The 54,091-nt window shown below is 64.3% G+C and carries 65 protein-coding genes and 1 tRNA gene (2 of these 66 running past the window's edge); 27 read left to right on the top strand and 39 right to left on the bottom strand.

What is annotated here, in order from left to right:
• The 18 genes from AC1ROB_RS11400 to AC1ROB_RS11315 all read right to left on the bottom strand — a co-directional run.
• Positions 1-135: the start of a phage portal protein gene (locus tag AC1ROB_RS11400; protein WP_492971052.1), read on the bottom strand. The gene continues 1,140 nt to the left of window position 1, outside the view; 135 of the gene's 1,275 nt are visible here — the first part of the coding sequence; the start codon lies at positions 133-135; the stop codon falls past the left edge of the window.
• A gap of 10 nt (positions 136-145) precedes the next feature.
• A complete protein-coding gene (locus AC1ROB_RS11395; protein ID WP_493031425.1) occupies positions 146-1,786 on the bottom strand; it encodes a terminase large subunit in 1,641 nt (546 codons plus the stop codon).
• A 28-nt stretch (positions 1,787-1,814) separates the two neighbouring features.
• Positions 1,815-2,432: a phage terminase small subunit P27 family gene (locus AC1ROB_RS11390; RefSeq protein WP_492971054.1), complete on the bottom strand. Its 618-nt coding sequence runs from the start codon at positions 2,430-2,432 to the stop codon at positions 1,815-1,817.
• A 113-nt stretch (positions 2,433-2,545) separates the two neighbouring features.
• Entirely contained in the window at positions 2,546-2,947 is a 402-nt protein-coding gene (locus AC1ROB_RS11385; RefSeq protein WP_492971055.1) for a DUF8602 domain-containing protein, read from the bottom strand.
• 32 nt (positions 2,948-2,979) lie between these two features.
• Entirely contained in the window at positions 2,980-3,594 is a 615-nt protein-coding gene (locus AC1ROB_RS11380; RefSeq protein WP_492971056.1) for a hypothetical protein, read from the bottom strand.
• Between the two features lie 254 nt (positions 3,595-3,848).
• Positions 3,849-5,369, bottom strand: coding sequence for a primase-helicase family protein (locus AC1ROB_RS11375; protein ID WP_492971057.1), 1,521 nt, complete (start codon positions 5,367-5,369; stop codon positions 3,849-3,851).
• Between the two features lie 45 nt (positions 5,370-5,414).
• Positions 5,415-6,557 (bottom strand): DNA translocase FtsK, encoded by a 1,143-nt coding sequence (locus AC1ROB_RS11370; protein ID WP_492971058.1) that lies wholly within the window; start codon positions 6,555-6,557, stop codon positions 5,415-5,417.
• Complete coding sequence (locus AC1ROB_RS11365) at positions 6,554-6,757, bottom strand: hypothetical protein (protein WP_492971059.1); 204 nt, start codon at positions 6,755-6,757, stop codon at positions 6,554-6,556. Before AC1ROB_RS11365 ends, AC1ROB_RS11370 begins: the two co-directional genes overlap by 4 nt.
• A gap of 42 nt (positions 6,758-6,799) precedes the next feature.
• A complete protein-coding gene (locus AC1ROB_RS11360; RefSeq protein ID WP_492971060.1) occupies positions 6,800-7,138 on the bottom strand; it encodes a hypothetical protein in 339 nt (112 codons plus the stop codon).
• A complete protein-coding gene (locus AC1ROB_RS11355; RefSeq protein ID WP_492971061.1) occupies positions 7,125-8,027 on the bottom strand; it encodes a DNA adenine methylase in 903 nt (300 codons plus the stop codon). The genes AC1ROB_RS11360 and AC1ROB_RS11355 overlap by 14 nt, the downstream gene beginning before the upstream one ends.
• A complete protein-coding gene (locus AC1ROB_RS11350; protein ID WP_492971062.1) occupies positions 8,024-8,764 on the bottom strand; it encodes a deazapurine DNA modification protein DpdA family protein in 741 nt (246 codons plus the stop codon). Before AC1ROB_RS11350 ends, AC1ROB_RS11355 begins: the two co-directional genes overlap by 4 nt.
• On the bottom strand, positions 8,761-9,111 hold the full coding sequence (locus AC1ROB_RS11345; protein WP_492971063.1) for a hypothetical protein: 351 nt from the start codon (positions 9,109-9,111) through the stop codon (positions 8,761-8,763). Before AC1ROB_RS11345 ends, AC1ROB_RS11350 begins: the two co-directional genes overlap by 4 nt.
• The gene (locus AC1ROB_RS11340) at positions 9,111-9,446 is read right to left on the bottom strand and encodes a winged helix-turn-helix domain-containing protein (RefSeq protein WP_492971064.1); all 336 of its coding nucleotides are present in this window, start codon (positions 9,444-9,446) and stop codon (positions 9,111-9,113) included. Before AC1ROB_RS11340 ends, AC1ROB_RS11345 begins: the two co-directional genes overlap by 1 nt.
• Positions 9,443-9,610: a hypothetical protein gene (locus AC1ROB_RS11335; protein ID WP_492971065.1), complete on the bottom strand. Its 168-nt coding sequence runs from the start codon at positions 9,608-9,610 to the stop codon at positions 9,443-9,445. Before AC1ROB_RS11335 ends, AC1ROB_RS11340 begins: the two co-directional genes overlap by 4 nt.
• Positions 9,607-9,993 carry a hypothetical protein gene (locus AC1ROB_RS11330; protein ID WP_492971066.1) on the bottom strand — a complete coding sequence of 129 codons (387 nt, stop codon included), beginning with the start codon at positions 9,991-9,993 and terminating at the stop codon, positions 9,607-9,609. The genes AC1ROB_RS11335 and AC1ROB_RS11330 overlap by 4 nt, the downstream gene beginning before the upstream one ends.
• Positions 9,990-10,445, bottom strand: coding sequence for a phage regulatory CII family protein (locus AC1ROB_RS11325; RefSeq protein WP_492971067.1), 456 nt, complete (start codon positions 10,443-10,445; stop codon positions 9,990-9,992). The genes AC1ROB_RS11330 and AC1ROB_RS11325 overlap by 4 nt, the downstream gene beginning before the upstream one ends.
• Positions 10,442-10,792: a hypothetical protein gene (locus AC1ROB_RS11320; RefSeq protein ID WP_492971068.1), complete on the bottom strand. Its 351-nt coding sequence runs from the start codon at positions 10,790-10,792 to the stop codon at positions 10,442-10,444. Before AC1ROB_RS11320 ends, AC1ROB_RS11325 begins: the two co-directional genes overlap by 4 nt.
• Positions 10,789-11,028, bottom strand: coding sequence for a helix-turn-helix transcriptional regulator (locus AC1ROB_RS11315; RefSeq protein WP_492971069.1), 240 nt, complete (start codon positions 11,026-11,028; stop codon positions 10,789-10,791). The genes AC1ROB_RS11320 and AC1ROB_RS11315 overlap by 4 nt, the downstream gene beginning before the upstream one ends.
• A 147-nt stretch (positions 11,029-11,175) precedes the next feature.
• Between AC1ROB_RS11315 and AC1ROB_RS11310 the strand changes: the two genes are divergently transcribed.
• Complete coding sequence (locus AC1ROB_RS11310) at positions 11,176-11,817, top strand: helix-turn-helix domain-containing protein (protein ID WP_492971070.1); 642 nt, start codon at positions 11,176-11,178, stop codon at positions 11,815-11,817.
• A 52-nt stretch (positions 11,818-11,869) separates the two neighbouring features.
• Here AC1ROB_RS11310 and AC1ROB_RS11305 read toward each other — a convergent pair whose 3' ends face one another.
• Entirely contained in the window at positions 11,870-12,685 is an 816-nt protein-coding gene (locus AC1ROB_RS11305; protein WP_492971071.1) for a hypothetical protein, read from the bottom strand.
• Complete coding sequence (locus AC1ROB_RS11300) at positions 12,685-13,176, bottom strand: hypothetical protein (RefSeq protein ID WP_493031423.1); 492 nt, start codon at positions 13,174-13,176, stop codon at positions 12,685-12,687. Before AC1ROB_RS11300 ends, AC1ROB_RS11305 begins: the two co-directional genes overlap by 1 nt.
• Before the next feature lie 401 nt (positions 13,177-13,577).
• Between AC1ROB_RS11300 and AC1ROB_RS11295 the strand changes: the two genes are divergently transcribed.
• The 7 genes from AC1ROB_RS11295 to AC1ROB_RS11265 are packed head-to-tail and all read left to right on the top strand — an operon-like array spanning position 13,578 to position 16,274.
• On the top strand, positions 13,578-13,838 hold the full coding sequence (locus AC1ROB_RS11295; protein WP_492971073.1) for a hypothetical protein: 261 nt from the start codon (positions 13,578-13,580) through the stop codon (positions 13,836-13,838).
• Positions 13,835-14,560, top strand: coding sequence for a phosphoadenosine phosphosulfate reductase domain-containing protein (locus AC1ROB_RS11290; RefSeq protein ID WP_492971074.1), 726 nt, complete (start codon positions 13,835-13,837; stop codon positions 14,558-14,560). The genes AC1ROB_RS11295 and AC1ROB_RS11290 overlap by 4 nt, the downstream gene beginning before the upstream one ends.
• A complete protein-coding gene (locus tag AC1ROB_RS11285; protein ID WP_492971075.1) occupies positions 14,557-14,733 on the top strand; it encodes a hypothetical protein in 177 nt (58 codons plus the stop codon). Before AC1ROB_RS11290 ends, AC1ROB_RS11285 begins: the two co-directional genes overlap by 4 nt.
• Complete coding sequence (locus AC1ROB_RS11280; RefSeq protein ID WP_492971076.1) at positions 14,733-15,014, top strand: hypothetical protein; 282 nt, start codon at positions 14,733-14,735, stop codon at positions 15,012-15,014. Before AC1ROB_RS11285 ends, AC1ROB_RS11280 begins: the two co-directional genes overlap by 1 nt.
• Positions 15,011-15,346 carry a hypothetical protein gene (locus AC1ROB_RS11275; RefSeq protein WP_492971077.1) on the top strand — a complete coding sequence of 112 codons (336 nt, stop codon included), beginning with the start codon at positions 15,011-15,013 and terminating at the stop codon, positions 15,344-15,346. The genes AC1ROB_RS11280 and AC1ROB_RS11275 overlap by 4 nt, the downstream gene beginning before the upstream one ends.
• Positions 15,343-15,612 carry a hypothetical protein gene (locus AC1ROB_RS11270; protein ID WP_492971078.1) on the top strand — a complete coding sequence of 90 codons (270 nt, stop codon included), beginning with the start codon at positions 15,343-15,345 and terminating at the stop codon, positions 15,610-15,612. Before AC1ROB_RS11275 ends, AC1ROB_RS11270 begins: the two co-directional genes overlap by 4 nt.
• Positions 15,609-16,274, top strand: a complete 666-nt coding sequence (locus AC1ROB_RS11265; protein WP_492971079.1) for a hypothetical protein — start codon at positions 15,609-15,611, stop codon at positions 16,272-16,274. The genes AC1ROB_RS11270 and AC1ROB_RS11265 overlap by 4 nt, the downstream gene beginning before the upstream one ends.
• A gap of 35 nt (positions 16,275-16,309) precedes the next feature.
• Here AC1ROB_RS11265 and AC1ROB_RS11260 read toward each other — a convergent pair whose 3' ends face one another.
• On the bottom strand, positions 16,310-16,618 hold the full coding sequence (locus tag AC1ROB_RS11260) for a hypothetical protein (RefSeq protein WP_492971080.1): 309 nt from the start codon (positions 16,616-16,618) through the stop codon (positions 16,310-16,312).
• A 95-nt stretch (positions 16,619-16,713) separates the two neighbouring features.
• Here AC1ROB_RS11260 and AC1ROB_RS11255 point away from each other — a divergent pair, with 95 nt between their 5' ends.
• From AC1ROB_RS11255 to AC1ROB_RS11220, 8 genes are all read left to right on the top strand, one after another.
• Complete coding sequence (locus AC1ROB_RS11255) at positions 16,714-16,911, top strand: hypothetical protein (protein ID WP_492971081.1); 198 nt, start codon at positions 16,714-16,716, stop codon at positions 16,909-16,911.
• On the top strand, positions 16,908-17,390 hold the full coding sequence (locus AC1ROB_RS11250; protein WP_492971082.1) for a hypothetical protein: 483 nt from the start codon (positions 16,908-16,910) through the stop codon (positions 17,388-17,390). The genes AC1ROB_RS11255 and AC1ROB_RS11250 overlap by 4 nt, the downstream gene beginning before the upstream one ends.
• Before the next feature lie 60 nt (positions 17,391-17,450).
• On the top strand, positions 17,451-18,128 hold the full coding sequence (locus AC1ROB_RS11245) for an Lcl C-terminal domain-containing protein (protein WP_492971083.1): 678 nt from the start codon (positions 17,451-17,453) through the stop codon (positions 18,126-18,128).
• A 63-nt stretch (positions 18,129-18,191) separates the two neighbouring features.
• Positions 18,192-18,749, top strand: a complete 558-nt coding sequence (locus AC1ROB_RS11240) for an Lcl domain-containing protein (protein ID WP_492971084.1) — start codon at positions 18,192-18,194, stop codon at positions 18,747-18,749.
• Positions 18,750-18,809: 60 nt separating this feature from the next.
• On the top strand, positions 18,810-19,160 hold the full coding sequence (locus AC1ROB_RS11235) for a four helix bundle protein (RefSeq protein WP_492971085.1): 351 nt from the start codon (positions 18,810-18,812) through the stop codon (positions 19,158-19,160).
• A gap of 308 nt (positions 19,161-19,468) precedes the next feature.
• Positions 19,469-20,557, top strand: coding sequence for a reverse transcriptase domain-containing protein (locus AC1ROB_RS11230; protein WP_492971086.1), 1,089 nt, complete (start codon positions 19,469-19,471; stop codon positions 20,555-20,557).
• Entirely contained in the window at positions 20,554-20,814 is a 261-nt protein-coding gene (locus tag AC1ROB_RS11225) for a hypothetical protein (RefSeq protein ID WP_492971087.1), read from the top strand. Before AC1ROB_RS11230 ends, AC1ROB_RS11225 begins: the two co-directional genes overlap by 4 nt.
• Complete coding sequence (locus AC1ROB_RS11220) at positions 20,807-21,943, top strand: tyrosine-type recombinase/integrase (protein ID WP_492971088.1); 1,137 nt, start codon at positions 20,807-20,809, stop codon at positions 21,941-21,943. Before AC1ROB_RS11225 ends, AC1ROB_RS11220 begins: the two co-directional genes overlap by 8 nt.
• A gap of 109 nt (positions 21,944-22,052) precedes the next feature.
• Here the strand turns inward: AC1ROB_RS11220 and AC1ROB_RS11215 are convergent.
• A tRNA-His gene (locus AC1ROB_RS11215) sits at positions 22,053-22,129 on the bottom strand.
• Positions 22,130-22,266: 137 nt separating this feature from the next.
• Here AC1ROB_RS11215 and AC1ROB_RS11210 point away from each other — a divergent pair.
• The gene (locus tag AC1ROB_RS11210) at positions 22,267-22,761 is read left to right on the top strand and encodes a hypothetical protein (protein WP_492971089.1); all 495 of its coding nucleotides are present in this window, start codon (positions 22,267-22,269) and stop codon (positions 22,759-22,761) included.
• Here the strand turns inward: AC1ROB_RS11210 and AC1ROB_RS11205 are convergent.
• From AC1ROB_RS11205 to AC1ROB_RS11130, 16 genes are all read right to left on the bottom strand, one after another.
• The gene (locus AC1ROB_RS11205) at positions 22,751-23,554 is read right to left on the bottom strand and encodes a hypothetical protein (protein ID WP_492971090.1); all 804 of its coding nucleotides are present in this window, start codon (positions 23,552-23,554) and stop codon (positions 22,751-22,753) included. The genes AC1ROB_RS11210 and AC1ROB_RS11205 overlap by 11 nt on opposite strands.
• Before the next feature lie 3 nt (positions 23,555-23,557).
• Positions 23,558-25,285 carry a hydantoinase B/oxoprolinase family protein gene (locus tag AC1ROB_RS11200; protein WP_492971091.1) on the bottom strand — a complete coding sequence of 576 codons (1,728 nt, stop codon included), beginning with the start codon at positions 25,283-25,285 and terminating at the stop codon, positions 23,558-23,560.
• Between the two features lie 5 nt (positions 25,286-25,290).
• Entirely contained in the window at positions 25,291-27,333 is a 2,043-nt protein-coding gene (locus AC1ROB_RS11195) for a hydantoinase/oxoprolinase family protein (protein ID WP_492971092.1), read from the bottom strand.
• Between the two features lie 10 nt (positions 27,334-27,343).
• On the bottom strand, positions 27,344-28,045 hold the full coding sequence (locus tag AC1ROB_RS11190; RefSeq protein WP_492971093.1) for an ABC transporter ATP-binding protein: 702 nt from the start codon (positions 28,043-28,045) through the stop codon (positions 27,344-27,346).
• A gap of 1 nt (position 28,046) precedes the next feature.
• The gene (locus tag AC1ROB_RS11185; protein ID WP_492971094.1) at positions 28,047-28,808 is read right to left on the bottom strand and encodes an ABC transporter ATP-binding protein; all 762 of its coding nucleotides are present in this window, start codon (positions 28,806-28,808) and stop codon (positions 28,047-28,049) included.
• Positions 28,805-30,712, bottom strand: coding sequence for an ABC transporter permease (locus tag AC1ROB_RS11180; protein ID WP_492971095.1), 1,908 nt, complete (start codon positions 30,710-30,712; stop codon positions 28,805-28,807). The genes AC1ROB_RS11185 and AC1ROB_RS11180 overlap by 4 nt, the downstream gene beginning before the upstream one ends.
• Positions 30,713-30,796: 84 nt before the next feature.
• Complete coding sequence (locus tag AC1ROB_RS11175; protein WP_492971096.1) at positions 30,797-32,008, bottom strand: ABC transporter substrate-binding protein; 1,212 nt, start codon at positions 32,006-32,008, stop codon at positions 30,797-30,799.
• Positions 32,009-32,062: 54 nt separating this feature from the next.
• On the bottom strand, positions 32,063-32,647 hold the full coding sequence (locus AC1ROB_RS11170; protein WP_492971097.1) for an amino acid synthesis family protein: 585 nt from the start codon (positions 32,645-32,647) through the stop codon (positions 32,063-32,065).
• Complete coding sequence (locus tag AC1ROB_RS11165; protein WP_492971098.1) at positions 32,644-33,528, bottom strand: UPF0280 family protein; 885 nt, start codon at positions 33,526-33,528, stop codon at positions 32,644-32,646. Before AC1ROB_RS11165 ends, AC1ROB_RS11170 begins: the two co-directional genes overlap by 4 nt.
• Entirely contained in the window at positions 33,525-35,012 is a 1,488-nt protein-coding gene (locus AC1ROB_RS11160; RefSeq protein ID WP_492971099.1) for a 6-hydroxynicotinate reductase, read from the bottom strand. The genes AC1ROB_RS11165 and AC1ROB_RS11160 overlap by 4 nt, the downstream gene beginning before the upstream one ends.
• A 9-nt stretch (positions 35,013-35,021) precedes the next feature.
• Positions 35,022-37,748: a molybdopterin-dependent oxidoreductase gene (locus AC1ROB_RS11155; protein WP_492971100.1), complete on the bottom strand. Its 2,727-nt coding sequence runs from the start codon at positions 37,746-37,748 to the stop codon at positions 35,022-35,024.
• Positions 37,749-37,752: 4 nt separating this feature from the next.
• Positions 37,753-38,610 carry an FAD binding domain-containing protein gene (locus AC1ROB_RS11150; RefSeq protein WP_492971101.1) on the bottom strand — a complete coding sequence of 286 codons (858 nt, stop codon included), beginning with the start codon at positions 38,608-38,610 and terminating at the stop codon, positions 37,753-37,755.
• Between the two features lie 171 nt (positions 38,611-38,781).
• Positions 38,782-39,240 carry a MarR family winged helix-turn-helix transcriptional regulator gene (locus AC1ROB_RS11145; protein WP_492971102.1) on the bottom strand — a complete coding sequence of 153 codons (459 nt, stop codon included), beginning with the start codon at positions 39,238-39,240 and terminating at the stop codon, positions 38,782-38,784.
• A gap of 139 nt (positions 39,241-39,379) precedes the next feature.
• Positions 39,380-39,940, bottom strand: a complete 561-nt coding sequence (locus AC1ROB_RS11140) for a histidine phosphatase family protein (protein ID WP_492971103.1) — start codon at positions 39,938-39,940, stop codon at positions 39,380-39,382.
• 8 nt (positions 39,941-39,948) lie between these two features.
• Complete coding sequence (locus AC1ROB_RS11135; RefSeq protein ID WP_492971104.1) at positions 39,949-40,773, bottom strand: MBL fold metallo-hydrolase; 825 nt, start codon at positions 40,771-40,773, stop codon at positions 39,949-39,951.
• Between the two features lie 20 nt (positions 40,774-40,793).
• Positions 40,794-41,963 (bottom strand): M20 aminoacylase family protein, encoded by a 1,170-nt coding sequence (locus tag AC1ROB_RS11130; protein ID WP_492971105.1) that lies wholly within the window; start codon positions 41,961-41,963, stop codon positions 40,794-40,796.
• Positions 41,964-42,161: 198 nt separating this feature from the next.
• Here AC1ROB_RS11130 and AC1ROB_RS11125 point away from each other — a divergent pair, with 198 nt between their 5' ends.
• Positions 42,162-43,754, top strand: coding sequence for a DEAD/DEAH box helicase (locus tag AC1ROB_RS11125; RefSeq protein ID WP_492971106.1), 1,593 nt, complete (start codon positions 42,162-42,164; stop codon positions 43,752-43,754).
• Between the two features lie 85 nt (positions 43,755-43,839).
• Positions 43,840-44,082: an Lrp/AsnC ligand binding domain-containing protein gene (locus tag AC1ROB_RS11120; protein WP_492971107.1), complete on the top strand. Its 243-nt coding sequence runs from the start codon at positions 43,840-43,842 to the stop codon at positions 44,080-44,082.
• 6 nt (positions 44,083-44,088) lie between these two features.
• Here the strand turns inward: AC1ROB_RS11120 and AC1ROB_RS11115 are convergent, their stop codons facing one another.
• Positions 44,089-44,586 (bottom strand): hypothetical protein, encoded by a 498-nt coding sequence (locus AC1ROB_RS11115; RefSeq protein ID WP_492971108.1) that lies wholly within the window; start codon positions 44,584-44,586, stop codon positions 44,089-44,091.
• Between the two features lie 190 nt (positions 44,587-44,776).
• Here AC1ROB_RS11115 and AC1ROB_RS11110 point away from each other — a divergent pair, with 190 nt between their 5' ends.
• From AC1ROB_RS11110 to AC1ROB_RS11075, 8 genes are all read left to right on the top strand, one after another.
• Positions 44,777-45,571 carry an SDR family NAD(P)-dependent oxidoreductase gene (locus AC1ROB_RS11110; RefSeq protein WP_492972202.1) on the top strand — a complete coding sequence of 265 codons (795 nt, stop codon included), beginning with the start codon at positions 44,777-44,779 and terminating at the stop codon, positions 45,569-45,571.
• Positions 45,568-46,095, top strand: coding sequence for a MarR family winged helix-turn-helix transcriptional regulator (locus tag AC1ROB_RS11105; protein WP_492971109.1), 528 nt, complete (start codon positions 45,568-45,570; stop codon positions 46,093-46,095). The genes AC1ROB_RS11110 and AC1ROB_RS11105 overlap by 4 nt, the downstream gene beginning before the upstream one ends.
• Positions 46,092-46,919 (top strand): enoyl-CoA hydratase family protein, encoded by an 828-nt coding sequence (locus AC1ROB_RS11100; protein ID WP_492971110.1) that lies wholly within the window; start codon positions 46,092-46,094, stop codon positions 46,917-46,919. Before AC1ROB_RS11105 ends, AC1ROB_RS11100 begins: the two co-directional genes overlap by 4 nt.
• A gap of 1 nt (position 46,920) precedes the next feature.
• Entirely contained in the window at positions 46,921-48,105 is a 1,185-nt protein-coding gene (locus tag AC1ROB_RS11095) for an acyl-CoA dehydrogenase family protein (RefSeq protein ID WP_492971111.1), read from the top strand.
• Positions 48,102-49,574 carry an oxidoreductase gene (locus AC1ROB_RS11090; RefSeq protein WP_492971112.1) on the top strand — a complete coding sequence of 491 codons (1,473 nt, stop codon included), beginning with the start codon at positions 48,102-48,104 and terminating at the stop codon, positions 49,572-49,574. The genes AC1ROB_RS11095 and AC1ROB_RS11090 overlap by 4 nt, the downstream gene beginning before the upstream one ends.
• A complete protein-coding gene (locus tag AC1ROB_RS11085) occupies positions 49,567-51,198 on the top strand; it encodes an AMP-binding protein (protein WP_492971113.1) in 1,632 nt (543 codons plus the stop codon). The genes AC1ROB_RS11090 and AC1ROB_RS11085 overlap by 8 nt, the downstream gene beginning before the upstream one ends.
• Before the next feature lie 421 nt (positions 51,199-51,619).
• A complete protein-coding gene (locus AC1ROB_RS11080; RefSeq protein WP_492971114.1) occupies positions 51,620-52,804 on the top strand; it encodes an ABC transporter substrate-binding protein in 1,185 nt (394 codons plus the stop codon).
• 218 nt (positions 52,805-53,022) lie between these two features.
• Positions 53,023-54,091 carry the 5' portion of an ABC transporter substrate-binding protein gene (locus AC1ROB_RS11075; RefSeq protein ID WP_492971115.1) on the top strand. Its footprint extends 122 nt past the window's final position, so the window shows 1,069 of its 1,191 coding nt (coding positions 1-1,069); its start codon is at positions 53,023-53,025; its stop codon lies beyond the right edge, outside the window.

Raw genomic sequence — 54,091 nt, 5'->3', positions numbered from 1 at the left:
GCCCATCTGCCGCGCCAGATCCTCCACCGACATGCCGGTGGTGATCTGATTCCGGACATCCAGCTTCGGCTCGATGCGCGACAGCACATGCGGCGCAGGCTGGTTGCCGGCGATCAGGCGGTCGAACAGGGTCATGGAAAGCCTTTCAGCCGAACATGTCGCCGCGCTTGTAATCCAGCACGTCGTTCGCCGGCTCGCGCACTGCGATGGCACGGCCCAGCGCCATGCCGCTGGCGACAAAGCCGTCAATCTTTTCCGTCGAACGGTTCTTTGCAGGCTTCATGTTGCCGGCCGGGTCGACATCGGCGACGACGTTGTGACCGTTCCAGCGCAGCACCGGATTCTCGCCCCAGGTGATCGCCGTGCCGGTGACCAGGCCCACGATCTCGCGCATCGGTGCCGCCATCGACGCATAGCCCTGGCCGAACGGCACCATGGTAAAGCCATCGCCCATCAGCTCGGTGACCAACTGGGTGGCGTTCCAGCGGTCGTAGGCGATTTCCTCGATTTCGAACAACTCTTTCAGCGCGTTTGCCTTGCGGCGGATAGCGCTGTAATCGACGATGTTGCCTTCGGTCAGTTCAATCCAGCCGTCTGCTGACCAGGAATCATAGGGCACTCGATCCTTGTCGATGCGCTTCTGCATGTTGGCTTTGGGCAGCCAGTAGTAGACTAGGATTTTCCAGGGTTCGCCTTCGGCCACCGGCGGAAAGACCAGCGCCAGCGCCGTGAGGTCGATGGTGCTGGACAGGTCGAGCGCGGCGAAGCATTTCCGGCCCAGCAGACTGTCCGGCGTGAACGGCAGGCCGCAGGCATCCCAGGCATCCGGGTCGAGCAGCGGATCGTCGGCGCCCTCCACCCAGATGTTCAGGTGCAGGCGCTTGAAGGTGTTGAGCGCGGCGGGCGAGACCTTCGCCTTGGCCAGTTTACGCTGCAGCTGGTTGATAAAACACGAAACGCCGAGGTTGGGATTGGCCTTGGCCCAGGTGGCCGGATCGTCCCATTTGTCGTCGGCATCGATCGAATAGATGATGCCGAAGAAGGCATCGTCGCTGATCACGCCGCGCAGCACCTGCTGGGTATGATCGTGCTGTTCGCCGCAGATCGTCTTCTTGCGCTTGCCGGCCGTGGTGATTGCAAGCATCAGCGGCTGGTGGCGCGCGCCGGTGGCGGTATCGAGAATATCCCACAGGTCGCGCGATTTATGCGCATGCAGTTCGTCCACCACCGCGCAGTGGACGTTCAGGCCATCCTGGTTGTCGGAGTCCGCGCCCAAGGGCTCGAACTTCGCCTCCATGGTCGGCACGTTCATGTTCGCGGCGAAGACCCTCACGCGCTGGGCCAGCTCGGGCGAGGTCGAGACCATACGCTTGGCCTCGTTGAAGACGATCTTTGCCTGGTCTTTCTTGGTGGCCGCCGCGTAGACCTCGGCGCCCTGCTCGCCATCGGCGGTCAGCATGTAGAGCGCGACCCCGGACGCCAGTGTCGACTTGCCGTTTTTGCGCGGCACCTCCACATAGCCGGTGCTGAAGCGGCGCGCGCCGTCGGCATTTTTCCAGCCGAACAGACTGCCGATGATGAAGGCCTGCCAGTCTGACAGCGAGAAAGTCTGCTTGGCCCACTTTCCTTTCGAGTGCCGCAGGTAGGTTTCGAAGAAGCCGATGGCCCGACGCTCGGCCGCCAGATCATAGGTCAGGCCGCGAGCATGGCCCTCTGCCAGATCGGTCAGGTGCCGCTTGCAGGCAAGCCGCACCCATAGACAGGCCGGCACCGCACCGCCGGTCACCGCCAGGGCATAGCGCTCGGCGCGCGACTCAGTTGACGTAGCCGAAATACTCGCTGGCGGGGTCGAGCTGCGGCGTCGCCGGCTTCGCTTCGCCGGCGACTGCGACTCCGGTGGATTCAGGCTGGCTGCCATGGGTTGCCGGCTTTGGTTGCGGCGCGCCCTGGGACAGCGGCAAGGTCAGTTGGTTGCCGGTCTGCGCTGCGGCGGCGGAAAGGCGGAAGCGCGCCAGCGGCGACAGGCCGAGCTGCGCCCCCAGGCGCGTCATGGATTTTTCGGCATCCTGCGCCAGTCGCACATTGGGATCGATGCGACGCAGATTGCCATGCTTGGATTGGGTCTCGTAGGTCGCGCCATTGGCGGCGATCTTGGACTGGGCTTCGACATAGTGCTGGCAGGCTTGGCAATACTGGGCCAACGCCAGCGCATCCATTTCCGACAGCACCCGCATGCGCGAAAGCTCTGGTGCCAGCCGCTTCCATTCGATCAAAGCCGCTTCGCCCAGCCAGGCCGGAGGCGATAAGCCCAGCGGCGCCAGCACCGGAGCCGGCTTTGCAGATTCGGTGCTGGCTGCGGCCTGTTTCTTTGCGCGCTTGCCGGCATCGCCGTTCAGCGCCCGCTCTTCCGCGGTCAGCTGGCGACGCCCCATGGCCGAAATCCTCTCGCTGCCGAAAAAATAATTTCCGAAAATTTCGCGGCCGCGCGACCTTTGCTGGGGACGCGGTCTACAGAAGCAAGGCGGCAGAGATTTGACCCCGCCCCCTATGTGTTTGATCGGACTTGCGTTTTCGGATTTCCAAATCCACCGTCCTGCCGTGCCGTCTTGCGATCGTGATGCGGTTTGAAGTAGCTGCGCCACTTCGACTGATCCCAGAAGATCACCGGATCGCCATGGTGCGGCACATCATGGTCGACCACATCGGCAGCATGCAGCTCGCCTGTCCTGCGACAGTCATCGCAGTCACACAGCGGATGATCCACCAGGAACTGCCGCCGCACCTTCTGCCACGCCCGGCCATAGAGCCGCTTCGATGCCGAGCCGCGCAGCCGATCCTGTTCCTGCCGTCGCGCATCGCGCTGGGCCTGATGCGCAGCGCAGTAGCGGGCATCTACCAGCGCCCCGCATCCGGGATGCGCGCATGGCTTCTTTGGTGCCCAGGGCATGATGGAACCTGAAACGAAAAAGCCCGCCGGGATTATCCAGCGGGCGCGGCTTTGCCGTAGTGTTCGGACACCATGTCAAGTTTTCTGCGCAGTGTCAAGCTGCTCTTCCCGCCATCGGCATGCCATGGCACGGCAGGCGCGCGCACCGACACGATGCGATGCTCGGCCAGCAGCTTCGGATTGTCGATCAGCGCCTCGGCCACCTTGAGCAGCGCCAGCACCCAGGCGAGATAGGTCTGCTTCGCCAGCACGATGCTTTCCATCGACAGATACTCGCGCACCAGGCAATAGCCGTAACGCCGCGCCGGCATGAACATTTCGGTTTCCGGCCGGCCCTTGCCATCCAGCACCGCGCCGAGCCGCGGCACTGCGCCCGGCATCCAGTCCGGTCGCCCCGCCACCCGTGCATGCACGATCAGCAGGCCGCGCTGCAGCGGTGGCTGCGCCATCACCAGGTTATGTACGGCCAGCGCATCGGGGTGCACATCCACCATGCCGCCACCGCCGCCGGCACCATCCCAGTTCGCCGCCCGTGCCGAGCCCGGCCGCGCCGCCGCCGCCGTATCCGACACGATCTGGTCGACCAGCTGGTCCCGGTAAGACCAGATCAGCACATCCTCGATATCACAATCCCGTTGTACAGCCATGCCCTGCCTCTCTCCGTCCGCCCTGTCCGACCTCGCCTGAAAGGTCGGACGCTCGAAATCCCTTGCACTGCCTGCTTTCGTCCAACCTCCCAACCCTTATGAGGTAAGAGAGGGTCGTGTATGTGCGCCTGCCCTACGGATATCCGGCCGCAAAAGGTCGGACGGTTGGACGCAGGCCCGCCATTGGCGCACTTGCACCCAGCAAAGGTCGGACGGAAGGTCGGACGGGTCCGGCCTAAAGGTCGGACGCCGCCCTATTCCAGCGCATCCCCCCAGTCCACATCCTGGCCGATCGCATCGCGGAACAGCTGCCGGCAGGTCTCCAGATCGGGCACCGACACCACGCGCACGCGTTCCTTGTCGCGCCGCGGCGCGGCCGTGCCCTCGCGCTCGTCCAGCGGATCGGGGGCCGATGTCACCTCGCGCGCGGGCCGCATTTCACGCAGCGATGGCACCAGCTTGCGCAGGCGCATCCACAGCCCGGTCGGTGTCGGCTTGTGCCGGTGGCCCAGCTTCTCGGCAAAGGCGACATAGGACGCATAGGCCGCATCCTTTTCGAATTCCTCGTCCCAGCCATGGCTGCCGGGCGTGGCCCCGCGCTTCAGGCATTCCAGCCAGAAGGCATCTTCGGGCCGCATGCTCATGATCTTCTGTTCCAGCAGCGCGCGCGTCTTCGGAATCTCTCGCAGGTTCACGCTGGTCAGATCGAAATCGAGCAGGTAGCGCAGCAGCGAGGCGCGCCCGCCATTGTCCATCTGCTCGTCCATTTCGGCGAAATAGTCGCTGTCCTGCTTGCAGCGGTCGCCCACGTCCTGCACCGAGAACCGCCGCTCGTCCATGCCGGCCGGCACCACCCAGCCTTCATTCGATGTCACCAGCAGGTTGATGTAGTTGCGCAGGTAGACAACATCCACGCCCTTGCTCTCGATCGGGTGTTCACGGCTGGTCACCATGCTTTTCAGCCGGCCTTCCGCCTGCTTGTCGCCGGCCCAGAAGCCCTCTTCCGCCTGAATCAGGATCAGCGATCGCATATGCGCGTTGAACCGCCCGACCAGATGCGCCGGATTGTCCACCGCCATGTAATGATGCGGAAACAGCGATCCGACGATTTCGCCTGGTTTGGTCTTGCCCACGCCCATGGCGCCGCGCAGCACCAGTGAGGTGCCGATGCGGTCGGTCGGCCGCTGCACCAGGCGCGCGAACCAGGCCATGTTCCAGCGGAACAGGTTGTCCTTTCTGTCCGAAACATTCTGGTGCATGTGATCGAGGAACACGGTGATCGCACCGCGACCGGTCTTCGGCACGGTCTTCGCCGGCTTCACCGAGAACCCTTGCCACAGGTTGTACCAGTCATCGGGCGCGCCGCCGCTGCCGTCCTTGTTCACCGGCACGAAGGTGATGCCCTCGTATTCACGCCGGCGCCGGTCGGCCAGCCACAGCTCGGCCACCGGAGTCATTTCGCCATCCACCGCATACTGCTCTGGCAGATGCTTCAGCCGGAAATCATAGGCCGACATCAGCGCGATCTGCGGGCGCCCCTGGTCATCGGTGTATTCGCGCAGGCACAGCACCTTGCCGCCCACCATCACCACCGCATGGCGCCCGTTAAGCCGCTCGATCGCGCTGGCAATCTCGACATGCTGCGTGCCCTTGCCGCCGGCCGGCATGCCGGGCAGCGACTGCTGCACCATGCCGCCCTGCTGGCCCACCGGGCCATAGCCGGGCGGCGCGGCGCTGTTGCCCGCTGTCGTGCCATTCTTCCGCTTCCCGCCCAAACGCAATACTCCCAGAACCGATGTCACTGACCAGGCGCGCGCCGCTCATGCAGCGGCGCTGTCGCCGTCGCTGTCGTCTTTCTTGTCGCCGCAGCCGATCACCGCGCGGCGGCCGAACTGGTCCGGCTCGCTCACGATGCCCTGCTCCTGCATCGCATCGATCAGCCGTTGCGCCGTGCTGAACAGGATGTCCAGTTCGCGCTGCAGCAGCCGGGCGCTGGCCGCGCCAGCCTCCAGCACCACGGTGATGGCCTGTGCGTAGAGATCGCTCTGCAGCAGGTCCAGGCCGCTGTTCTGCGGCGCACGCGGCGGCGGCGAGTCCGTGATCTGCGCCGCCGCCGGCGGCGCAAAGCCATGCAGCAGCCGGCCGTGGCGGGCGAAGATCGCCGGCAGCGCCGGTTCCCGGTTGCGCCGCGCCGTGCGCCAGGCCTTCAAGTCTTTCTGCAGCAGGTGGCCGAACGCCGCATTGTCCACCAGCACGGTTTCCACCCCCACCAGCGCCGCCTCCAGGTCGACATCGGCGCCCAGCACGCAAAGGCCGAAGGTTTCCCATCGTGGCGCCTCGATCGCCGCGATGGTCTCGTCCAGCATCTGGCGCTGCAGGGCGATGGCGTCTTCCAGGCTGATCTCGGAATCATCCTCGGTCAGGTCACGGGTCGCCTGCGGCTGGAGTCCGCTTTCCAGCAGGCCCTGCACCGCGCCCTCGGCAGCAGCCTTGGCAACCGCGCGGCGGCGCTGGTAATCCACCCGTGCGGCGCAGAAACTTTTCAGCATGGCCAGCGGACTGTCATAGACGGCCAGCGGCCGGCGTTCGCGCTTCGCCTGCTCCAGCGCCGCTTCACCCAGCAGACCGCCAAGGCCGGTGCGGCGCCAGAAATAGCGGCTGTCGCCCGGATGCAGCGCCAGCAGATCCACCAGCTGCTGCTGCGCATCCAGCACCGGCAGCACCAGGGCGGGGCCGCCCAGCCGGTCTTCCTTCGGCGCATCGCAGGGTCGCCACAGGGTCACGCCGGTTTCGGTCACCACTTCAATGCGGCTGATCCCGATCTGTGCCAGCAGCACCGGCAGCGGCAGCGTGGCATCCAGATGCCGCATCACCCAGCGCATGCGCTCGACAGCGCCGTCACCATCGACCAGCATCTTGCCGAACAGCGCCGTTTCCGTCCAAAGGTCCGCCACATCGATCACAGCAGCCTCCCCTGTGCCGGCAGCAGCACCGGCGGCCCGGCCTGTGTCGCCACCGTCTTAACCTCGGCCGGGCGGTGCGGGCCGCAGAACCACTGCCCGCGCCGGCCACGCCGCACGCAGACGCCATAGCCGAACGAGCCCCAGGCCGTGCAGCCCGGGTGTTCGCAGGGGTGGTCGAAATGCCCGAGGGCTTCAGACACGCGCCGCCTCGCTCACGCCGTCCATGCTCATGCCGCCCACGCTCATGCCGCCCGGGCCGTCTCAGGCGGCACGGCGATGGGGCGCAGCTGCGCCAGATGCGGCTCGTTGTACCGGATCGGCGGCTCGTGCTGGTGCCGGAGGAACCCCTGCACATCCAGCCAGGTTTCGTGTTCCAGCCGGTCGTGGCTGCCGCAGACCAGGAAGGCGCGGCCCAGGTAAGCAGCCACCCCCCCCCGCAGCGCGGTCAGCAGCTGCGCCTCCGTCTCCCACGGCCCGGACCAGCGCAGCGTCTGGCCCTTGGCATTGGTCGCGTAAAGAAAGAACGGCGCAGTCAGCCCTTCTGTCAGTCCGTCAGTCGTCAGTCCTTCAGTCTGCGTCATGGCAGGCTCCCTGTTGCTGTGAACGATGGGTGGTAAAAAACGATTGCTGCTGCGGCCGGTCCAGGCGCGCGCTGGCTTGCGGATTGATCCACAGCACTTCGGTGCGCGGGGACGCGCCATCGGCCAGCGCCGCAATCTCGACCCGCTGCCAGTCGGGCAGCGCATCGTCGTAGAGAGCAGTGGCATAGCCGCACAGCACCACCATGCCGGTCAGCGCTCGCGCGGCCTCCAGCAGGGCGACATGCCCCCCCCGGTCCAGTTCGAACCGGTAGGATTTGAATTTGGTCGTTCCGGATTTCGCACTAGGGGCTCGCGTTTCCGGCATATACGGCGGATCAAGGAAATGCAGCGTGTCTGGCCCGTCATGCTGCCGCGCCACATCCAGGGCGTCGCGGTTCTCGATGATCACACCCTGCAGTCGATCCACCACAGCAACCAAGGCCCGGGGAACATTCGCCCAGTCATGCGCAGGTGTAGTGCCGGATCGGTTGCTGTTGGCCCGGAAGCCTGTCTTCCGTTCTATGTTGGATGCATCGCCACCATGGCCCATGAAACTGCGCACCACCTGGCGGCGCGCGTCTTCCACGGCATCGCCGCTGCGCTCATAGGCCGCTTCGAATTCGTCGCGCGCAAACGGCGTCAGCCGCAGCCGTTCGATCAAGTCGGCAGCCGTGGCCGGGTCGCGCAGCACGCGGAACAGGTTGACCACATCGCCATCGAGATCGTTGTAGACCTCAGCATAGGCGGGCGGCTTGCGCATCAGCATGCTGGCCGCGCCGCCATAGATTTCGGTATAAACCCGGTGCGGCGGGAAATACGGCAGCAGTTTCGGCGCCAGCATCCACTTGCCGCCATGCCAGCGCAGCACCGGGCGCGTCGGAGCGTTCATGCCGCCCGCCAAAATGGGAGCGAGCGCTGTGATGGGGCCGCGCCGATTTTAAGACTAAAGGCCTCTGCTTCACGCCAGTCGTTCGCGTTACGCCCAGCGCGGCGAGCTGCGTAGGACCATGCCATGGAATCGGCGCTGAACAGGCAGGACCTCACCATATCAGAGGCCAGTGCCGTAGATTTCAAACCAAAACCATGCAATCGGAGATCGGGGCGATGCTCCCGGATGGCGAATAAGATTTCCTCAATCACCCCAACACTCGAATTGCGTTTACATACCGAGCCGACACCGACGTGCATTCCATCCGTTAGCCGGCCGCCGTATGCATCAAGATGTCGAAGATAATCTGAAACCAAATAACCCTGCAGCACCGGCATGACATGGACAGATTCGACCAGTGGAAGCAGTCCATCATATCGCTCGATTGTCAGCCGCTGATGCTCTCGAACCGACAAGCCGGTTTTTGCCACAATCCAAGGCTCACACATCCAATCCTGCGCAACGACTGCAACTAGACCAGGATCAAGCGCGACCCAACGGTTGATTTCTGCCGCATAATTTTCGACGCCATTTCGATAGGTTCCAAAGGTCGCAACCTCGGTGAATGCACCACTATCCATAATCCAGTCTGCCGCACCCACCGCCGTGCGGCGCGGCCTCAACCGATTAACTGAAATGAAAGCTCGGTCGATGCGTTTGGCATCCGACGGCTGATGAAGACCTACATAAAACTTCATTCCGCCACCGCCTCGGCCACCGTTGTCAGCGCCGAGCGCCGCAGCAGCGCCTGCTTGTGCCGCAGATACCGCAGCATGCCGGCGCGGAATCTCTTCTCCGCCGCCGCACCGATTCTCAGCCGCCCGTCCTGCGCATCCGATGGCACTGGTTCGTCGGCCCCGTCATGCAGGCGGCTGCCGCGCGGCCGGCCACCCTTGCCGGAAACGATCATGATGCCCTGCTCACTGCACTTGCAGTAAACCGCCTGCGCGGTGCGGCCGAGCGCCCCGGCGATTTCGCTGGCTGTCCGGTGGTCGGCTGCCAGGTCGCGCAGGCGGCGCAGGTCGTCATCGGTCCACAGCGCCATCACGCCGCCTCGTAAGTCTGCGGCGGAATGTCCGGCCCGTTCAGCATGTAGCCCATGCCCACGGCGCGGGCGATGGTATGGCCGGTCGGCCGCACCACCTTGCGCATCTGGCTGGCATAGACCTTCAGCGAACTTTCGGCATCGCCAGGTTCGTCGCCATTCCACAGCAGGGTGATCAGCGCGCTGTCGCGCACCATCTGGCCGCGCTTGGTCACCAGGCTGCCAAGGAACAGGCCCTGCCGGGGTGACAGCGGATAGCCGTTATACGACACCAGGCGCGCGGGCAGATCGGCCACCGTGCCAACGCCGCCGCAGGTCGGGCACAGATGCGTCATGGCCGGTCCTGCCGGCTGGAGTCTTCCACATCGCTCAGGCCCAGCTCGCGCCGCCAGCGCGCCTGCCCTTCCCGGTGCCAGTGCAGCAGCCGCGGCACCCAGCCGCGCAGCAACCAGCCGACCACCAGGCCGGCCAACAAGACAAAGGCCATGCCCCAATTCATGCCGCATCCCTCCCCTGTTGGCGCGCATCAATCATGGCGGCCAGCGTGCGCGCCCGTTCCGGATTGCCAAAAGCCGCGACGATCGCGCGCCGCTCTTCCGCCGCCGCAGTTGCGGTCGCCAGAATGGAAACAACCGTTTCCCGTGAAACATCACCCAAGGCGTAATGCCCGCGCCGCGGCGTCTCGATCCGGATGCCGCCATGGCGCAGCCGGCGGATCAGCACACCCAGGCTGCCGCGACTGGTCGGTCGCGCCTTCGGGCCATAGACCGCTGACACCAGCGCCATCATCCCCACCGGTTCGGTCGCCTCAATCAGCACGCGCAGCAGCGTCAGCGTGACCGGTAGTTTCAGTGTGACCGTGACTTCAAATGGCCCCGTCATGGCATCACCCCGATTTCCGCCGCCAGCCGGTTCAGCTCGGCCACCGTCTGCTGGATTTCACGCAGAACCTGCTTGCGCTCGGCCGGCGTCACCCGGCCATCGGCCATCGCGTCCTGCACGGCGCGGCCCACATCGCCCATTTCCGCCATGGCGCGCAGCAGCCGGTTGCGCGGGTCCATCGGCTGCAGGCTGATCGACAGCCCGGCCTGTTCCAGCCGCGCGGCATAGACTTCGAAGATCGGCGCCATGGTCACGCCTTCGGTGCCCAGGCAGGCCAGATCAAGCGCCAGCGCCTGCTCCAGCGACGGGCTTTCCGGCAGGTCCTCGTTGCTCCAGCGCCGCAGCAGGTCGGCCGAGCGCTTCACCACGGCGGCAGCACCGGCCGGCGTCAGCAGCCCCATGATGCGGGTGATGGCATCTTCGAAACTGTTGGGCGTGCGCAGCTTGGTCATGCCGGCATACCTCCATCGTCGCGATCGGCGGCGCGCCTGCGCCCGTCCGACTCACGAATGCGCCAGCGATTGGAGGCGACAGACACGCCGCGATGCAGCAGCATGGCGCCATGACGATCGAACGGAATGCAAAGCACCTGGGGCGGCACCAGCCGGAAATTGTCGCTGTGATTGAGCAGCACGGCCATCGCGTGGATGCTGCCATCAGCGAGGCAATAGCGCAGGCCGCGCAGCACGCCGCCCGGCTGGAGACGGATGACCCCGGCAGCCCCGCTGCGGCAATCCTGCGGGGCCAGATCGCGTTCCTGAATCTCTGTGCCGAAACCGGCGATCGCCCGGCCGATCATGCCGCCGCCTCGTCGGCCGGCAGCAGGTCTTCCAGACGCAGCGGCACGCCATGAGCGGCGCACAGCCGCACCAGCCGACCGGCAGCCGACAGGCTGGGCACCGCCTTGCCGCTTTCGATCAGCGACACCTGCGACTGGCTGAGATCCAGTTTGTCGGCCAGCTCGACCTGATTAAGGTTCAGGGCCAGCCGGGCCGACTTGAAGGGTGATGGGGCGACATGAGCGGTCTGCGTCATGACCCGAATATATGATTATCCCAATATTAGCGCAATCATATTCGCAAGATTATCAGGCCAGCCCGCCGGGCTGCCGGATTTCCGCCCTGTGTTCAGCCGCTAACACCGCGTAACCTATAGACTATCTGACAAATTCGGATTCCCGCCATGCTCACGCCCGACCAGATCAAGGCCCTCCGCAAGCACCTGAAGCTGAAGCAGACCGCCTTTGCCAAACGGATCGGCGCCAGCCAGTCGCAGGTCTCGCTGATGGAAAACGGCGGCATCGGCGACATCGGCTCGAAAATCATGTCGCGCCTGGAAAAGCTCTATGCCGATACCTTCGGCGCCGCCGGACCGCCGCAGGCTGATTTCACCATCACCACATCCGACCGCACCATCACCATGGAAGTGAAGCCGGGCAAGCGTGGCGGCTATGCCATCGACCTGCCCGACGATCCGATATCCGATGATGCCCTGGCCATCCTGCGCCTCTATCTCGCCGCATCAGCCGAAGACCGGCAGGCGGTGAAACTGCGGCTGCAGCATCCCGAACTCTCAGCCGGTGCCGGCGCCGTCAGGTCCGCGCTTGACGACGAGGATACCTTCATCGCCCTGTTCCGGCTGGGCCTGCGCAACGGCGGCGTCACGCTCACCCGCAAGCAGGAGTATCAGACCATGCTGTGGGTCCTCGATGCCCGCGAACGCCTCGGCGCCGGCGCGTCGGTCGCCGACCTGCTGGCGGAGCTCGACAAGGTCAACGACATTGCCGCCCGTCCGCCGCGCGCCACGGGCAAGACGGCGCGCTAGCTCGCGGCCGAGAATATAGGCCGCCGATTCACGGAAGCGGCGATCTTCTGCTTCAGCCATAGGTCGCCCCTTCCCTGTCCTCGGCCGCACGTTCAAAGCCGGTGAACAGCGGCGCCGCATCCAGCAGCGGTCGCGCCCCCTCGCCATAGGCCGGTCGCGCCGCCAGGCCGCGCAGATATCGCCGCTCGACCGCGAAACCGTAGATGCCCGGGTCCTGCTTGCCGTCTGGCTCATCGATCCAGATGCCGCGCTCTGCGCCGGCGAAACCATAAGCCTGCTCCAGCATGTAGCGCTGCACCCGCGGCGTGATACGCGCCGTCATCCAGGTCCATTTCCATTGCGCCAGCGCCAGTCCGTGCGCCAGCCGCGCCAGTCGCCAGGACGTATGCTGGCCATGCGGCAACCGCACCTGCAGCGCGCAGGAATAGACCAGGCTGCAATCCGCCACCTGCCGCATCAGCGGCGCGGTCACGCTGCAGCGTTCGTTCTGCGGCGCCAGTGCCAGCCGGCCGCCATAAAAGAACCGGCGCGATTCCATCGCATCGGCCCAGGTGCCGTCCAGCCAGTGCAGCCGCTGCGCGGCGCTGCCGGTGATCGCGCCGTCGCGGCGCAGCAATACGATCAGGCTGCGATCCGGCGTGCTGTCATCGGGCCAGTACCGCGGGTCGGCATTGCGTGACAGCCGCTCGCCCCAGCCGCGGAACAGCGTCGCCAGCCATTCGAGATCGCAGCTCACCACGATCTCGTAGCCTTCGCTTTCCAGTTCGGCCGCCAGCCGCTGCAGGTTGGCCAGGATGGCGCTGCGTTCGTCGGCATCGGAATCCAGCGCCGGCGCATCGGCGATCACGCGGCGGAACAGCGCGCTCATCAGCGGATCCTCAGGCCCGGCGGCACCCGCCGGTTATAGGGCAGCGTCACGATCACCCCGCCCTTGCTCGGCAGCGCCAGACGGTCGTAATCGATCGGCCCGCCGTTCAGGTGATACAGCGTCGGCCCCGACTCCGCTTCCGCCAGGTGATGGGTGGTCATCGTCGCATAATGCGGATCGCTGCGCGCCGCCACCGGCTTGCCTTTCACCGCATCGCCATCGATCGGCAGCGCCGATCCGACATAGACCGAAAAGAACGTGCCCTCGCGGCGGCACAGGATCGTCGCTTCCGTCATCAGGCCCAGCTTCGCCACCGCCTCGATCGGATCGATGCCGTTGCGCCAGGCCGCCAGCGCCTGGCCGCGCAGGGGATCGGTCAGGGCGTCCAGCGCCAGCCGTTCGGGCCGCCAGGGTCCGGCCGGCGGCGCAGGCTCGCCAGCCACTTCATCGTAAAGACCCGGATGGCCCGCCTCCGCCAGAATCGCGCTCATGCGCGCGATATCGGTGAAGGTGAACGGGGATTTTCCACCACTCCAGGCCGCAATCGTCTGCCTGGCCGTGTGCATCCGCCGCGCAAGTTCGCTCAACGAAAGCGGGCCCAGGGGTCGCAGGCGTCGCGTCAGGCCGGCGTGCAGCCGCGCAGCAAAAACCGCTGAAAACTGGTCAATTTCCCCACCCATACCCCACCCTGCCGGTTGTGTTTTTCTACCGATGGTTAGAAATACTACACAGATTTTACGCCGGATCGTCAATCCCAAAGTTGCACACAGCCGCCAGCATCCCTCCTGTTGCGTGCAATTCGCGGATGAATATTGATGAACTAATATTATTATTGACCTGATATTATTTTGCTCATATATCTGGCGCATCAGCCCTGCAGGGAGATCGCCGCATGACCATGCCCAGTGCCGCCGCCACGCCCCCGGAATCGAAACACGGCCTCGCCGATCCCGGCCGCGCGCCCTCCTGCACCGAACGCATGGCCGCCGCCATCGCCAAAGCCGCGCAGCAGGTCGGCCGCTGCGACAACTACCACCTGCTGGATGCCGGCTTCACCCCGGACGAGATCGCCCTGCATGGCGACCGCGCCCGCGCCCTGTTCGCGCGCCAGCACCCAGACCTGGCGCAGAAGCTGGCGGAGGGCGGCGCATGATCCAGAACCTGATCGACCGCGGCGCGCTGTTCGTCGTCAATCATTCTGGCGGCAAGGACAGCCAGGCGATGCTGATTAAGCTGCGCCAGATTGTGCCAGCCAATCAGATCATCCTTGTTCATGCGGTCCTGCCGGAAGTCGAGTGGGATGGTGTCACTGAACACATCCAGAAATATGCAGCCGATATCCCGCTGCATTTCGCCCAGGCAGGCCGCACTTTGCTTCAGATGGTCGAGGACCGCGGCATGTTCCCGTCACCGCGCTATCGCCAATGCACGTCTGACCTGAAGCGCGGCCCCATCGACAAACTGATTCGCCAGACCGGGCGGAAGCTGATCGTCAACTGTATGGGTATGCGCGCAGCGGAAAGCAGCAAACGCGCCAAATTGGTGCCCTTCAAGTTTAATAAGCGTAATTCGAAGGCCGGGCGCGAATGGTACGACTGGCTACCGATCCACGACATGCCCACCGCCGAGGTCTTCCGTACCATCACCGAGGGCGGACAGGAACCTCACTGGGCTTACGCCGCCGGCATGTCCCGCCTGTCGTGTTGCTTCTGCATCATGTCGAGCAAGGCCGATCTGAAGACAGCGGCACGGCTTAACCCGGCTCTCTATCGCCGTTACGTCGAGCTGGAGCGCAGCATCGGCTACACGATGCTGATGCCGCGTAAAGGCAAAGCACCCCAGTCGCTGGAGCAGATCACTGGGGTGGCCGCATGATCGACACCCTGCGCCCCTATCTGCCGCGCACGGCGCTCGGCTGGCTCGGCTATGCCGCCGGCGTCTTCGGCTGCGGCTTCGCGCTCGGCCTGATTATCGCCGGGGTCCATGTCTTCGGCATGATCAAGCACCCGCATCTGATCGCCGAAACCTTCATCTTCGGGGCGCTGTGATGGCTGGCAAATACCGCCGCATGCTCACCGGTGGCCGCCTCCCGCGCGGCATGGGCCGCGAGCCGCGCACCCGGCAGGACAAGCCCCCTTTCGAAAGACCAGGCGCTCCCGACTACGCCACGCTGCAGATGTCCTTCGCCGAACGCCAGCGCCGCCAGGCCGAGGCCGACGCCCAGGCGCTGCGCCTCCAGGCCGCCACCGCCGCCCGCTGCGGCGACCGCGCCGAAGCCGAAGACCTGCTGCAGCGGGCCGCAACCATCGAAGGGACCGCGACGCCATGAGAAAGAAACCCAGAAGCCGGATTGCCACTTGGTGGCTGCATCTGCGCCGCCGCATCGCCAGCGCCGTGGTGTCTGGCCTTGGCGTGACCAGCACCTGGTGGGATGCCGACAATCCGGAATCCGGCTGGGACAGCGTGGAGGAATGGGCGTTCCACTGTTTCGATGGTCACAACGATGTCTTCACCCGCGACCTGAACGCCGCGCCGATCACCATCGAGGTCGATTTCATGCGGGGTTTCACCCTGTGGAGCGACCAGCGCTACCGCATCACCCGGCATCCCGAGTACAAAGGCCAGGAAGCGCGATTTGAGATCGAGCGGGTGCGCGCATGACCCTGCTCAGTGAAAGCGCGGCGCAGCAGGCGACCTGCATCGGGCCGGCCGGTTGCGGCAGGCAAACAGTCGATGAAGGCAATCCGGATTTTAACACCGCCGTTGGCCCATGGCCGACCATCCGCCACTGCATTGGCAGCGCCTGCCGCATGGCCTGGCGCTGGGACAGCATCGGCGAATCCGGCCAGCCGCGCATCACCGTTCGCGGCAGCGGGGCCGGCGAAGCTCTGGGCTATTGCGGCCTGGCGGGAAGGCCCACGGAATGACCGCCATGCTCACCCTGCGCGGCAACCGCGTGGACCTGGCCGCGCCCGCGCCAGGCGCCATCGCCTTTGTCGAGATTGCCGACAGCCTGGCCAAGCTCTGCCGGCTCGGCGGCCATGCCGCCAGCTTCTATTCCGAGGCCCAGCATGCCCGCCTGGTGGCCGATATCCTGGCGCGCCGGCATGACCTGCCGCAGCCCCAGGCCGAGGCCTACGGCCTGCTGCACAATGCCCATCTGGCCTATCTGCGCGGCATCGCGCCGGCGGTGCGGCAGAGCCTGTCCATGGCCATCCCGGATTTTCCCATTGTCTGGCGCGGCCTGGTCGGGCCCTTCGATCGCGCCATCTTCGCCCGCGCCGGCCTGCCGCCCGACATGCCGCCGGCGATCGAGCGCGCGCAGGCCGAGGCCGTGCGCATCATGGAAGCGGCCGAACTGACCGACCTGCTGCCCGATACAGTTGCCCGCCGCGCCGTGCTGCGCGGCCTGCCGCCGGTGCCGCAGCGCATCGGCACCATCCGCCCCGAAAGCTGGGTGCAGGCCGCCGAGCGCTGGCGCCGCCGCCTGGAGCAGCTGCAGGACCGCCTCGGCCCCGCCGCCTTCATGCCCGGGCGCTACGCTGCGGATCTGTCGGCATCCGATATCGCGGCGGAGGTGGCGCAGTGACCGCCGCAATCATGTCCGAATCAGTCCGGCGCGGATCAGTCCACCCGCACCCAGCCCTGCCGCAGGTATTTCTGCCGCAGCGCATCGGGCACGCCCAGCGCCACGATGAAATTCGGCAGGAACAACAGGGCGAGCAGCACCAGCATGTTGCCCGACAGCATCACGGCGGCGGCCACATACCAGACGATCAGGCACAGGATCGGCACCAGCAGCAGCCACCACAGCAGGTAAGACCACAGGCCACAGCCCAGCAGGTAGAACGGCCCCAGCAGCGTCGCCCAGACCACCGGCAGCAGGCCGACCGTCTCGCGGTGCCCGTTCATCGGATGCTCGAATACGGCCATGGCGCATACCCCCGTAACTGCCGTGTTGCCCGCCAGCCTGCCGCGCCCGCCGTGTCCGGTCAACTCCGATTCCGTCAGCCGATGGGAGCCGCGTGATGGACTGGGCCGACCGCCTCGCCCGCGATGTCGTCAGCGCCGTGGAAGCCGCGCTGCCGCTGCCCAAGGCCATCCGCGAAAAGCTGGTCGAGCTGCTGGCCGTCAAGCTGCGCGGCGCCTGGCGCCAGCGTTACGCGAAACTTGCCCCGCCTCTCGCCCCGCCCATCGCACTGCCACCCGAGGAAACCGCATCATGAAACTGCACAGCGCCATCGTGGCCTTTATCGCCGAGTCCGGCCGGATCGAGGCCGCGCGCCGCGCCCCCGATATCGTCATCGGCGGCGCTGACCGGCCGTATCTGCGCCGCTGGTATCTGATCCCGCGCAATCGCTGGTTCAACATCTACCTACACCACTTCCTGCGCAGCGACGATGACCGCGCGCTGCACGATCATCCCTGGGTGAACTGCAGCCTGCTGCTCGACGGCGAATATACCGAGATCCTGCCCACGCGCGGCGGCACCACCACCCGGCGGGTCCTGCGCGCCGGTGCCCTCGCCTTCCGCCGCCCCAGCCAGGCGCATCGCGTGCTGCTGCATACCGGCCCGTGCTGGACCCTCTTCATCACCGGGCCGCGCGTGCGCGAATGGGGCTTCTGGTGCCCGCAGGGCTGGCGGCACTGGAAAATATTCACGGCTGGCCATCGCGGCGAGATCGTCGGCAAAGGCTGCGAGTAACACCAAGACCTTTTCATCAGAACCGCGCCGGCGGTTTCCGGCATTCAGAGGAGCTTTCGCGTGACCAAACCTGCGAAGAAAAAGAAGGCCGCGAAGCCCGCGGCAAAGACGAAGAAAATCACCCGGCAGGCAGCCCGCAAGGCGGCAGCGCCGAAATCTCGGCGCTTGCTGGCCCGGCCGGCGGTCAAGGCCGCTCCCACAGCCGCTGTCAAACGCCCGCCCAGACTCCCAAAGATCGGCGCACCGATCCAGGGCGGCTTCTTCGCCGGAAAATTCTTTGGCGCCGATGGCAAGCCCTACGGTCTGATCGTCGCGCCGAAGGATGGTGGCGAAACCGAAGGCGTGTTCAAGACCGCGCGCACCGATGACTTGGCCGCGCGCGGCCTGCGTGATGGCCTAGCCAACTCGGACGCCATGAATGATGACGCCCATCCCGCCGCCAAGTTCTGCCGCAGCCTGCGCATTGGCGGTTACGACGACTGGTATCTGCCCAGCCGTCACGAGGCCGCATTGCTGGCCGAGACCCTGATGCCCGGCAAGGACTATGTGCCGGAGCAGACGGTTGCAGACGCCTTCAAAGAAGGCGGCGCGCAGGCATTCAGCCGCACATGGTACTGGACCAGCACAGAGCATTCGGCCGGCTACGCGTGGGTTCAGGACTTCTACGACGGCAGCCAGCTCAGCTACGGCAAGGACTGGAGCTGCCGGGTCCGCGCTGTCCGCAAATACCCCCTTTAACCCTTAATCACTTCCCGGGCCGCTGAGCGGCCCGGGCGCGCTGTTTCAACCAGGAGAAAATCCATGAACGACATGACCACATCGATTCCCAAAGAGGCCGCCTTTGCGATCCCCGCAATCGGCGCGGCCTTCGGCGGCGGCTTCTTCGCCGGCCTCTATTACGAACACGGCATCCGCCATGCACTGATCGTCGCGCCGAAGACCGAGGGTCAGGCCGCCGCCAAACTTGAATGGGGCGGCAGCGGCAAACAGACCGAGGCGCGCTCGCTGGTCGATGGCCTCGCCAACACCAAGGCACTGGATGACAATCACCCGGCTGCCAGGTTCTGCCGCGATCTGCGCATCGGCGGATTCGATGACTGGCATCTTCCGGCGCTGGAGCAGATGTCGGTGCTGCGCGCCAACCTGACGCCGGAAGACGATCACGTCCCGGTGCAGACCACCGCCGAGGACTTCATGGAAGGCGGCCCAGAAGCCTTCGATCTCGACGCCTGGTACTGGACCAGCACCGAATGGTCGGCCGGCTACGCGTGGATTCAGTTCTTCTACGGCGGCACCCAGGGCAACCTCGTCAAGGACTGGAGCTGCCGGGTCCGCGCTGTCCGCAAATGTCCAATTTAACCCTTCATCCATTCCCGGGCCGCTGAGCGGCCCGGGTGTTGCGGCCTGAGGAGATTTTGCATGGCGCGCGCCGAGACTCTGCCGATTTACCAGCCGTGTTACGAACTGCTGCAACTCATCATGAAGCTGACGCAGCAGTATGCGCGCGGGTATCGGCAGGGTCTGGCGCGCGATGTATCCACCGAAGCCCAGACGCTGGTTACCGGAATCTTCCGCGCTAACAGCGCTTCCGACAAGTTGCCGCATCTGGAGAAGCTGCGAGAGAAACTCGAAACACTCAAGCTGCAGCTTCGGCTTTCCAAGGATCTTCACCTGATCTCAGCGGGCCAATTCGGGGCCACGGTCGAACTCACCGACGTGATCGGCAAACAGCTGACGGGATGGCTGAATTACTACAAGGACCGCGCCTGATGCCCGAGGGTCATGGCCTTCGGGTCCGTGCGCATCATTTGGTCGGGGTAGCGGCGAGACGGATGCCATATGTCGCCGCTCCATGCGCCACCAGGGATACGGCGGGACTGCTCCCCCGCGCGTCCCGGCGCAGCCTGGCTGGCGTCGATGCCCAATCTTCATTCGAAGCTGCAGCAATCGCCGGCCCGGCCTGTAAACCCCCGTCTGTACGGCTACGCGTGGATTCAGAACTTCAACAACGGCAACCAGAACAACAACGACAAGGACTGGAGCTGCCGGGTCCGCGCTGTCCGCAAATGGAATCCTATATGCCATCAGAGATCACCGTGGCCCAGCTTTTCGAAGCCTATTACGACTGCCGCCGGGCGAAGCGCAACACGCGTGCCGCTCTAGAATTCGAGGTCAATCTGGAAGATAACCTGCTCGCCCTGCTGCGCGAACTGCAGGCGGGCACCTGGTCGCCGGCACCGGCCACCGTGTTTGCCATCACCAGGCCAAAGCCACGCGAGGTCTGGGCCGCCAACTTCCGCGATCGCATTGTGCATCATCTGGTCTATCGTGCCATCGCACCGCTGTATGAACCGTCATTCATTGCCGGGTCCTGCGCCTGCATCCCCGGGCGCGGCACCCTCTATGGCGCCGACAGGCTGCGGCGTCATCTGCTGAGCGTATCCAAGTCTTGGACCAGACACGCCTTCGTGCTGAAGGCCGACATCGCCAATTTCTTCGGCTCGATCCGGCAGGCCGATCTGTTCGGCATGCTGTCACATCGCGTGCAAGACCAGACCATGCTGGACCTGTGCCGCAAGCTGGTGTTTCAGGACGTTCGCCAGGGTGCGATCCAGCGCGGCGATGCACGCCACATGGCCATGGTGCCGCGCCACAAGAGCCTGTTCCATGCGCCGCTCGGAACCGGCCTGCCGATCGGCAATCTCTCAAGCCAGTTCTTCGCCAATGTCTATCTCGACGGCCTCGACCAGATGATCAAGCGGCGCCTCGGCATGCGCTGCTATGTCCGCTACGTCGATGACATGGTGCTGGTCCATGCAGATCCGAAGGTGCTGCTGCGCGCGGCGGATGCCATCCGCGATCACCTGGGCACGATCGGGCTGAAACTGGCTGGGAGCAAGACCAGCATCCAACCCGCCGAACGCGGCGTCGATTTCGTCGGCCAGGTCATCCGCCCGTATCGCACGATCGGCCGCGCCAGGACGTACAGGGCGGCCATACACCGGCTTTCCACTATGCCGAGGGAAGACCTGGCCGAAAGCGTAAATTCCTACCTCGGGCTGTTCCGCCACACCGGCAGCCGCAATCAATGCACAGCCATCGCCCGCCTCGCCCACCGGCGCGGGCTTAAGGTTGCCCGTGACCTGACCAAGGTGAAGCCGGCATGAGCGCCCGCATCCGCCGCCTCCGTTCCGGCATCCTGTCGGCTGCGCAGGTGGCGGCGATGCACGAGCGTTCCGCCAGCTGGTTCTGGACCCATTGGGAAGACCTGAAGGCCGCCGGCCACCCGCTGCGCGATCCGCTGCTGGGCGGCTGGCACCGCACGGCCGTGCAGAAGTGGATTGACAACCGCGCCGATCAGACGCTTGGATCAGGCACGCCCGCCGCCAAGACCCCCTACCAGGCCGCCCTGGAGCATGCCTAAGAAGTCTGCCATCCCTTATGTCAACACCACCCGCAAGCCGGACGGGCGGGTCTATTATTACCATCGCCCCACCGGCACGCGGCTGCCCGGCCTGCCCGGCTCACCCGAATTCATCGCCCGCCTGGCCGAACTCAATGCCCAGATGGAACGGCCAGACCAGGCCGCCAGCGCGGCCGATGCCGAGGGCGACCGTGCCATCATCCCCGGCAGCTGGCGCGCCCTGTTCGCCGAATGGCAGCAGCATCCCGACTGGCTGAATCTCGCTGCCAGCACCCGCGATCTCTACCAGACCCATATCGATTTCGTCTCGGCCAGATGGGGCGACCTGCCGGTCGGCGGCACCGAGCGCGAAGACTGTGTGGCGCTGCAGGATGCGATCTCGAAACCGCGCAAGGTGCAGCGCCAGGTGGATGGCGCCGCCGTCACCGTCACGGTCAGCACCACCCGCAAGGCCGATACCTGCATCGATGTGATCTCGACCGCCTTCAACTTCGCGCTCGATCGCCCCAGCCGCTACGGCAGCCTGAAATACAATCCCGCCTTCCGCATGAAGCGCCAGCACAAGGCCGGCATCGGCATTCCGCGCTGGCCCGAAGCGGTGATCGCCACGGCGCTCGATCGCGCGCCGAAAGAGCTGCGCCGCGCCCTGGTCGCCTTCCTTTACACCGGCCAGCGCATCAGCGATGTGGCCGCCCTGCACTGGCCGCAATACGATGGCGACGGCATCGAGGTGGTGACCCGCAAGACCGGCCGCAAGGTCTGGATCCCCGCCCATCCGGCGCTGAAACAGATGCTGGACGAAGCCTGGGCCGAGAATGCCGCCCGCGACCGGCCGTCCACCTTCATCCTGCTGGCGCCCCATAACGGCCAGCCCTGGCAGGTCGACTGGCTGAAACACAGCATCACCCGGTTCATGCGGTCGATCGGCCATCCGGGCTATTCGGCCCATGGCCTGCGCAAGTCGGCCTGCGCCCGCCTGGTGGAAGCCGGCTGCGACGAGCGCGAGGGCGCCGATGCGGTCGGCATGACGGTGCAGATGTTCCAGCACTATACCCGCGAGGTCCGCCAGAAACTGGTGGCCCGCCGCGCCGGCGGCAAGCTGGCCCGCTTCGATCCGCGCCAGCGCTGACATGGCCGTTTGCAAACCGGCACCGGCCCCGCAGGCGGTTTTATTGCAAACCGCCCAAAAGACGAACGGCGGACCAGAGGCTAAGCCTTTGATCCGCCGTTATAATATTTGGGGCGAGGAACGGGACTTGAACCCGCGACCCCCAGAGCCACAATCTGGTGCTCTAACCAACTGAGCTACCCCCGCCACAGGTACGCGCTTCATAAACCGGGCCGATTACCCGGGTCAAGCGTCCTCGGGAGGCCCTGCGCCCAGGCTCTTAAACTTTTTGCCGGTAATTCAGCATCTTGTGGGGATTTTCCGGCTCCGGTAAGACATTTGGCATGTCCGGTTTCTTCCTCGTCTTGGTCGCACTGCTGATCGGTGTGCCTGGAGCCGTCTTCATTGTGCTGCACCTTGTCGCCCAGCATAAGAAGCAGGTCATGGCCTATGAGTGGAGCTCGGCCGAGGTGATCCGGCGCGGTCAGCGTCTGGATGAACTGGAAAAATTCACCAAGACCGCCCAGACGAAAATCACCGAGCTGAACAAGCAGAAGTTCGAGCTTGAGGCCCAGGTGGCAAAACTGGAAAAGATGGCCAGCGCGGCCGTCGCCAAGGAAGCCAACACCAAGACCTTCAGCATCGGCATCTTCAATCAGGAAGTCCGCCGCGCCCATATGATGGGTGAAAAACACCGCCAGCTCGACGACAAGTGGAGCGAAATCAATTACCTGGAACTGCAGGCCAGCAGCGAGGACGAAGTGCGTCGCACCATGATGCGCAAATTCCCGCCCGAGCGCGGCTTCGTCATCGAGACTGTGCAGCTGATCAAGAAGTAGTCTTCGCGACACCCAGTCTCGCGGCCTGCACCGTCATTTCCAAACCAGCCTCAGGATCGATTTCGCCACGGGGTGCCACCGGCCAGATCCAGCTTTTCTGCGGCGGAGGCAGGGTCACGTCGATCACGGCACTCTCGCTCATGACCGCTTCCCCCGCCCGGCTGCGCCAGACCCGCTTCGCATCGGCAACCAGCCCCACCGGGCAGTTGAACCGCGTCAGGGCAGCCAGATGGGCACGCAGGATGTCCCGGCCGAAACCGTCGGCCGCTGTCATCGTGATACCCTGACGCCGTATATAATCCATCGGCAGCAACGGCAGCTGCGACAGAATGTTCAGCGACAAGACGCAGTCTGGCGGCACGGGATCGAGAGTGCCGAGGATGTCGTCGGACGGGATCGGCAGAGGCATGCCGCGTCGCCATTCTGCCAAGGGCTGAACAACGCCGGTCACATCGGCCAGTCGCAGTTCCAGATTGGGGAACCGCCGGGCAGTCCGGCGCGCACCCGGCAGCAGCGCAATGTCAAAAACGATGACATGCGCGAACATCTTGCTCAGTTCGGTCAGCGGCAGGTCGGCAAGAGTACCGGCCCCGAGCAGCCAGGCCGTCTCCCGGCGCCGGCAATCCTGCGCCACCTGCAGCGCGAAGGCTTTGGTATTGGCTTCATGCTCTGCCCAGACGCTGGCGCAGCGCCGGTGCCGCGACCACAGGCTGACGGCCGCTTTCGCATAACCAAGCTGCCGCGCCGGCGGATCGGCCGAGACGCCAGCCCAGACCGCCAGTTCGGCCAGCATCGGTTACTCGGCGGCCGATTTGGCTTGCGGCATTACGCCGAAGCGGTCGGCGATCTGCTTCGGCGTGTAATAGCCACGCTCGATATCACGGGCGACTTCGGCCGGATCGCGTTTGGCCGGATCGCCATAACCACCGCCGCCCGGGGTGGAGACATGCAGGCGATCGCCCACCTTGATCTCGATATCCTGGTCCTTGGACAGATGCGGCGGCACATAGGATTTCACGCCATCCTTCTGCTGCAGATCGATCCGCACGGTGTTGAGGCCGCCATCCTCGCCGCCCAGCACGCCGCGCGGGCCGCTGCGGCCATGATCCATCACCATCGAGGCGCGGGCTTCGCCACGGCGCAGACGGATGGTGTAATTGACCCCGAAACCGCCGCGATGCTGGCCGGCGCCACCGGAGCCTTCATGGAGGGAGTACTCCTCGAACAGTACCGGATAATACTGCTCCATCACCTCGATCGGCGTGGTCTTGGAAATACCGATGGTGGAGCAGCCGTTGCTGATGCCGTCACCCCCATGCCAGCCGCCGTAGCCGCCGCCGGAAATCACATACATCACATAACTGCGATCACGCTTGGGGTCGTAGCCGCCGAGCGCCAGATTGCCCGAGGTGCCCGCCGGCGCGGCGAACAGCCGGTCCGGCATCGCCTGCACCAGGGCATTGAACACGGCTTCGGCGATACGCTGACTGACTTCAGCCGCACAACCCGAGACGGGCCGGGGATATTTCGCATAGAGGAATGTGCCATGCGGATCGAGCACCTTCAGCGGTTCGAAGGTGCCGGCATTGATCGGCACATCGGGGAAGATGTGCTTCACCGCCAGATAAATGGATGAATAGGTGGTGGCAATCACGCTGTTCATCGGGCCACGGCAAGGCGGGCTGGAGCCCGTCATGTCAAAATGTAGTTCCTCGCCGGCCTTGGTCACCTTCATCTTGATCAGCAGCGGCTCATCCACCACGCCATCGGAATCGACCACAGCCTCGCCGTGATAGATGCCATCGGGAATGGTACGGATGCGCGCCCGCATCTGCTGGCTGGCACGCTGCTTCAGCTCCTCGATGGCCTGCGCCACCACATCGGCGCCGTAGCGGTCAAGCAGGGCGGTCAGCCGCTTCTCACCGATAGTCAGCGCGGCAGCCTGCGCCTTGATATCGCCGATGCGCTGGTCGGCGATGCGAATGTTGCTGAGGATGATGGAAAGGATTTCCTCGTCCAGCACACCCTGTTTGTAGAGCTTGACCGGTGGCAGGCGCAGGCCTTCCTGCTCCACTTCGGTCGCGTTGGCCGAGAAGCCGCCCGGCACCATGCCGCCGATATCAGGCCAGTGCCCGGTATTGGCCAGCCAGGAAAACAGCTTGCCCTTGTAGAAGAACGGCTTCACGAAACGCACATCCATCAGATGCGTGCCGCCCAGATAGGGATCGTTGACGATATAGACATCACCGGGCTTGGGGGCCAGAACGGGCGTATTGCGCGCGCGCTCGATCACCGCCTGGGTGGAGAACTGCATGGTGCCGACAAAGACCGGCAGGCCGAGCTCGCCCTGGGCGATCAGTTCGCCAGTTTCGCCATGATAGATACCGTCCGAACGGTCGAGCGCTTCGGAGATCACCGGCGAGAAGGCGGCGCGGCAGAAGGTCAGGTCCATTTCGTTGCAGACCTGCTGCAGGCCGTTCTGGATGACGACGAGGGTGACCGGATCGATCGGCGTTTTTGCCATGCTCCCTACTCCGCGCTGATGGCAACGATCAGGTTGCCGAGCTTGTCCACACGCACCTGATTACCCGGATCGATAACAATGGTCGTATCGAGCTGTTCCAGAATGGCCGGTCCGGCGAAGCTGGCGCCGCGCGGCAGCCGCTCGCGATCATAAACCGGTGTTTCCTGCCAGCCGCCTGCATCATACCATACCTGGCGGCTGCCTCTCTTCGCACCGGCAACATCCCTGGCCGGCTCGGCGGCCAGCAGGCGATCCAGCGACAGCTGCGGGCGGCGACCGATCACAGCCGTGTGCAGATTCACCAGCACGGCACGGATTTCCGGCAGTTCGACCTCGAAGCGCTGCCAGTAGGCCTCATCGAAAGCCTTCTGCAGGGCGTCGCGGCTGATGCTCTTTTCCGGCACTGCCACGGTCAGCAGATGGCTCTGGCCCTGGAACTGCATGTCAGCGGTGTGCAGGACCAGCACCTCCTCGACCTCGATACCGTCGCGCGCAATGGTGGCGCGGCCTTCGGCAACCTGGGCAGCCAGCACCTCGGCCACCAGACCATCATCGAGCACGGACAGCGGCTTGTTCACCGTGCGCACATAATCATGGCGCAGATCGGCCACCACGCAGCCCAGCGCATTTGTGATGCCCGGGCGCGCCGGGATCAGCAGCTTGGGGATGCCCAGCTCGCGCGCCAGGGCAGCCGCATGCAGCGGTCCGGCGCCCCCGAAGGCAAACAGCGCGAAGTCGCGCGGATCGTGGCCGCGGCTTAAACTGACCATGCGGATGGCACCGGCCATCTTGTCGTTGGCAATACGCAGGATGGCAGCGGCAGCATCATCGGTGCTGATGCCCAGCGGCTTGCCCACATCACGGGCGATCGCATCCTTCACATCCTGCAGCGACACCTTGCTGTCGACCGCCAGCAGGCCATCGGGATTGAGGCGTCCAAGCGCCAGATTGGCATCGGTGATGGTCGGCCGCGTGCCCCCGCGCCCGTAGCAGATCGGACCCGGGCGAGCACCGGCGCTTTCCGGGCCGACCTGCAGCATACCGGCCTCGTTGATGAAAGCGATCGAGCCGCCACCGGCGCCGATGGTATGCACATCCACCATTGGCACATGGATCGGCATGGCATATTCGAGTTCCAGCTCCGACGAGACCTGCGGCACTCCATCCTGGATCAGGCCCACGTCCGACGACGTGCCGCCCATATCATAGGTAATCACATTGGGCAGGCCGGCGGCGCGCGCCGTATAGGCCGCTGCCATCACGCCGGATGCCGGACCGGACATCACGGTGTTGACCGCCGCCTCGGCCACGATGCCGGCCGCAATCGTGCCGCCATTGCCCTGCATGACCAGAAGGTCACGCGCAAAGCCCTTGGCCTTCAGTTCGCCATTCAGGCGTTCGATATAGCGATGCAGCACCGGCTGCACGGAAGCGTTCACACAGGCCGTGGTGCCGCGCTCATACTCCCGGTACTCGGAGAGCAACTGGTGTCCGGCGGTGATATAACTGTTCGGCCAGACTTCAGCGACGATTTCCAGCGCCCGTTTTTCGTGACTCTGGTTGATATAGCTATGCAGGAAATGGATCACCAGCGCCTCGCAGCCGGCATCCTTCAGCTGGATCGCAGCCGCGCGAACGGCGGCTTCGTCCAGAGGAATGACCACATCGCCATCGGCATCCATGCGCTCGGGCACTTCCAGCCGCCACTGGCGCGGCACCAGCGGCTCGAAATTCCCGGTCAGGCCGTAAGGCTGCGGCCGGGTGCGGCGGCCAAGCTCGAGACTGTCACGGAAGCCCTTGGTCGTGATGAGCCCGATCCTGGCCACCTTGCGCTCAAGCAAGGCATTGGTCGTCGTGGTCGTGCCGTGCACGATGGTATCGGTCTCGGACAGCGCGATGCCGCCCTTTTCCAGAGCCGCAAGTACGCCAAAGGCCTGGTTGTCGAGCGTGGTCGGCACCTTGGCCAGCGCCACCTTGCCCAGTTGCGGTTCGATGCCGATCAGGTCGGTGAAGGTGCCGCCCACATCGATTCCGACAATCCAGCCCATACGTAAACCCTCACACCGACAGATACTGTTCGCGCACCGCTGCATCGGCAGCAAGTTCGGTCATCGTTCCCGAATAGCGGATGCGGCCCTTTTCGATGATGTAGGCGCGATCCGCCACCATCTGGGCAAAATGCAGGTTCTGTTCCGACAGCAGGACGCAAAGGCCTTCAGCCTTTAACTGAAGAATGGTACGCGCCATCTGCTCGACGATCACCGGCGCCAGGCCTTCCGATGGCTCATCCAGCAGGATCAGGCGTGGATTGCCCATCAGGGTGCGGGCGATGGTCAGCATCTGCTGCTCGCCGCCCGACATGCGGCCGCCGGGGCGGTCCTTCATGCGGCCGAGATTGGGGAACAGTTCGAACAGGCGCTCGGGCGTCCAGGTCGGCGCACCTTCGCGCGGCTTCTGTTTGCCGACCGCCAGATTATCCATCACGGTGAGATCCGTGAAAATGCGGCGGTCCTCGGGTACATAGCCCAGCCCCAGCCGAGCGATCCGGTGCGGCGACAGGCGGTCGATGCGGCTGCCGTCAAAGCTGATCTGACCGCTCTGCGCCGTCACCAGGCCGATGACGGATTTCATGGTGGTCGATTTGCCGGCGCCGTTGCGGCCCAGCAGCACGACCACCTCGCCAGGATGGGCGTTCAGTGCCAGGTCGGCCAGGATATGGGCACGACCATAATAGGTGTGGAGGCCTTCGATGCTCAGCATGTCAGTGCACCTCCCCGAACACGGCGCCGGACCCGAGATAGACCGCCTGCACTTCTGCGTTGCCGCGCACCTGCTCCGGACTGCCTTCCGCGATCAGCTTGCCGCGATTGAGCACTATGATGCGGTCGGCCTGGGCGAAGACCACATCCATGTCATGTTCCGTGAACAGCACGGCGATATTGTCCTGCCGCGCCAGCTTCGCCGTCAGGTCCATGAGCGCTATGCGCTCGTTCGGTGCCATGCCAGCCGTCGGCTCATCCATCAGCAGCAGCCTGGGCTGGTTGGCCAGTGCGACGGCCAGTTCCACCCGCTTAAGATCGCCATAGGCAAGAATGCCACAGGGCCGTTCGCTCTGGTCCGCCATGCCGACGCGCGCCAGTAGGGTCATCGCCTCGTCGCGATACATGGTGTTGGCCGGCTTCCAGAAGGACATCAGGCCGTTATGGAAGGACAACAGCGCCATCTGGATATTCTCGCGCACCGTCATCGAGTTGAACGTCGCGGTGATCTGGAAGGTGCGGCCAACGCCCAGACGCCAGATATCGCGCGGGGCCATGCCGACAAGACTGCGACCGTTCAGGGTCACGCTGCCGCTATCGGGCTTCAACTGGCCGTTCAGCATGTTGAAACAGGTGCTTTTGCCGGCGCCATTTGGGCCGATCAGGGCCAGCAACTCACCGGCCGCCACCGAGAAAGCGACATCCTGCACGGCCTGCACGCCGCCGAAAGACTTGTTGAGACCGCTTACAGCAAGGACGCTCATCGCACGGCCTCCGGAGCAGCACGGCGTCGTTGCAACACCCAGCCCGTTGCCTGCTTGAGGAAGCCGGCGATGCCCTGCGGGAAGGCCAGCACGATCACCAGGATCGTCAGACCGAGAATGGCGCGCCAGTAATTGGTGTTCCGTGCGATTTCATCCTGCAGCCAGGTGAACACGGCCGCGCCGGCAACAGGCCCGGTCAGCGTCTGCACACCACCCAGCAACACCATGACCAGGCCATCCACCGAGCGCGAGACCGACAGCGCTTCCGGCGAGATGCTGCCCTTGGAGAAAGCGAACAAGCCGCCGGCCAGGCCAGCGAAAGCGCCGGCCAGGGTGAAGCCGAACCACTGGAAACGCCGGACATTGATGCCGATCGCATCGGCGCGCAGCGGCGAGTCGCGCCCGGCGCGCAGCACATAGCCGAACGGAGCATGCACCATGCGCCACAGCAGAATGATCGCTGCGACGCAGAGCGTGAGGGCAAAATAGTAGAACGCCGTGCGATCCTTCAGCCAGTCGGTCGGCCACAGGCCGATCAAACCATTCGAACCACCGGTGAAGGCGTCCCACTGGTAGATCACCGACCAGGCGATCTGCGCGAAAGCCAGCGTCAGCATGGCAAGATAGACGCCCGACAGCCGCACGCAGAACCAGCCGAAGACCAGCGCGCCCAGGCCACCGGCCATCGGCGCGCCAAGCAGCGCCAGTTCCATCGGCAGCTTCAGCTTGAGGAAAGCCAGCGCAGCGCCATAGCAGCCGAGCCCGAAATAGGCAGCGTGGCCGAACGACACCATGCCCGCCGGACCCATCAGGAAATGCAGCGTGGCAGCGAAGAGCGCGAAAACGGCGATATCGATCAGCAGCACCAGCATGTAAGTGTCGCTGGCGAGCGGCACGAGCCCGAGGAACACGACGGCGGCCAGCACCGCCAGCCAGAAGGTCTTGTTGAGCGGATAGAGCGGTGGTTCGACCATGAAGGCGCCGCGCTGGACGCCCTGCTGCTTGCCGAGCAGGCCCCAGGGCCGCACCACCAGGACAACAGCCATGATGACGAACTCGACCACCAGGGTGAATTTGCTGAAGGAGAATACGGTGCCGAAAATCGTCACGTCGCCCAGGCCGATGCAGAAGGCCTTGGCCTGAGCGATCAACAGTGCGGCCAGGAAAGCGCCGCCGATCGAACCCATGCCGCCGACCACGACCACGACGAAGGCGTCGGAGATCACGGTGATGTCCAGCATCAGCTGCGCCGGTTCGCGTGGCGTCTGGACGGCACCGCCAAGACCGGCGAGGAAGGCGCCCAGGAAGAAGACACTGGTGAACAGCCAGCTCTGATTGACACCGAGCGCACCGACCATTTCGCGATCCTGGGTGGCGGCGCGGACCAGCGTGCCCCAGCGCGTGCGGTTCATCAGCAGCCACAGCAGACCCAGCACCAGCGGGCCGATGGCGATCAGCAGCAGGTCATATTCCGGGAAGCGCTTGCCCATGATTTCGACGGCGCCGCGCAGGCCCGGCGCGCGCGGACCAAGCAGGTCTTCCGCGCCCCAGAAATAGAGGGCGGCATCCTTGATGACGAGAACCAGGGCGAAGGTGGCGAGCAGCTGGAACAATTCCGGCGCCTTGTAGATACGGCGCAACACCAGAACTTCGATGACCACACCGATCAGGCCGACAGCAACCGCACTCAGCAGGACGCCGGCCCAGAAATTCGGGATCGAGCCGCGGCCGAGGAAATTGATCAGGCTCCAGGACAGGTAGACGCCCAGCATATAGAGCGAGCCATGGGCGAAATTCACGATCCGGCTGACGCCGAAGATGATCGAGAGGCCGGCGGCCACCATGAACAGCGACGACGCACCGGCGAGGCCATTCATGAACTGGATGACGATATTGGCGAGCAAAGCCTGGTCCCGATCAGAGTCTGGAGAGAGAGAAAGACTCCCGCCGGCCGAAACCGGCGGGAGCATGCAGGTGTGACGTCAAGCTCAGTCGGCCGGACGCATTTTGGCGACTTCGGCATCCGACGGCAGGAACTTCGCGCCATCGGCATAATACCAGTCGGTCATGACGCCCTTGCCGTTCTTCAGGCCGAGCTTGCCGACATAGGCGCCCATGGTCGACTGATGGTCCTGCGGACGATAGGTGACATCGCCCAGCGGGGTGCTGTGGGTCAGGCCCTTCATGGCCGCCACCAGCTTTTCCATATCGAGCGTGCCGGCCTTCTTGATGACCGCCGCCGCGCTCAGCACGGTGGAATAACCCACGATCGAGCCCAGGCGCGGATAGTCCTTGAACTTCGCCTGATAGGCCGCCAGGAACTTCTTGTGCTCGGGCGTGGCGATGTCCTGCCAGGGATAACCGGTGACATACCAGCCCACCGGCACTTCATCTTCCAGCGGATCGAGATACTCCGGCTCGCCGGCCAGCAGGTTGAAGCCTTCCTTGCCCTTGAACAGACCGCGCGTATTGCCTTCGCGGACGAACTTGGTCAGGTCGGCGCCGAACAGCGAGGAGAAGATCGCATCCGGCTTGGCGGCCGCAATCGCATCGGCCACGGCACCGGCTTCGATCTTGCCCAGCGGCACGGCCTGCTCGATCACGAACTCGATATCCGGCTGCTTCTCAAGCATCAGCTTCTTGAACGCAGCCGTAGCCGACTGGCCGTATTCGTAGTTCGGATACACGATGGCCCAGCGCTTTTTCTTCACCTTCAGGGCGTCGGGCACCAGCATGGCCGTCTGCATGTAGGTCGAAGCGCGCAGGCGGAAGGTGTACTTGTTGCCCTGTTCCCAGACGATCTTGTCGGTCAGCGGCTCGGCGCCGATGAACAGCGTCTTCTTCTCCTTGGCGAAGCTGGCAACCGCCAGGCCGACATTGGAGGGGAAGGTACCGATCAGGAACGAGACCTTTTCACGGGTCAGCAGTTCCTCGGCGATGCGCACAGCATCGCCGGTCTGGCCGTTATCGTCGCGGCTGATAACCTCGAACTTCTTGCCGAGCAGGCCGCCACTGGCATTGATCTCTTCAACCGCCAGATCCATGCCCTTCTTGTAAGGCTCGAGGAAGGCGGCGAAGACCTTGTAGGAATTCAGCTCGCCCACCTTGATGGTGTCCTGCGCCTGCGCGCCACCTGCCATCAATCCAAATGCTGCCGCACCGAATGCTGCACTCCACTTCAACCAGGTCCTGCGGTTCATGATGTAAGCCCCTCCTGTGTGTGTATTGTGGATTCCGAACGCGTAAATCTGTCCCTATCTCTGGCCGTCCTCGCCTTTGATCTCTTGCACCTGCAATCCGCCAACCCGGGCATGCACACGGCCGCCCGTACTCATGGCCAGAATGAAGGCGATCTCGTTCTCGCGCGGACCATCGGCGACGCCCCATTCGATGGCGTCGAAATGGCTGCGCACATAGGCCGCATTGATGTGATGCAGTGGAATATCGATACGCGCCCCCGGTCCGCCGACTTTTGTGGTCGACGGCACGATGGCCTTGGCGTTACCCAGAATCTCACGCATGGAATAACCGCCGGGCACATGCCACAGCGCACCATGCTCCAGCTCGCCGCCCGCACCGATCAGCGCCCCTTTGCCATAGGCTTCGATGGCCCTGGGATCATTGCCCAGCGCCGCGACCAGGCGTTTGGTCAGATCGAGGCCCAGCGGCTTCAGCGCATCCATCATCGGTGTGATGTCGGATTCATAGCGGCCGGCATAGGGATTCTTCACCAGCGCACCGATCGCGCCACGACGCGGCGGTTTGGCGGCCCTGGGGCCGCCCTCGTGGAAAATCTCGTCGGTGATGCAGACGATCTTGCGCACTTCTACCAGGCTCATCCCTGCCCCACTGCTTTCTGATCCCGCGCCAGCAGCGCTTCGCCACCGACAATCCAGCTGTCACCCTGCAGCGACAAAAATGCGGCCTGAATCAGACCGCTGCGGCGCAAATCTTGCGCGCGCTGCATCCCGGCCGACAAGGCCTGCTCGATGGCAAAAACCGGCAGTGTACCTACAGATACGGTCACCGGCAGCGCACCCAGATCGCTATCGTCCCGCAATGAGTGTGCGGGCTGCCGCTGAATCGCGTCATGCTCCACAGTTACTGCATTGGCGATGATGGTTGCCGCCGCGTCGGCCATGGCGGCGTTTTCCGCCAGCACGGTGACGGCATCGGCAATGCCAAGGGAAAATGAGCGGCCGCGCCAACCAGACGTCGCGATTCCGCGCGATGGCTGTGCGGCGTCAAGACTGGCGATGGCGTCCAGATGCGGCAGATCGGGATTACACACAACCGCGGCCCGCAGGGTTTCGCCGGCGGCAACATGGAACGCGATATCGCCACCATTATTCACATAGGCTCGCGCCAGGTCATTACCGCTCAGCAGCGCCGCCAGAATCTCGTCTGCCACCGAACCGGCCACCGCCGCCATCGGCGTGATGTAGACATTGCGGTAGGGCCAGCAGGCCGCAGCCATACGGCGCGCCACCGGGCCACGGAACAGCGGGTGCGCCGCCACCAGCGGACGACGCAGGTCAGACAACTCCGCCACCAGCACCGACAGGATATCCTGGAACCGCGCCACGGCCTGGTCGTAGCCGCGCGCTACGGCGTCGCGGTCGCCGAAAGCCTCAACGATCAGGTCGATCGGGCCGTGCTGCAGATGCAGCCGGCGGCTTTTCCCATCGAGCCAGGTTGCGGTGGGCGCCGCGCCACTCATGGCTGCTCCTCCGCCGTGTATCGCGTGATCGGCCAGGGATTGTCCTGCCGCCAGCTCTGCCGGCTGAGCCGGCCGCCCTGTAGCACATCGCTGAGCTGCACCACATAATCCATATGGCCGCCAAGCGCCGCATAATCAGCCTGGCTCATGGTGAATTCGATAGGCGCGACCAGCGCCGGCGTCGGCACATAGCCAAAGGAATTGTCAGGCATGCGCGCCACATCCACCATGTAGGTGATGCCACCACCGGGCCAGACATAGACCGGCGCGCCCCCGGAGGTGACACGGGTCAGGCGATCCTTCACCGAGATGGTGAGCCGCACCGGATTTTCGGTCACGCCCGCACGCAAGCTGCCGCCGGCACCGGCCATGAACAGAACGGTGCAGAGGGACGGTTCGCAATTCTCGGCGATGCGGTCGACCACCACACGCACCGGCGCCGGCATCTCGGCTGGCTGCGGCTTGAGCTGGTCATCCAGCACATACCAGGCGCTGTGTTCGCCGGTGGTGGAGACCATCAGCAGCTTCATGCCGGGCCAAGCGGTCTTGGCGTCGATGCTCTCGATAATGTCCAGAGGATCGGAAACATTGGTGCCGCCCCAGCCCAGGCCGGGTTCGGCAACCTGGAAATAGCGGCCCGGCGTGGATTTACGACCACGCACGCGGATGCCGGCCAGCGGCATATCGAGGAAACGGCCGGCCTGGTGTTCGCTCAGCACGCCGGTAATATGGTCGTCGACCACGATCACTTCGTCGGCATGGCCGAGCCACTGCTTGGCGAAGATGCCGATGGTGGCCGACCCGCAGCCGACGCGCATGCGCGCCTCGGGCGTGCCATTGACGACGGGCGGCTGGTTGGCCTGGATAGTGACTTCGGCGCCACCGTCGATCTGCACGGTGACCGCCTGCTTGTTGCACAGCGCCAGCATGGCATCGCAGGTGGTGTTGCCTTCCTTCTTGCTGCCGCCGGTCAGGTGATGCACGCCGCCGAGCGACAGCATCTGCGAGCCATATTCCGCCGTGGTGACATGGCCGATAGCCTCGCCGTTCACGCGCACGGCCGCCTGCTCGGGGCCGAGATGCCGGTCGGTGTCGATCTTCACCTTCACGCCGCAGTAGCTGAAGATGCCTTCGGTCACCACTGTGACCATGTCGACGCCGTCATGCTGCGACGACACGATGAAGGGGGCCGGTTTGTAATCGGGATAGGTGGTGCCGGCACCGATACCGGTGACAAAGACCGGCGCCGGGGCGGCAACGTTGCCATTCCAGCCTTCGCTGCCGGCCAGGAAGGGGACGACCGTGCCTTCGGAAGCGGCGCGTTCGGTGACCACCAGCGGATCGACGCGGGTCAGCACGCCCTCGACATTGGCATAGCGGTCGCAGGCGCCGGCCTTGCCGGGACGGATGCGGCAGAGCACCGGACAGGCATCGCAGCGGACGACGTCATCTTTCGAGGCAGTTTCGGCGACGGCGTGGCTCATGCTGTCCTCCTACTCCGCGGCCTGAGGCAGGGCTTTCAGCGCTGCATGCAGGCGATGCGGCAGCACCGGCACCGATGTGACCCGCACGCCAGTGGCATGACGGATGGCGCCGAGGATGGCCGGCGCCGTCGGCACCAGACCCGGCTCGCCCACACCCTTCGCCCCGAAGGGACCCAGCGGCTCGGCATCCTCGATCATGATCACGTCGATCTCGGGAATATCACCAACTGTAGGAATCAAATAATCGTGCAAATTCTCCGTGCGGCCGGGCAGGAATTCCTCCATCAGCGCCAGGCCTAACCCCTGCGCGATGCCGCCATGAATCTGGCCTTCCACCTGCGTCGGGTTCACGGCCTTGCCCACGTCATGGGCGGCGATGATCCTCTTCACCTTGACGGTCGCAAGCTCGGTATCGACTTCAACCAATGCCATCTGCGCGGCGAAACCGTATGTGGCATAGGGCACGCCCTGGCCATTGTCGTCCAGCATGGTGGTTGGCGGATCGAAGCGGCCCTCGCCCAATAGCACATCGGCTTTGTCATTCAGACGCGGCAAAGCAGCGAGGTCGATGCGGCGCACCGCACCGCCGCCTTCCACGGTCAGATGCGGGCCATCGAGCTTCAGTACGGCATCAGTCCCGGCATTGGCCAGCCGCAGGATCTGGCTGCGCAGATCCTGCGCGGCAAGCTGGGCAGCCTTGCCCGAAACAAAAGTCTGGCGGGAGGCCGAAGTCTTGCCGGCATCCAGCGTCTTGTCGGTATCGCCCATCACGTAATCGATGCGATCCATGGTGACGCCCAGAGCATCGGCCACGATCTGCACGAAGATGGTGTTCGAACCCTGCCCGATATCGACCGCGCCGTTGTAGAAGAACACGCGTCCATCGGCGCGCAGGGAAACCTGCATGGTGGAAGGATTGGAAATCGAGGTATTGCCCAGGCCATACCACATGCAGCCGATACCGATGCCGCGCCGCACATGCTTGCGGCGCGCATTGAAGGCCTCCACCTCGGCCGCCAGCGCCTGCCATTGCGGCCGCAGCGCCGCGATGCATTCGGCCAGGCCGGCGGAATGCTCCAGCTTCTGGCTGGTGGCGGTCAGGTCGCCGGCGCGGATGGCGTTGATGTAGCGCATTTCCAGCCGGTCCAGCCCCAGTTGGGCGGCCAGGTCGTCCATCAGGGTTTCATGGGCGATGGCGGCCTGCGGCACACCGAAGCCGCGGAAGGCGCCCGACGGCGGTGCATTGGTGAACAGCGCACGGCTGCGGTTCTTCACATGCGGCACCAGATACGGCCCGGTCGCATGCACCGGCACGCGGTTGGCGACCGTCGGGCCCCAGCTTGCATAGGCGCCGGTATCGAAATCGGCATGGGTCTCGACCGCAGTGAGACGGCCGGTCTTGTCGGCGGCGAATTTCGCCGTGATGCGCGCCGGGTGCCGCTTGGTGCTGGAGGCCATGCTTTCCGGTCGCGTGTAAATGCAGGCCACCGGCTTGTCCAGATGCCAGGCCGCCAGCGCAATCAGCGGCTGCACGGCCACGTCCAGCTTGCCGCCGAAGCCGCCGCCGCAGGCGGTTGGCACGATCCGCACGCGATCCGGCGGCAACTGCATCACGCCGGCCACTTCGTCGCGATCCATATAAGGCGCCTGTGTCGAGGCATGGATTTCGATGCGGTCGCCGATGCGCACCGCCCAGCCGGCCTCCGGCTCGATATAGGCATGCTCGACAAAACTGGTCTGGAACAGGCCTTCAGCGGTGGCGGCGGCTTCGGCAAAGCCCTGGGCCACATCGCCCTTGGTGACATTGCCGCGGATCAGCACGTTTTCAGGTTTGTCGGCCTGCACCAGCTTGGCGCCGGGCGCGGCGGCGGCAATCACGCCGCTGACCGGCTCGTCCGGCATATAGACGATGGGCAGGTCTTCCGGCTTTACGGCTTCGATGGCCTCGCGGCTGCCAACCAGCGCCACCACGGTCTCGCCCTTGTAGCGCACCAGCCCATCGGCGATCACCGGCTGGTCCTTGGTCTCGAAAATGGCAAAGCCATTGCGCGGAACGTCGGCGGCGGTGAAGACCCGCGCCAGACCATATTTGCGGATGGCATCCGAGAAATCGCCCAGGGTGAAAGTCGCGCGGGCATGCGGGCTGCGGATCGCCCGCAGCCACAGGGCGTCATGCGGAATGTAATCGGCGCCGTATTTCTCGGTGCCCTCGACTTTCGCAAGTCCATCGACTTTCAGGGTCCGCGCACCGACAGCCCGGCCCATCTCGGGATTCTCCGGTAGGTCCGGCGTCCGTGTGGCATCCAGCACGGCTTCGACGATCTTGCGATACCCGGTGCAGCGGCACAGCACGCCGCCGATGGCATCCCGCACCTGCTGTTCGCTGGGTCTGGACACTTCGGCCAGCAGTTCCGTAGCCGACATCAACATGCCCGGCGTGCAGATGCCGCACTGCGCCGCGCCATGCTTGAGAAACGCCGTCTGCAGGCGCGACAGGGCGCCATGGGCTTTCAGGCCTTCGACCGTAACCACCGGGCGCGCCGCAGCCTGCGCCACCGGTGTCAGGCAGGCGCAAACCTGTTTGCCTTCCAGCAGCACCGTACAGGCGCCGCAATCGCCGGCATTGCAGCCGACCTTGGTGCCGGTCAGCCCCAGATCGTCGCGCAGGACATCGCTCAGGCGCTTGCCCGGCGAGCCGTGATAGCTATGCGGTTTGCCGTTGACGATCAGGCGCATCGCCTCAGCCCCCCTTCTTGCCAAGCGCGGTAAGCGCACGCCGCACCAGAATCTCGGCGGCCTCACGCCGGTATGCGCCGCTGGCCCGCAGGTCATCGATGGGCGTCAAGGCGTCGAAATGCTCGGGCTTCACACGATTGGCCAGCGCACTGTTCAGGCGCCGCCCCGTGAGTTCGGATTCCAGCGCGACCAGACGCTGCGCCACGGCGGAACAGGCGCCGACCGCCACGCTGGCACCCGCCACCACATTGCCTTCGGTTTCCAGCACAATGGCGATCATGGCAATCGAGATGACCAGGTATTCCCGCGCGCCCAGCTTGAGGAAAACGCTCTGGGCCTCCTTCTTCGGCTTCGGCACCAGCACGGCAGACAGCAATTCCGCGGGTTTCAGCACCGTGCGACGATTGCCGGTGATGAAGTCACCGATCGGGATTTCGCGCCGCCCAGCCGCGCTGCGCAATTCAATACGGGCGCGCATGGCCAAGAGTGGCGGTACGCTGTCGGCCGCCGGCGATGCATTGCAGAGATTGCCGGCAATCGTGGCGGAATTCTGAATCTGCACTCCGCCAATCTGGCGCGCCGCCTGCCGCAGCGCGTCGAACAGCGGCGGCAGATCGGCAACGATCAGCTGGCTCCAGGTCGTGGTGGCGCCCAGCCGCCAGCCGTCGTCGGTTTCGCTTATGCCCTGCAGATCGGGGATGGCGGTGACGTCCAGGACATCTTCGTCCAGAGCGCGGCCGACACGGGCGGGATAGTAATCCGTGCCACCGGCCAGAATGGCGGGTCCGGCCGCATTCAGATTGGCGGCACTAAGATGATCCAGCGCTTCGGCCAGGCTTGTCGGACGCAGATAAGACGCCATCGGTGTTGGAGCCTCCCGTCGGCATACAAACGCCACGCCCACCCCCGCAGGCCACATCGTTCGTACGCATATGATGCTGCGTCGCTGCCTCGAAAGAGTCAACGTCAAAATATGAGCATCGCCTGCCCTGAAATGCGGCAATGCAACATCGCGGTTTTGTAAGCGGAAACCCTAGGTGAGACGTTTGAGCAGTGCGACGAACTGCTGCTGCTCGGCCGCCGAAAGCGGATCGAGCGTGGCCTTGCTGACCTTCGGGCCATTATTCAGCAGGCGGGCGACCAGGTCGCGGCCCTGTGCTGTCAGGCTGAGACAGCGGCGGCGTTTGTCATTCTTGTCCGGACGATGCGAGATCAGCTTGCGGCCGGTGAGACGACGGATCACGCCCTGAATGGTGGCAGGATCCATCGCGGTCAGACGGCCGAGATGATTCTGCGACAGCTCCCCCATCTCATGGAGTTTCACCAGCGCCGCATATTGCGTGGGCGTCACCTGGGCGTCGCCGATCATGGCCAGAAAGAGGGCGGTATGGCGCTGGTGGGCACGACGGATCAGATGGCCGACCTGGTCTTCCAGCACATAGCCATCCGGCATCGCAGCGGGTTCAGCCTTGATTTCCGGTTTGGCATTCATACTGGCTCACCCTTGCGTAACGCCGCTGCCCGTCACCTTATCCAGAAGCCGCGATCCGGCCAAGGTTTTCCGCTGCCGGCCCGTCGCAACGTATGCACAAGCCGGAGCGGTAAAATGGCGCGGCGTCAGCACCTCGGCGTCAGAGCACCTTGGTTGTCGCTTCCACGCCACGCGAGATCAGTGCCAGGCCGCGTGAACTGGTCTCGACCACCGTGCAGGAACAATAGTCGGGATTCAGCACCACCACGCGCTCATCGCTCATGGCCGCGCCCAGGGCCGCGTTGATCACCATGAAATGCGTGAAGATGATGGTGTCGCTGCGGCACGACTTCAGCATGCCGATCAGGCCCTCGCGCCAGGCGCGGATGATCGGAGGCTGAGCCGGATATTTCTGGGCAGCGATCTGCTGCAGCCATGGGCCGCGCGCGGCCAGCCCTTTTTCTGCAATGTCATTGGGCGTCGGGATTTCGGTAAAGGCCGCACTGACCTCCGGCACCACGCCCCAGCGATTGGCCAGCGGCATGGCAGTTTCGCGCGCCCGCTCCATCGGCGAGGTATAGATCGGCATCGGCCCGAGCGACTCCAGCTCCAGAGCCAGCTCGACGGCCGCTTCCTTGCCCTCTTCCGACAGACCGGGATCGGGGTCTTCATCAAATCGTGCCGCTGCCTTGGCATGCCGCACCAGATACAACCGCGCCATTGTTCCCCCTACAGCAGATTCACGCGCATGTTTTCACGCGCCACCATGGCTCCTGACCAGAGTTGCCGCGCTTCGGCCTCCAGCGTTTCCATGAACTGGTCCTCATGATCGGGATCATGATGGAAAATCGCAAGCGCCTTCACCCCGGCGGTGCGACACAGCCGCACGCCTTCCTGCCAGGTCGAATGGCCCCAGCCGACATGATCCTCGTATTCCTCGTCGGTATAGGTGCTGTCATAGATCACCAGATCGGCGCCTTCGATCAAACCGAGGATATTCTGGTCCGGCTTGCCGGGCGTGTGTTCGGTGTCGGTGACATAACACAGCGCCTTGCCGCCATATTCGAACCGGTAACCGGTGGCGCCATCCGGATGATTGAGCGTCGTCGTTCGCACCCGGATATTGTCGCCCAGGCTGAAGCTGTCGCCGGCGCGGAAATCGAGGCTCTCGATCCGCGCGCCCATCTTGTCCAGCGGCACGGGAAAGAACGGCTGCGCCATCTGCGACTGCAGGGCATTGCCGATCCCGCCCTTGTCGCTCAGATGACCGGCATGGATGGTGAAATGGCGGTCATCCTTGAAGGCCGGCGAGAAGAACGGGAAGCCGTTGATGTGATCCCAGTGCGTGTGAGACAGGAAGATGTCGCCCTGCGTCACGTTGCGCTTCAGCAGCCAGTGACCGAGATTGCGGATGCCGGTGCCGGCATCGAGGATAATCAGGCGGTCGCCGATCTTCAGCTCGACGCAGGAGGTATTGCCGCCGAACACCATGTGACGCGGGGATGGCGTCGCGATACTGCCGCGAACACCCCAGAACTTGACCTTGAAGCCCATCCCCGCCTCCGCCCTGCCGGCTATGAAGCTGGCAGTATGGTTTCGACCAGGCGGGACCAGTAGCTGGCGCCGATCGGCAGAACGTCGTCGTTGAAGTCGTAACGCGGGTTGTGAACCATGCAGCTTTCTTCGCCGGCGCCATTGCCGATCCAGACATAAGAGCCCGGCTTTTCGCGCAGCATCCAGGCGAAATCTTCCGCCCCCATGCTCGGGTTCACGTTGCGCAGCACATTCTCGCCACCCACAACGATGGCGGCGGCATTGGCAGCCAGCTCCGTCTCGTCAGCCGTATTGATGGTCGGCGGATAGCGGCGCTGGTAATCCAGCTTGGCGGTGGCGCCATGGGCGGCGGCGATGCCGGTGACGATCTGGTTCATGCGCGCCTCGATCATATCCTGCACTTCCGGCAGGAAGGCGCGCGTGGTGCCGGCGATCATCACGTCTTCAGGAATCACGTTGGTGGTATGGCCGCCCTGGATCTGGCAGCAGCTGACCACCGCGCATTGCAGCGGGTCGACATTGCGCGCCACGATATTCTGCAGCGCCAGCACGATTTCAGCGGCGATCACCACCGGATCGACACCGCGATGCGGGTAGGCGCCATGGGCGCCGACGCCCTTGATCTTGATCCAGAACATATCGGCCGACGCCATCATCGGACCGGTTCGCACGGCGAACTTACCCACATCGATGCCCGGCATGTTGTGCATGCCGAACACGGATTCGCAGGGGAATTTGGTGAAAAGGCCTTCATCGACCATCACCTTGCCGCCGGCGACGTTTTCCTCGGCCGGCTGGAAGATGAAATGCACGGTGCCGTCGAAGGACTTCGACTTGGCCAGATACTGCGCGGCGCCCAGCAGCATGATGGTGTGGCCGTCATGGCCGCAGCCATGCATCTTGCCCTCATGCTTGGACTTGTGGCCGAAGTCGTTCATCTCGACCAGGTCGAGCGCATCCATGTCGGCGCGCAGGCCGATGGCGCGGTTGCCCTTACCGGCCTTCAGCGTGCCGACCACGCCGGTCTTGGCCAGACCCCGATGCACCGGCATGCCGAAGGACTCCAGCGTCCTGGCGACGAACTCGGATGTGCGATGCTCCTCGAAAGCGGTCTCGGGATGCATGTGCAGGTCCTGCCGCCAGGCGGTCAACTGGGTCTTGTTGGCGACGATGTCATCAATCAACTTCATGGGGCTCTCCGCCAAGGAATGGGCTGGGGGAAAAATGTCGGGCTGGCGACGATAACCGATTGATTTTGTTGTTTCCAGCCGCTCAAATTCGCATTGACTCAGGGGGTCCGCTATGGTCTTGTCCGCCCGCGGACGGTGCGCATCTGCGCTGCTGCCGTCAAGATAATACGGAAATCCATGGAATTCGCTGATCTAGGCTTGAGCGAGCCTGTCCTCAAGGCCGTTTCCGAAGCCGGTTATACCACACCCACCCCGATCCAGGCCCAGGCCATTCCGATCGTGCTCATGGGTCGCGACGTGCTCGGCACCGCCCAGACCGGCACCGGCAAGACCGCCGGCTTCACCCTGCCCCTGATCGATATCCTGGCCGGTGGCCGCGCCCGCGCCCGCATGCCGCGCGCGCTGATCCTGGAGCCGACCCGCGAACTGGCCGACCAGGTCGCCCAGAGCTTCGACAAATACGGCAAGAACTCTCCGCTTTCGATGGCGCTGCTGATCGGCGGCGTGAATTACACCGAGCAGGAAAAGCTGCTTGATCGCGGCGTCGATGTGCTGATCGCCACGCCGGGTCGCCTGATCGACCATTTCGAGCGCGGCAAGGTCATGCTGACCGGCGTGCAGATTTTCGTCATCGACGAAGCCGACCGCATGCTGGACATGGGCTTCATGCCCGATATCGAGCGGATCGGCAAAATGCTGCCGCCGCTGCGCCAGACGCTGTTCTTCTCGGCCACCATGGCTGCGGACATGCGCAAGCTGGCTGACAAATTCCTGAGCAACCCGAAGGAAATCGAGGTTGCGCGCCAGGCCACGACGGCCGAATCGATCGCCCAGTTCCAGATCGTCGTGCCGCACAAGCTGAAGCGCGAAGCGCTGCGCACCCTGATCCGCAACGAAGATGTGAAGAACGCCATCATCTTCTGCAACCGCAAGCGCGACGTGGATATCCTGGCGAAATCGCTGGCCCGTCACGGTTTCGACGCTCAGCCGCTGCATGGCGACATGGACCAGTCGGTTCGCACCGCCACGCTGGAGAAGTTCAAGAAGGGCGAGATCGGCATTCTGGTCGCCTCCGACGTCGCCGCCCGCGGCCTCGACGTCCAGGGCCTGACCCACGTCTTCAATTTCGACGTCCCGACCCATCCGGAAGATTACGTCCATCGCATCGGCCGCACCGGCCGCGCCGGTATGAACGGCCGCGCCTTCACGCTGGTCGCCGGCGAAGACGGCAAGTATCTCTCGGCTATCACCCGCCTGATCCAGCGCGAAATTCCGGTGATGGAACTGCATGGCTTTTCCCAGGAAGAGAATGCCGCTGCGATTGCTGCCGGTGGCGGCGAAGAGCGCAGCGAACGCGGTGGTGAACGCAGCAGCAAGGGCCGCGGTCGCGGCGGTCGTGGGCGTGATCGCGAAGGCGATCGCACCCGCAGCCGGGATCGTACCCGCGAACCCCGCACCAGCGATGCCTCGATGCAGCCGCAGGAGGCCGTTGCCGTTGCCGCCGAACCGCAGGCCGAACAGCCCCAGCAGGAAGCCCGCACCGAGCAGCCGCGCCAGGAACGTCAACCGCGTCCGGAACGCCAGCCGCGTGCGGAAAAGCCGCGTCCGGAACCGCGTGCCGAGCAGCCGCGCGAAGCCCGCGACCAGGTTCAGCCCCGCCGCGAGCGCAACGACCGCGACCGCAATGACCGCGGCCGTCGCGATCATCGTGAAGATCGCGAGCCCCCGGTTGTCGGCATGGGCGACCATGTCCCGGACTTCCTGCTCCGCCCGAGCCGCCGCGCCTCCTGATCCATCGCCGGCTCCGGCCGGCTGATTGCAGGCTGCCGCGGAGTTCGTTTACAGTCGCGGCAGGACGATAGAACGGAGCCCGGCTATGCAGACGATTTTCGTGATGGTGAAGTGCGAGCTGGGCCGCGCCTACGATGTTGCCGTGAAGGCCGTCGAAGAGGTGGAACAGGTTTCAGAAGTGCATTCGATCTCGGGCCAGTATGACCTGATGATGAAATGCTACCTGTCCGATGGCCAGGACATCGGCCATTTCGTCGTCAACAAGCTGCAGACGATCACCGGCGTGAAGGACACCTTCACCCTGATCACCTTCAAAGCGTTCAACTAAACGAAACTAGCGGCGGCTGCCTGCGGCCCGCGGCGCCGTGGTCACCGTGCTGCCTGTTGACGGCGCCACGGTCATATCGACCTTCGAGCCATACAGCGTCGAGCGCACAATCATGACCGAGGCGACACGATCGCCGCCGCCGGACAGGAAGGTCAGCTGGCTGGTTTCTGCCCGCACCACAGCCACTTCCGTCCAGCCGTAATTGCCCATCTCGCGGCGGATGAAATCGAACATCTGGTCGGCCGAGGAATTCACACTGTAGGACAGGCGGCCGATCCAGCGGTCGCCCTCGCCCAGGATGATCGTGCGATTGGAATCCAGCGTATAGCCGTCCGGCAGCGCCACGCCGGCAATCTGGGTCGGCGGCCCGCTGCCGGCCTTGCCGGAATCAGCCGAGGATCCGCCACTGCTGTTCCAGGCCGAGCAGCCGGCAAGCGCGCCGATGATGGCGACAAGCGCCAGGGCCCTGACAACCGGGCGGCTCGTAAAGCTAGCACTGACCATAGTCGTCCGACGTCCCCCGGCGAATCGCTCAGTATTTTGTTTACCATACTTGCCCGGACAAGTCGCCTTCACCCTTCCGGATACCAGTCCACCGTGTTCGGCGATGCCCGCTGAAGGTGATCTTGTCGCCCCGGCAAATTTATTTTATACTTAAAATAATAACGACGCCCTCGGGAGGCTTGGTTTGACCGTGCCAGTGCAGGACAGAGGTTCAGCAGGCGATTTTACCGGCCGGCATGTGCTGGTGACCGGCGCCAGCCGCGGCATCGGCTGGGCGGTCGCGCAGGGCTTTGCCCGCCAAGGCGCCCGGATCAGCCTGGCGGGACGCGACACCGCGCTGCTGGACCAGCGCCGCGCCAGTCTTGCCGGCGCCCATGCCGCATTCACCGCCGATCTGACTGACGCCGCCGCCGCCACAACCATGGTGCAGCAGGCCATCGCGGCCGCCGGGCCGATCGATATTCTGGTCAACAATGCCGGCTTCGGTGCCAGCCAGGCCTTTGCCAGGATGACCGCTGCCCATTGGGACCAGATGCTGGCCGTGAATCTTTCCAGCGTCTTCCATGTCACCCGCGCCGCCATCGACGGCATGCTGCCGCGCAAATCCGGCCGCATCATCAACATCGCCTCGACCGCGGGCCTGACCGGCTATGCCTATGTCGCCGCCTACGTCGCCGCCAAGCATGGCGTGGTCGGACTGACCCGGGCACTGGCACGCGAATTCGCCACCAGCGGCATCACCGTCAATGCCATCTGCCCCGGTTATGTCGACACCGATATGACGGCGACCACCATTGAAACCATCGTGAAGAAAACCGGTCGCAGCGCCGAAGACGCGCGGGCCGAACTGGCCAGAAGCAATCCGCAGGGCCGCCTGATCCAGCCGCAGGAAGTGGCCGATGCCGCACTGTGGCTCGCCAGCGATGCAGCTGCCTCCGTGACCGGACAGGCCATCGCGATTGCCGGGGGAGAAGTGATGTCATGAGTGAAATCCGCCAGACCGTCCCGCCACCGGCCAATGACCGGGAAACCTCGGCCACCCGCGACGACAAGCTGGAGTTGCGGCTCTGGCTGCGGCTGCTCACCTGCTCCAGCCTGATCGAGCAGAATGTGCGCGGTGCGCTGCGCACCCAGTTCGACACCACCCTGCCCCGCTTCGATCTGCTGGCCCAGCTCGATCGTGCACCCGACGGCCTGACCATGAGCGAGCTGTCGGCCCGCATGATGGTCTCAAACGGCAATATCACTGGTCTGGCCGACCGTCTGGTCGATGAAGGCCTGGTCAAGCGCACCCCGTCGCAGCGCGACCGCCGGTCCAGCCATATCAGCCTGACCCCGGCCGGCAAGAAGGCCTTCGATGCCATGACGCCGGTCCATGAGGACTGGATCGACCGCATGATGGGCGGCCTCAGCCGTCAGGACATGCAGCAGCTGTTCCAGTTGCTGGGCAAGCTGAAGCAGTCGGTGCACCAGAACGCCGTCGAGCCGGATGAGGGAGACAAGCCGTGAGTCAGCTGGCAAAGGATTTCAAACCGAAGCATTTCGGCTGGTCGGTCGATGGCAAGGTGGCGACGGTCACGCTGAACCGGCCCGAGCGCAAGAATCCCCTCACCTTCGAGTCTTATGCCGAACTGCGCGATACCTTCCGCGCCCTGAATTATGTCACCGACGTGAAGACGGTCGTCATCACCGGCGAGGGCGGCAATTTCTGCTCCGGCGGCGATGTGCATGAGATCATCGGCCCGCTGGTGAAGATGAAAGAGGCCGGTGACATGGCCGGCCTGCTGGCCTTCACCCGCATGACCGGCGACCTGGTCAAGGCGATCCAGCATTGCCCGCAGCCGGTGATCGCCGCCGTCGACGGCATCTGTGCCGGCGCCGGCGCGATCCTGGCCATGGCCTCCGATCTGCGTATCGGCACGCCGCGCACCAAGACCGCCTTCCTCTTCGTGCGCGTCGGCCTCGCCGGCGCCGATATGGGTGCCTGCAACATCCTGCCGCGCATCATCGGCTCGGGTCGCGCCGCCGAACTGCTGTTCACCGGCCGCAGCATGAGCGCCGAGGAAGGCGAGCGCTGGGGCTTCTACAACCGCCTGGTGGCGCCCGAACAGATGCTGGCCGATACGATGGCGCTGGCGAAAGAACTCGCCGACGGCCCGACCTTCGCTCATGGCATCACCAAGACCTGCCTGCATCAGGAATGGTCGATGGATCTGGATGCCGCCATCGAAGCCGAGGCGCAGGCCCAGGCGATCTGCATGCAGACGCAGGATTTCGCCCGCGCCTATCACGCCTTTGTCGCCAAGCAGAAACCCGTTTTTGAGGGCAACTGAGATGGCGGATACCAGCTATCTGAACTGGCCGTTTTTCGAGGAGCGTCATCGCAAGCTGGCCGCATCGCTGCAGGCCTGGGCGAAGCAGCATGCCAGCCATCATGACGAAAACGAGGATATCGATGCTGTCTGCCGCGGCTTTGTCGCGCAGCTCGGCAGGGACGGCTTCCTCGGCCTGACCGTGCCAAAGGATGGCGGCGGCACTTATGACAAACTGGAAGTGCGCTCGCTGGCCATCGCCCGCGAGACGCTGGCCTACCACCACGGCCTCGCCGATTTCTCCTTCGTGATGCAGGGCCTGGGCTCCGGCCCGATCAGCCAGTTCGGCACAGCCGAGCAAAAAAATCGCTGGCTGCCCGGTGTGGCCAACGGCACGAAGATCGCCGCGCTGGCGATGTCGGAACCCGATGCCGGCTCCGATGTCGCCGCCGTCAGCACCGTGGCCGTGCCGGATGGGCAGGGCTATCGGCTGAACGGCGTGAAAACCTGGATTTCCAACGGCGGCATCGCCGACCAGTACACGGTCGTTGCCCGCCTGGGCGACGCGCCGGGCGCCAAAGGCCTCGCCATCTTCGTGGTGGAAGCCGGCACGCCGGGCTTCAGCGTGCCCGAACGCATCGACGTCACCGCGCCGCATCCGCTCGGCCGCCTGGAATTCAAGGATTGTGTGATCCCTGCCGGTAACCTGATCGGCAAGCCCGGCGAAGGCTTCAAGATCGCCATGAGCAATCTCGATGTCTTCCGCTCCACCGTCGGCGCCGCCGCACTCGGTTTTGCAAGGCGCGCGCTCGACGAGGCGCTCCGCCGCGTGCATGAGCGCAAGGTCTTCGACCAGAAGCTGGCGGATTACCAGCTCACCCAGGCCAGGATCGCCGACATGGCCACCGAGATCGATGCCTCGGCCCTGCTGATCTATCGCGCCGCCTGGACCAAGGATATGGGCGCGGCGCGTGTCACGCGCGAAGCCTCGATGGCCAAGATGTATGCCACCGAAGCGGCTCAGCGCGTGGTCGATTCCGCCGTGCAGCTCTGGGGTGGGCTTGGCGTCAAACGCGGTACCATGGTGGAAAGCCTGTATCGCGAAGTCCGCGCGCTCCGCATCTATGAAGGCACCACCGAGATCAACAAGCTGGTGATCGCCGGCCAGACCTATGCGGCCTTCGCCAGCGAGGATGGCCAGCCATGAAGATTCTCGAACCGCTCAAGCTCAATGGCGTGACGCTGCCCAACCGCATCGCCGTGCCGGCCATGGTGACGCGGCTCTCGGGCGAGGATGGCTACGTCAACCAGCCGATCATCGACCGCTATGTGCGCTACGCCCAGGGCCATGTGGGACTCATCGTTGTCGAAGCGACCGCCGTGCACAGCAACAAGTCGGGTCCGCTCCTGCGGATTTCGGATGACGAATTCATTCCCGGCCATCGCGACCTGGTCGATCAGGTGCACAGCGCCTCCGACAGCAAGGTCGTGCCGCAGATCATCCACTTCCTGAAAGTGGCGCGCTCCGGCTGGCGCCAGACCATCGATAGTCTCAGCGAAGACGACATCGAGCGCATCATTGAGGAGTTCGGCCGGGCCGCCGCCCGCGTCCGCACCGCCGGCTATGACGGCGTCGAGCTGCATTCGGCCCATGCCTATACGCTCTCCTCCTTCCTCTCGCGCCGCAACCCGCGCCGCGACGACTACGACGGCCGCACTCTGGAAGGACGGCTGGCCATGTTCGGCCGCGTCATGCAGAGCGTGCGCCGGCATGTCGGTCACGACTGGACCGTAGGCGTGCGCTTCCTGGCAGAAGAAGCCATCAAGGAAGGCTACACCGTCGAGGACGCCAAGCTGATCGCTCTGCGCATGGCGCAGCTCGGCGTCGATTACATCTCGCTCTCGGTTGGCGGCAAGTTCGAGGATGCCGTGCATCGCGAAGGCCAGCCGCTCTATCCTTACACGGGCTATTCGGGCGACCGCTGCATGCCTGGCGACTGGTATCCGCCGCTGCCGCACGCCCATCTGGCCGCCGGCATCAAGCAGTTCATCAATTCAAAAGGCTACACCGTGCCGGTGATCTCGGTTGGCAAGATCAGTGCCCCGAGCGAGGCGGAGCATCTTCTGAACAGCGGCCAGGCCGATATGATCGGCATGGCGCGCCAGCTGCTGGCCGATCCGGACTGGGTCAAGAAGATCGAGGAAAAGCGCAACGACCAGATCGTGCGCTGCATCTACTGCAACGTCTGCAAGCAGCTCGACGAGAAGTTCAAGGAAGTGACCTGCTTCCTCTGGCCCAAGGGCCTGATGCAGGCGCCGCCCGATGTCACCGACGGCAATGCGCCGCACTGGCCCGAAGGCGGTGCCGGTCTGGCTGCCACCGTCGAGAAGGGCCAGATCAAGCTGACCTGGAACAAGGCGGTGGCCGGCAGCGAACAGATCGCCGGCTACAATATCTACCGCGCCGAGGACGATGGCGATGCCCATGTCACCGAAGCGGTGAAATCCACCAAGCATGCCGACAAGGTGGTGCTTGGCGGCCTGCGCTACACCTATTACGTCCGCGGCCATGATGCCGCCGGCCGTGCAACACCGCCGTCAGATGCGGTGCGTATCGACCTCCCCGTCCCGATCGCCGAACCTGCTTTGCCTTCGTCCGAGGTTCGCCATGCATAACTTTGAGCCATCAGCCCATATCGACACCTTCCCGCGTGATCATCTGCCGCCACAGGATCAGTGGCCGGTGATGTTGTGGGACACGCTGCCGGAACTGAAAGCCTATCCAAAGCGCATGAACTGCGCCCGCGAGCTGCTCGACAAGCAGGCGGCGATCCACGGCGACCGCCCGGTGATCCACTACAACGATGAAGTCTGGACCTACCGGCAGCTGCTGGAGACCGCCAACCGCATCGCCCATGTGCTGGTGCAGGACCTCGGCGTAAAACCCGGAAATCGCGTGCTGCTGCGCTCGCCCAACAATCCCATGTATGTCGCCTGCTGGTTCGCGGTGATGAAGGTTGGCGCCGTCGCCGTCGCCACCATGCCGCTCTACCGCTGGCGCGAACTCACCTTCATGACCGAGAAGGCCGAGATCGACCTGGCGATCTGCGACTGGCGCCTGCGCGACGAGATGGAGACGACCCTCAAGGAGTCGAAGACCCTCAAACGCGTCTGTTATTTTTACAACGAAGGCGCGCCGGACTCGCTCGAAGCCCGCATGGCGGGCAAGCCGGCCAGCTTCGAGACACTCGACACCGCCTGGGATGATGTCTGCCTGATCGCCTTCACCTCCGGCACCACCGGGCCGGCCAAGGGCTGCATGCATTTTCACCGCGACGTGATGGCGATCTGCGACACCTTCAACCGCTATCTGCTGCGTCCCACGAAAGACGATATCTTCACCGGCAGCCCGCCGCTGGCCTTCACCTTCGGGCTCGGCGCGCTGGTCACCTTCCCCATGCATGTGGGCGCCAGCACGGTGCTGGTCGAACAGTACAATCCGCAAAAGATGCTGGAGACCATTCAGGCCAAGAAGGTGACGATCCTGTTCACCGCGCCGACCGCCTATCGCGCCATGACCGACATGGCGAAGAACTACGACATCTCCTCGCTGAAAAAAGGCGTCTCTGCCGGCGAGACCCTGCCGCTCGCCACCTATCAGGGCTGGTATGAAGCCAGCGGGGTCAAGCTGATCGACGGCCTGGGCGGCACCGAGATCCTGCATATCTTCATCACCTCCGAAGGCGACGGCATCCGTCCCGGTGCCACCGGCAAGCCGATCCCGGGTTACGAAGCCGCGATCTTCGACAAGGATGGCAAACCGGTGCCACCCGGCACCGTGGGCCGACTGGCCATTCGCGGTCCGGTCGGCTGCCGTTATCTCGACAACCCGGAACGCCAGACCACCTATGTGCAGAATGGCTGGAACTTCACCGGCGACGCTTATATGTGCGACGAGGACGGGTATTACTGGTACCAGGCCCGGGCCGACGACATGATCATTTCGGCCGGCTACAACATCTCCGGTCCGGAAGTGGAATCCGTGCTGCTGCTGCATCCGCTGGTGCAGGACTGCGCCGTGGTCGGCGCCCCCGATGGCGAGCGCGGCCAGGTGGTGAAGGCCTATGTGGTCCTGCGCGAAAAGGACAAGGCCGCACCCGATACGGCCAAGGCGCTCCAGGATTTCGTCAAGGCCGAGATCGCGCCCTACAAATATCCGCGCGCCGTGGAATTCATCGATGCCCTGCCGCGCACCGAAAGCGGCAAGGTCCAGCGCTTCGTGCTGCGCAAGCAGGGCTGAGCCGCCGGACGACGGGGGAAAAGTGCAAGTTTCCCTCCTCTCCGTCCATTGGCGGGCAGCCGGGATTGCTTATGGTTGCAGGCAGTGACGGGACAATATCGAGTATGCACGATAGTGCTTGCGGCGATCAAAACCGGCACTATAGTACCTGTCATATAAGGAATACGAGGAAGCGCCGCGAGGCAGAGATCGTGCGGTTTTCGCACCGGGCAGCCCCGGCCGGACCGCCACTCCCCCGCAGCAACACAAGAGTACCGGTGCGCCCGCTCGGCTTGAAGGTCGGTTTGGACGCATCGTGCAAGCGTAGAGTAAGCTGTGCGTACAGGGGCATGCGCCGCATGACGTTGCGGCAGGGGCCATAACAGAGGAGCCGCGGGCCGGATCAACCGGCACCGCGCAGGGAGAGGAGCTCATTATGAAGATGTCGACCGCACTTCGGCTGACCAGCGCACTGGCGCTCGCGGCAGTGCCGTTTGTTGCCCAGCCGGCGGCAGCCCAGGCCAAGAAAATCAAGATCGGCTTCGTCACCACGCTGTCGGGTCCCAACGCCGCCTATGGCGTGGACATGAAGAACAGCGTCGAGCTGGCGCTCGCTCACCTTGGCGGCAAGATGGGCGGCATCCCGGTCGAGGTCATCTATGAAGATGACGAGCAGAAGCCGGAAGTCGGCAAGCAGAAGACCGAAAAGCTGATGCAGCGCGACAAGGTCGACTTCGTCGCCGGTTACATCTGGTCGAACGTCCTGCTCGCCTCCTACAAGTCGGTGGTCGATGAAGGCACCTTCCTGATCAGCGCCAATGCCGGTCCCTCGCCGCTGGCCGGTGAGCAGTGCCACAAGAATTTCTTCGCCGCCTCCTGGCAGAACGACCAGAACACCATGGCCGCCGGCGAAGTGCTGAACCAGAAGGGCGTGAAGAGCCTCTATATCGTGGCGCCCAACTACGCTGCCGGCCAGGACATGGCCAATGGCGTGAAGTCCACCTTCAAGGGCCAGGTGGTTGGCCAGGACATGACCAAGTGGCCTGACCAGCTCGACTTCTCGGCGGAAATCTCGAAGATCCGCGCTGCCAAGCCCGGCGCCGTCTTCGTCTTCTTCCCCGGCCGCGCCGGCGTGCAGTTCTTCCAGCAGTACAGCCAGGCCGGTCTGAAGAAGGACATCCCGCTCTACTCCACCTTCACGGTCGACTCCGTCACGCTGAAGCTGCAGAAGGATCTGACGCTGGATACCTACCAGACGCTCTGGTGGGCTTCGGATCTGCCCTATGCCGCCAACCAGAAGTTCGTCGGTGAGTACAAGAAGAAGCACAAGGACACGCCGACCTTCTACGGCGCGCAGTCCTACGACACCATCAACCTGATCAACTCGGCCGTGGTCGCCACCAAGGGCAAGGTTTCCGACAAGGATGCCGTGCGCAAGGCGCTCGAAGCCGCCAAGTTCGATTCGGTGCGTGGTCCGATGCGCTTCGGCAAGAACCACTTCCCGATCCACAACATCTACCAGCAGGAAGTCTACAAGGTCTCGGAGACCGAGTATGACATCCGCACGGTCAGCACGGTCTACACCGATCTGACTGACCCCTACGCTGCCAAATGCGCGATGAAATAAGCGGCATTTGACCTGCAAATCGGCGGGGCGTCGGATTCCTCCGGCGCCCCGTTTTGCATCCGGGTTTTCTGAGACTGTTTGATTGCCTCGCAGAGTATTTGATGCTTAAAATATCTCAACGGGGGGCTCCCAAGGGCTTGCAACACAGACGCTGTGTAGCGGCGGTGCATCGCAAGATGGGCCGGTCCGCAGGCATGTCACTCAAGGAGACACGAACGATGCGTTTCAGCTTTAAAAGTCTTGCCGTCCTCGCCACTGCGCTCACGGCCCTGCCATTCATGGCCCATGATGCCGCCGCCCAGGCCGCCAAGAAGATCAAGATCGGTTACGTCACCACGCTGTCGGGCCCCAACGCGGCCTACGGCCAGGACATGAAGAATGCCTTCGAACTGGCGCTCGACCATATGGGTCGCAAGATGGGCGGCGTGCCGGTCGAGGTGATCTACGAAGACGACGAGCAGAAGCCGGAAGTCGGCAAGCAGAAGACCGAGAAGCTGCTACAGCGCGACAAGGTCGATTTCGTCGCCGGCTATATCTGGTCGAACGTGCTGCTGGCCTCCTACAAGCCGGTGATCGACTCCGAGACCTTCCTGATCAGTGCCAATGCCGGTCCGTCGCAGCTCGCCGGCGAAGGCTGCAGTCCCTATTTCTTCGCCGCCTCCTGGCAGAACGACCAGAACCACATGGCTGTGGGTGAGCTGCTGAACCAGAAGGGCATCAAGAAGCTCTATATGGTGGCGCCGAACTATGCCGCCGGTGTCGACGGCACCAACGGCGTGAAGTCGCTCTACAAGGGCGAAGTGGTCGGCCAGGACATGACCAAGTGGCCCGACCAGCTCGACTTCTCGGGCGAGATTTCCAAGATCCGCGCGGCCAAGCCGGAAGCCGTCTACATCTTCTTCCCCGGCCGCGCCGGCGTGCAGTTCTATCAGCAGTACAGCCAGGCCGGCCTGAAGAAGGACATCCCGGTCTATTCGGCCTTCACCATCGATGCCGTCACGCTGAAGCTGCAGAAGGACCTGGTGCTCGACACCTATCTGACGTCCACCTGGGGCACCGATCTGCCCTATGCGGCGAACCAGAAGTTCGTCACCGATTACAAGAAGAAGTACAAGGAGACGCCGGCCTTCTACGGCGCCCAGGCCTATGACGCCGCCAACCTGATCGCTTCTGCCGTGGCCGCCACCAAGGGCAACCTGAAGGACAAGAAAGCGGTCGGCGCGGCGCTCAAGGCGGCGAAGTTCGACTCCGTGCGCGGCGCGTTCAGGTTCGGCAACAACAACTTCC

The organism is Ferrovibrio sp. GW821-FHT12F09 (assembly GCF_058806775.1).
This window is presented reverse-complemented; position numbering and strand designations above follow the sequence as displayed.

Coding starts and splice junctions, on each gene's coding strand:
- AC1ROB_RS11390 (WP_492971054.1), bottom strand. CDS start 2,432: ATGGGGCGTCGCCAGCTGACCGCGGAAGAGCGGGCGCTGAACGGCGAT.
- AC1ROB_RS11385 (WP_492971055.1), bottom strand. CDS start 2,947: ATGCCCTGGGCACCAAAGAAGCCATGCGCGCATCCCGGATGCGGGGCG.
- AC1ROB_RS11380 (WP_492971056.1), bottom strand. CDS start 3,594: ATGGCTGTACAACGGGATTGTGATATCGAGGATGTGCTGATCTGGTCT.
- AC1ROB_RS11360 (WP_492971060.1), bottom strand. CDS start 7,138: ATGACGCAGACTGAAGGACTGACGACTGACGGACTGACAGAAGGGCTG.
- AC1ROB_RS11355 (WP_492971061.1), bottom strand. CDS start 8,027: ATGAACGCTCCGACGCGCCCGGTGCTGCGCTGGCATGGCGGCAAGTGG.
- AC1ROB_RS11350 (WP_492971062.1), bottom strand. CDS start 8,764: ATGAAGTTTTATGTAGGTCTTCATCAGCCGTCGGATGCCAAACGCATC.
- AC1ROB_RS11345 (WP_492971063.1), bottom strand. CDS start 9,111: ATGGCGCTGTGGACCGATGACGACCTGCGCCGCCTGCGCGACCTGGCA.
- AC1ROB_RS11340 (WP_492971064.1), bottom strand. CDS start 9,446: ATGACGCATCTGTGCCCGACCTGCGGCGGCGTTGGCACGGTGGCCGAT.
- AC1ROB_RS11335 (WP_492971065.1), bottom strand. CDS start 9,610: ATGAATTGGGGCATGGCCTTTGTCTTGTTGGCCGGCCTGGTGGTCGGC.
- AC1ROB_RS11330 (WP_492971066.1), bottom strand. CDS start 9,993: ATGACGGGGCCATTTGAAGTCACGGTCACACTGAAACTACCGGTCACG.
- AC1ROB_RS11325 (WP_492971067.1), bottom strand. CDS start 10,445: ATGACCAAGCTGCGCACGCCCAACAGTTTCGAAGATGCCATCACCCGC.
- AC1ROB_RS11320 (WP_492971068.1), bottom strand. CDS start 10,792: ATGATCGGCCGGGCGATCGCCGGTTTCGGCACAGAGATTCAGGAACGC.
- AC1ROB_RS11315 (WP_492971069.1), bottom strand. CDS start 11,028: ATGACGCAGACCGCTCATGTCGCCCCATCACCCTTCAAGTCGGCCCGG.
- AC1ROB_RS11310 (WP_492971070.1), top strand. CDS start 11,176: ATGCTCACGCCCGACCAGATCAAGGCCCTCCGCAAGCACCTGAAGCTG.
- AC1ROB_RS11305 (WP_492971071.1), bottom strand. CDS start 12,685: ATGAGCGCGCTGTTCCGCCGCGTGATCGCCGATGCGCCGGCGCTGGAT.
- AC1ROB_RS11300 (WP_493031423.1), bottom strand. CDS start 13,176: ATGAGCGCGATTCTGGCGGAGGCGGGCCATCCGGGTCTTTACGATGAA.
- AC1ROB_RS11295 (WP_492971073.1), top strand. CDS start 13,578: ATGACCATGCCCAGTGCCGCCGCCACGCCCCCGGAATCGAAACACGGC.
- AC1ROB_RS11290 (WP_492971074.1), top strand. CDS start 13,835: ATGATCCAGAACCTGATCGACCGCGGCGCGCTGTTCGTCGTCAATCAT.
- AC1ROB_RS11285 (WP_492971075.1), top strand. CDS start 14,557: ATGATCGACACCCTGCGCCCCTATCTGCCGCGCACGGCGCTCGGCTGG.
- AC1ROB_RS11280 (WP_492971076.1), top strand. CDS start 14,733: ATGGCTGGCAAATACCGCCGCATGCTCACCGGTGGCCGCCTCCCGCGC.
- AC1ROB_RS11275 (WP_492971077.1), top strand. CDS start 15,011: ATGAGAAAGAAACCCAGAAGCCGGATTGCCACTTGGTGGCTGCATCTG.
- AC1ROB_RS11270 (WP_492971078.1), top strand. CDS start 15,343: ATGACCCTGCTCAGTGAAAGCGCGGCGCAGCAGGCGACCTGCATCGGG.
- AC1ROB_RS11265 (WP_492971079.1), top strand. CDS start 15,609: ATGACCGCCATGCTCACCCTGCGCGGCAACCGCGTGGACCTGGCCGCG.
- AC1ROB_RS11260 (WP_492971080.1), bottom strand. CDS start 16,618: ATGGCCGTATTCGAGCATCCGATGAACGGGCACCGCGAGACGGTCGGC.
- AC1ROB_RS11255 (WP_492971081.1), top strand. CDS start 16,714: ATGGACTGGGCCGACCGCCTCGCCCGCGATGTCGTCAGCGCCGTGGAA.
- AC1ROB_RS11250 (WP_492971082.1), top strand. CDS start 16,908: ATGAAACTGCACAGCGCCATCGTGGCCTTTATCGCCGAGTCCGGCCGG.
- AC1ROB_RS11240 (WP_492971084.1), top strand. CDS start 18,192: ATGAACGACATGACCACATCGATTCCCAAAGAGGCCGCCTTTGCGATC.
- AC1ROB_RS11235 (WP_492971085.1), top strand. CDS start 18,810: ATGGCGCGCGCCGAGACTCTGCCGATTTACCAGCCGTGTTACGAACTG.
- AC1ROB_RS11230 (WP_492971086.1), top strand. CDS start 19,469: ATGCCATCAGAGATCACCGTGGCCCAGCTTTTCGAAGCCTATTACGAC.
- AC1ROB_RS11225 (WP_492971087.1), top strand. CDS start 20,554: ATGAGCGCCCGCATCCGCCGCCTCCGTTCCGGCATCCTGTCGGCTGCG.
- AC1ROB_RS11220 (WP_492971088.1), top strand. CDS start 20,807: ATGCCTAAGAAGTCTGCCATCCCTTATGTCAACACCACCCGCAAGCCG.
- AC1ROB_RS11210 (WP_492971089.1), top strand. CDS start 22,267: ATGTCCGGTTTCTTCCTCGTCTTGGTCGCACTGCTGATCGGTGTGCCT.
- AC1ROB_RS11205 (WP_492971090.1), bottom strand. CDS start 23,554: ATGCTGGCCGAACTGGCGGTCTGGGCTGGCGTCTCGGCCGATCCGCCG.
- AC1ROB_RS11200 (WP_492971091.1), bottom strand. CDS start 25,285: ATGGCAAAAACGCCGATCGATCCGGTCACCCTCGTCGTCATCCAGAAC.
- AC1ROB_RS11195 (WP_492971092.1), bottom strand. CDS start 27,333: ATGGGCTGGATTGTCGGAATCGATGTGGGCGGCACCTTCACCGACCTG.
- AC1ROB_RS11190 (WP_492971093.1), bottom strand. CDS start 28,045: ATGCTGAGCATCGAAGGCCTCCACACCTATTATGGTCGTGCCCATATC.
- AC1ROB_RS11185 (WP_492971094.1), bottom strand. CDS start 28,808: ATGAGCGTCCTTGCTGTAAGCGGTCTCAACAAGTCTTTCGGCGGCGTG.
- AC1ROB_RS11175 (WP_492971096.1), bottom strand. CDS start 32,008: ATGAACCGCAGGACCTGGTTGAAGTGGAGTGCAGCATTCGGTGCGGCA.
- AC1ROB_RS11170 (WP_492971097.1), bottom strand. CDS start 32,647: ATGAGCCTGGTAGAAGTGCGCAAGATCGTCTGCATCACCGACGAGATT.
- AC1ROB_RS11165 (WP_492971098.1), bottom strand. CDS start 33,528: ATGAGTGGCGCGGCGCCCACCGCAACCTGGCTCGATGGGAAAAGCCGC.
- AC1ROB_RS11160 (WP_492971099.1), bottom strand. CDS start 35,012: ATGAGCCACGCCGTCGCCGAAACTGCCTCGAAAGATGACGTCGTCCGC.
- AC1ROB_RS11155 (WP_492971100.1), bottom strand. CDS start 37,748: ATGCGCCTGATCGTCAACGGCAAACCGCATAGCTATCACGGCTCGCCG.
- AC1ROB_RS11150 (WP_492971101.1), bottom strand. CDS start 38,610: ATGGCGTCTTATCTGCGTCCGACAAGCCTGGCCGAAGCGCTGGATCAT.
- AC1ROB_RS11145 (WP_492971102.1), bottom strand. CDS start 39,240: ATGAATGCCAAACCGGAAATCAAGGCTGAACCCGCTGCGATGCCGGAT.
- AC1ROB_RS11140 (WP_492971103.1), bottom strand. CDS start 39,940: ATGGCGCGGTTGTATCTGGTGCGGCATGCCAAGGCAGCGGCACGATTT.
- AC1ROB_RS11135 (WP_492971104.1), bottom strand. CDS start 40,773: ATGGGCTTCAAGGTCAAGTTCTGGGGTGTTCGCGGCAGTATCGCGACG.
- AC1ROB_RS11130 (WP_492971105.1), bottom strand. CDS start 41,963: ATGAAGTTGATTGATGACATCGTCGCCAACAAGACCCAGTTGACCGCC.
- AC1ROB_RS11120 (WP_492971107.1), top strand. CDS start 43,840: ATGCAGACGATTTTCGTGATGGTGAAGTGCGAGCTGGGCCGCGCCTAC.
- AC1ROB_RS11115 (WP_492971108.1), bottom strand. CDS start 44,586: ATGGTCAGTGCTAGCTTTACGAGCCGCCCGGTTGTCAGGGCCCTGGCG.
- AC1ROB_RS11105 (WP_492971109.1), top strand. CDS start 45,568: ATGAGTGAAATCCGCCAGACCGTCCCGCCACCGGCCAATGACCGGGAA.
- AC1ROB_RS11095 (WP_492971111.1), top strand. CDS start 46,921: ATGGCGGATACCAGCTATCTGAACTGGCCGTTTTTCGAGGAGCGTCAT.
- AC1ROB_RS11090 (WP_492971112.1), top strand. CDS start 48,102: ATGAAGATTCTCGAACCGCTCAAGCTCAATGGCGTGACGCTGCCCAAC.
- AC1ROB_RS11085 (WP_492971113.1), top strand. CDS start 49,567: ATGCATAACTTTGAGCCATCAGCCCATATCGACACCTTCCCGCGTGAT.
- AC1ROB_RS11080 (WP_492971114.1), top strand. CDS start 51,620: ATGTCGACCGCACTTCGGCTGACCAGCGCACTGGCGCTCGCGGCAGTG.